This is a genomic window from Arthrobacter sp. TmtSoilC51 (assembly GCF_055388015.1).
The window spans coordinates 5030909-5085607 of the sequence record NZ_AP035877.1 but is presented as its reverse complement, the minus strand read 5'-3'; the positions used below and the strand labels follow the sequence as shown (position 1 = coordinate 5085607).

59 protein-coding genes and 1 tRNA gene (2 of these 60 only partly in view) are annotated in these 54699 nt (G+C 61.8%); 37 read left to right on the top strand and 23 right to left on the bottom strand.

Annotation, left to right across the window (positions count from 1 at the left end):
* The 4 genes from ACZ5G6_RS23345 to ACZ5G6_RS23330 all read left to right on the top strand — a co-directional run.
* Window positions 1–1109, top strand: the 3' portion of a protein-coding gene (locus ACZ5G6_RS23345) for an FAD-dependent oxidoreductase (protein WP_498688528.1). Its footprint begins 154 nt before the window's first position; only the last 1109 of its 1263 coding nucleotides appear in the window; its start codon lies off the left edge, out of view; the stop codon is at window positions 1107–1109.
* A 67-nt stretch (window positions 1110–1176) separates the two neighbouring features.
* Window positions 1177–2859 carry an ABC-F family ATP-binding cassette domain-containing protein gene (locus tag ACZ5G6_RS23340; RefSeq protein WP_223935158.1) on the top strand — a complete coding sequence of 561 codons (1683 nt, stop codon included), beginning with the start codon at window positions 1177–1179 and terminating at the stop codon, window positions 2857–2859.
* Window positions 2860–3046: 187 nt separating this feature from the next.
* Window positions 3047–3814 carry a DeoR/GlpR family DNA-binding transcription regulator gene (locus ACZ5G6_RS23335; RefSeq protein ID WP_498688526.1) on the top strand — a complete coding sequence of 256 codons (768 nt, stop codon included), beginning with the start codon at window positions 3047–3049 and terminating at the stop codon, window positions 3812–3814.
* Window positions 3811–5004: an MFS transporter gene (locus ACZ5G6_RS23330; RefSeq protein WP_498688524.1), complete on the top strand. Its 1194-nt coding sequence runs from the start codon at window positions 3811–3813 to the stop codon at window positions 5002–5004. The genes ACZ5G6_RS23335 and ACZ5G6_RS23330 overlap by 4 nt, the downstream gene beginning before the upstream one ends.
* Here ACZ5G6_RS23330 and ACZ5G6_RS23325 read toward each other — a convergent pair.
* Window positions 4949–5653 (bottom strand): phosphatase PAP2 family protein, encoded by a 705-nt coding sequence (locus ACZ5G6_RS23325; protein ID WP_498688522.1) that lies wholly within the window; start codon window positions 5651–5653, stop codon window positions 4949–4951. The two genes, ACZ5G6_RS23330 and ACZ5G6_RS23325, sit on opposite strands and share 56 nt — an antisense overlap.
* Window positions 5654–5747: 94 nt before the next feature.
* Here ACZ5G6_RS23325 and ACZ5G6_RS23320 point away from each other — a divergent pair, with 94 nt between their 5' ends.
* From ACZ5G6_RS23320 to ACZ5G6_RS23290, 7 genes are all read left to right on the top strand, one after another.
* The gene (locus ACZ5G6_RS23320; protein ID WP_498688520.1) at window positions 5748–7250 is read left to right on the top strand and encodes a bifunctional phosphatase PAP2/diacylglycerol kinase family protein; all 1503 of its coding nucleotides are present in this window, start codon (window positions 5748–5750) and stop codon (window positions 7248–7250) included.
* Window positions 7251–7406: 156 nt separating this feature from the next.
* The gene (locus ACZ5G6_RS23315; RefSeq protein WP_223935153.1) at window positions 7407–8351 is read left to right on the top strand and encodes an ABC transporter ATP-binding protein; all 945 of its coding nucleotides are present in this window, start codon (window positions 7407–7409) and stop codon (window positions 8349–8351) included.
* 2 nt (window positions 8352–8353) lie between these two features.
* Complete coding sequence (locus ACZ5G6_RS23310; protein ID WP_223935152.1) at window positions 8354–9205, top strand: ABC transporter permease; 852 nt, start codon at window positions 8354–8356, stop codon at window positions 9203–9205.
* An 18-nt stretch (window positions 9206–9223) separates the two neighbouring features.
* A complete protein-coding gene (locus ACZ5G6_RS23305) occupies window positions 9224–10507 on the top strand; it encodes a sensor histidine kinase (protein WP_498688514.1) in 1284 nt (427 codons plus the stop codon).
* A 56-nt stretch (window positions 10508–10563) separates the two neighbouring features.
* Entirely contained in the window at window positions 10564–11202 is a 639-nt protein-coding gene (locus ACZ5G6_RS23300; RefSeq protein WP_498692003.1) for a response regulator, read from the top strand.
* Window positions 11203–11399: 197 nt separating this feature from the next.
* Window positions 11400–12839, top strand: coding sequence for an amino acid permease (locus tag ACZ5G6_RS23295; protein ID WP_223935149.1), 1440 nt, complete (start codon window positions 11400–11402; stop codon window positions 12837–12839).
* A 145-nt stretch (window positions 12840–12984) separates the two neighbouring features.
* The gene (locus ACZ5G6_RS23290; RefSeq protein WP_223935148.1) at window positions 12985–13749 is read left to right on the top strand and encodes an IclR family transcriptional regulator; all 765 of its coding nucleotides are present in this window, start codon (window positions 12985–12987) and stop codon (window positions 13747–13749) included.
* Between the two features lie 20 nt (window positions 13750–13769).
* Here the strand turns inward: ACZ5G6_RS23290 and ACZ5G6_RS23285 are convergent, their stop codons facing one another.
* The 3 genes from ACZ5G6_RS23285 to ACZ5G6_RS23275 form a co-directional block, all read right to left on the bottom strand.
* Entirely contained in the window at window positions 13770–14534 is a 765-nt protein-coding gene (locus ACZ5G6_RS23285; protein WP_498688511.1) for an IclR family transcriptional regulator, read from the bottom strand.
* A gap of 67 nt (window positions 14535–14601) precedes the next feature.
* Entirely contained in the window at window positions 14602–15342 is a 741-nt protein-coding gene (locus tag ACZ5G6_RS23280; protein ID WP_498692002.1) for a cyclase family protein, read from the bottom strand.
* The gene (locus ACZ5G6_RS23275) at window positions 15342–15788 is read right to left on the bottom strand and encodes a hypothetical protein (protein WP_498688509.1); all 447 of its coding nucleotides are present in this window, start codon (window positions 15786–15788) and stop codon (window positions 15342–15344) included. The genes ACZ5G6_RS23280 and ACZ5G6_RS23275 overlap by 1 nt, the downstream gene beginning before the upstream one ends.
* 184 nt (window positions 15789–15972) lie before the next feature.
* Between ACZ5G6_RS23275 and ACZ5G6_RS23270 the strand changes: the two genes are divergently transcribed.
* The 3 genes from ACZ5G6_RS23270 (at window position 15973) to ACZ5G6_RS23260 (ending at window position 19895) form a co-directional block, all read left to right on the top strand.
* Entirely contained in the window at window positions 15973–16893 is a 921-nt protein-coding gene (locus tag ACZ5G6_RS23270) for an intradiol ring-cleavage dioxygenase (protein WP_498688507.1), read from the top strand.
* Between the two features lie 37 nt (window positions 16894–16930).
* Window positions 16931–18238, top strand: coding sequence for a M18 family aminopeptidase (locus ACZ5G6_RS23265; RefSeq protein ID WP_498688505.1), 1308 nt, complete (start codon window positions 16931–16933; stop codon window positions 18236–18238).
* Between the two features lie 241 nt (window positions 18239–18479).
* Window positions 18480–19895, top strand: a complete 1416-nt coding sequence (locus ACZ5G6_RS23260) for an amino acid permease (RefSeq protein ID WP_223935143.1) — start codon at window positions 18480–18482, stop codon at window positions 19893–19895.
* A 61-nt stretch (window positions 19896–19956) separates the two neighbouring features.
* Here ACZ5G6_RS23260 and ACZ5G6_RS23255 read toward each other — a convergent pair whose 3' ends face one another.
* Both ACZ5G6_RS23255 and ACZ5G6_RS23250 read right to left on the bottom strand, forming a co-directional pair.
* Window positions 19957–20379 (bottom strand): hypothetical protein, encoded by a 423-nt coding sequence (locus ACZ5G6_RS23255; protein ID WP_498688503.1) that lies wholly within the window; start codon window positions 20377–20379, stop codon window positions 19957–19959.
* A gap of 60 nt (window positions 20380–20439) precedes the next feature.
* Window positions 20440–21099, bottom strand: coding sequence for a DUF1345 domain-containing protein (locus ACZ5G6_RS23250; protein WP_498688501.1), 660 nt, complete (start codon window positions 21097–21099; stop codon window positions 20440–20442).
* A gap of 134 nt (window positions 21100–21233) precedes the next feature.
* Between ACZ5G6_RS23250 and ACZ5G6_RS23245 the strand changes: the two genes are divergently transcribed.
* From ACZ5G6_RS23245 to rplI, 5 genes are all read left to right on the top strand, one after another.
* Window positions 21234–21316: transfer RNA gene (locus ACZ5G6_RS23245), tRNA-Leu, on the top strand.
* 290 nt (window positions 21317–21606) lie between these two features.
* Window positions 21607–21912 carry a 30S ribosomal protein S6 gene (gene rpsF, locus ACZ5G6_RS23240; RefSeq protein ID WP_021473324.1) on the top strand — a complete coding sequence of 102 codons (306 nt, stop codon included), beginning with the start codon at window positions 21607–21609 and terminating at the stop codon, window positions 21910–21912.
* Between the two features lie 50 nt (window positions 21913–21962).
* A complete protein-coding gene (locus tag ACZ5G6_RS23235; protein ID WP_216924481.1) occupies window positions 21963–22553 on the top strand; it encodes a single-stranded DNA-binding protein in 591 nt (196 codons plus the stop codon).
* 127 nt (window positions 22554–22680) lie between these two features.
* Window positions 22681–22920: a 30S ribosomal protein S18 gene (gene rpsR / locus ACZ5G6_RS23230; protein ID WP_003800144.1), complete on the top strand. Its 240-nt coding sequence runs from the start codon at window positions 22681–22683 to the stop codon at window positions 22918–22920.
* 18 nt (window positions 22921–22938) lie between these two features.
* The gene (gene rplI / locus ACZ5G6_RS23225) at window positions 22939–23391 is read left to right on the top strand and encodes a 50S ribosomal protein L9 (RefSeq protein ID WP_223935139.1); all 453 of its coding nucleotides are present in this window, start codon (window positions 22939–22941) and stop codon (window positions 23389–23391) included.
* Window positions 23392–23448: 57 nt separating this feature from the next.
* Here the strand turns inward: rplI and ACZ5G6_RS23220 are convergent, their stop codons facing one another.
* Window positions 23449–23877: a DUF1801 domain-containing protein gene (locus tag ACZ5G6_RS23220; protein WP_223935138.1), complete on the bottom strand. Its 429-nt coding sequence runs from the start codon at window positions 23875–23877 to the stop codon at window positions 23449–23451.
* 55 nt (window positions 23878–23932) lie between these two features.
* Here ACZ5G6_RS23220 and ACZ5G6_RS23215 point away from each other — a divergent pair, with 55 nt between their 5' ends.
* The 3 genes from ACZ5G6_RS23215 to ACZ5G6_RS23205 are packed head-to-tail and all read left to right on the top strand — an operon-like array spanning window position 23933 to window position 26589.
* Window positions 23933–24784 carry a PhzF family phenazine biosynthesis protein gene (locus tag ACZ5G6_RS23215; protein ID WP_223935137.1) on the top strand — a complete coding sequence of 284 codons (852 nt, stop codon included), beginning with the start codon at window positions 23933–23935 and terminating at the stop codon, window positions 24782–24784.
* 55 nt (window positions 24785–24839) lie between these two features.
* The gene (locus ACZ5G6_RS23210) at window positions 24840–25631 is read left to right on the top strand and encodes an IclR family transcriptional regulator (RefSeq protein ID WP_498688492.1); all 792 of its coding nucleotides are present in this window, start codon (window positions 24840–24842) and stop codon (window positions 25629–25631) included.
* Between the two features lie 58 nt (window positions 25632–25689).
* Window positions 25690–26589: a diacylglycerol/lipid kinase family protein gene (locus ACZ5G6_RS23205; protein WP_498688491.1), complete on the top strand. Its 900-nt coding sequence runs from the start codon at window positions 25690–25692 to the stop codon at window positions 26587–26589.
* 425 nt (window positions 26590–27014) lie between these two features.
* Here the strand turns inward: ACZ5G6_RS23205 and ACZ5G6_RS23200 are convergent, their stop codons facing one another.
* Window positions 27015–27905 (bottom strand): hypothetical protein, encoded by an 891-nt coding sequence (locus ACZ5G6_RS23200; RefSeq protein ID WP_498688489.1) that lies wholly within the window; start codon window positions 27903–27905, stop codon window positions 27015–27017.
* A gap of 92 nt (window positions 27906–27997) precedes the next feature.
* Here ACZ5G6_RS23200 and ACZ5G6_RS23195 point away from each other — a divergent pair, with 92 nt between their 5' ends.
* Complete coding sequence (locus tag ACZ5G6_RS23195; protein WP_498688487.1) at window positions 27998–28444, top strand: SRPBCC family protein; 447 nt, start codon at window positions 27998–28000, stop codon at window positions 28442–28444.
* On the opposite strand, the gene ACZ5G6_RS23190 is transcribed toward ACZ5G6_RS23195, so the two are convergent.
* Genes ACZ5G6_RS23190 through ACZ5G6_RS23180 form a run of 3 tightly spaced genes read right to left on the bottom strand, consistent with a single transcriptional unit; the run spans window position 28374 to window position 32121 of the window.
* The gene (locus tag ACZ5G6_RS23190) at window positions 28374–29393 is read right to left on the bottom strand and encodes a hydroxymethylglutaryl-CoA lyase-like TIM-barrel protein (protein WP_498688486.1); all 1020 of its coding nucleotides are present in this window, start codon (window positions 29391–29393) and stop codon (window positions 28374–28376) included. The two genes, ACZ5G6_RS23195 and ACZ5G6_RS23190, sit on opposite strands and share 71 nt — an antisense overlap.
* Complete coding sequence (locus ACZ5G6_RS23185) at window positions 29390–30640, bottom strand: CaiB/BaiF CoA transferase family protein (RefSeq protein WP_498688485.1); 1251 nt, start codon at window positions 30638–30640, stop codon at window positions 29390–29392. Before ACZ5G6_RS23185 ends, ACZ5G6_RS23190 begins: the two co-directional genes overlap by 4 nt.
* A 47-nt stretch (window positions 30641–30687) precedes the next feature.
* Entirely contained in the window at window positions 30688–32121 is a 1434-nt protein-coding gene (locus ACZ5G6_RS23180) for a GntP family permease (RefSeq protein WP_498688483.1), read from the bottom strand.
* Between the two features lie 134 nt (window positions 32122–32255).
* On the opposite strand from ACZ5G6_RS23180, the gene ACZ5G6_RS23175 reads away from it, so the two are divergent.
* The gene (locus ACZ5G6_RS23175; protein WP_498688482.1) at window positions 32256–32768 is read left to right on the top strand and encodes a GNAT family N-acetyltransferase; all 513 of its coding nucleotides are present in this window, start codon (window positions 32256–32258) and stop codon (window positions 32766–32768) included.
* 124 nt (window positions 32769–32892) lie between these two features.
* Window positions 32893–33978, top strand: a complete 1086-nt coding sequence (locus tag ACZ5G6_RS23170; protein WP_498688480.1) for an alpha/beta hydrolase — start codon at window positions 32893–32895, stop codon at window positions 33976–33978.
* Window position 33979: 1 nt separating this feature from the next.
* Here ACZ5G6_RS23170 and ACZ5G6_RS23165 read toward each other — a convergent pair whose 3' ends face one another.
* Window positions 33980–34162 carry a hypothetical protein gene (locus ACZ5G6_RS23165; RefSeq protein WP_223935126.1) on the bottom strand — a complete coding sequence of 61 codons (183 nt, stop codon included), beginning with the start codon at window positions 34160–34162 and terminating at the stop codon, window positions 33980–33982.
* A 115-nt stretch (window positions 34163–34277) separates the two neighbouring features.
* On the opposite strand from ACZ5G6_RS23165, the gene ACZ5G6_RS23160 reads away from it, so the two are divergent.
* The 3 genes from ACZ5G6_RS23160 (at window position 34278) to ACZ5G6_RS23150 (ending at window position 35901) form a co-directional block, all read left to right on the top strand.
* Complete coding sequence (locus tag ACZ5G6_RS23160) at window positions 34278–34772, top strand: DUF1801 domain-containing protein (protein WP_223935125.1); 495 nt, start codon at window positions 34278–34280, stop codon at window positions 34770–34772.
* A 93-nt stretch (window positions 34773–34865) separates the two neighbouring features.
* Complete coding sequence (locus ACZ5G6_RS23155) at window positions 34866–35489, top strand: FMN reductase (protein ID WP_498692000.1); 624 nt, start codon at window positions 34866–34868, stop codon at window positions 35487–35489.
* Window positions 35490–35538: 49 nt separating this feature from the next.
* Window positions 35539–35901 (top strand): TFIIB-type zinc ribbon-containing protein, encoded by a 363-nt coding sequence (locus tag ACZ5G6_RS23150; RefSeq protein WP_498688477.1) that lies wholly within the window; start codon window positions 35539–35541, stop codon window positions 35899–35901.
* Between the two features lie 6 nt (window positions 35902–35907).
* Here the strand turns inward: ACZ5G6_RS23150 and ACZ5G6_RS23145 are convergent, their stop codons facing one another.
* Complete coding sequence (locus ACZ5G6_RS23145; RefSeq protein WP_498688475.1) at window positions 35908–36483, bottom strand: hypothetical protein; 576 nt, start codon at window positions 36481–36483, stop codon at window positions 35908–35910.
* Window positions 36484–36490: 7 nt separating this feature from the next.
* A complete protein-coding gene (locus ACZ5G6_RS23140) occupies window positions 36491–36961 on the bottom strand; it encodes a hypothetical protein (RefSeq protein WP_223935122.1) in 471 nt (156 codons plus the stop codon).
* A gap of 630 nt (window positions 36962–37591) precedes the next feature.
* On the opposite strand from ACZ5G6_RS23140, the gene dnaB reads away from it, so the two are divergent.
* Entirely contained in the window at window positions 37592–38977 is a 1386-nt protein-coding gene (dnaB, locus tag ACZ5G6_RS23135) for a replicative DNA helicase (protein WP_223935121.1), read from the top strand.
* Between the two features lie 2 nt (window positions 38978–38979).
* Here dnaB and ACZ5G6_RS23130 read toward each other — a convergent pair whose 3' ends face one another.
* Complete coding sequence (locus ACZ5G6_RS23130) at window positions 38980–39486, bottom strand: cupin domain-containing protein (RefSeq protein WP_223935120.1); 507 nt, start codon at window positions 39484–39486, stop codon at window positions 38980–38982.
* 183 nt (window positions 39487–39669) lie between these two features.
* Here ACZ5G6_RS23130 and ACZ5G6_RS23125 point away from each other — a divergent pair, with 183 nt between their 5' ends.
* Window positions 39670–40176: a TetR/AcrR family transcriptional regulator gene (locus ACZ5G6_RS23125; protein WP_498688472.1), complete on the top strand. Its 507-nt coding sequence runs from the start codon at window positions 39670–39672 to the stop codon at window positions 40174–40176.
* Between the two features lie 44 nt (window positions 40177–40220).
* Here the strand turns inward: ACZ5G6_RS23125 and ACZ5G6_RS23120 are convergent, their stop codons facing one another.
* Genes ACZ5G6_RS23120 through ACZ5G6_RS23100 form a run of 5 tightly spaced genes read right to left on the bottom strand, consistent with a single transcriptional unit; the run spans window position 40221 to window position 44987 of the window.
* Window positions 40221–41048 (bottom strand): hypothetical protein, encoded by an 828-nt coding sequence (locus ACZ5G6_RS23120; protein WP_498688470.1) that lies wholly within the window; start codon window positions 41046–41048, stop codon window positions 40221–40223.
* 37 nt (window positions 41049–41085) lie between these two features.
* Window positions 41086–41544 carry a ribose-5-phosphate isomerase gene (locus ACZ5G6_RS23115; RefSeq protein ID WP_223935117.1) on the bottom strand — a complete coding sequence of 153 codons (459 nt, stop codon included), beginning with the start codon at window positions 41542–41544 and terminating at the stop codon, window positions 41086–41088.
* 9 nt (window positions 41545–41553) lie between these two features.
* Window positions 41554–43305: a dihydroxyacetone kinase family protein gene (locus ACZ5G6_RS23110; RefSeq protein ID WP_498688467.1), complete on the bottom strand. Its 1752-nt coding sequence runs from the start codon at window positions 43303–43305 to the stop codon at window positions 41554–41556.
* Between the two features lie 33 nt (window positions 43306–43338).
* Window positions 43339–44112, bottom strand: a complete 774-nt coding sequence (locus ACZ5G6_RS23105; protein WP_498688465.1) for an SDR family NAD(P)-dependent oxidoreductase — start codon at window positions 44110–44112, stop codon at window positions 43339–43341.
* Between the two features lie 32 nt (window positions 44113–44144).
* Window positions 44145–44987 (bottom strand): sugar phosphate isomerase/epimerase family protein, encoded by an 843-nt coding sequence (locus ACZ5G6_RS23100; RefSeq protein WP_498688463.1) that lies wholly within the window; start codon window positions 44985–44987, stop codon window positions 44145–44147.
* 204 nt (window positions 44988–45191) lie between these two features.
* Here ACZ5G6_RS23100 and ACZ5G6_RS23095 point away from each other — a divergent pair, with 204 nt between their 5' ends.
* From ACZ5G6_RS23095 to ACZ5G6_RS23080, 4 genes are all read left to right on the top strand, one after another.
* On the top strand, window positions 45192–46529 hold the full coding sequence (locus ACZ5G6_RS23095; RefSeq protein ID WP_223935113.1) for an MFS transporter: 1338 nt from the start codon (window positions 45192–45194) through the stop codon (window positions 46527–46529).
* A 62-nt stretch (window positions 46530–46591) separates the two neighbouring features.
* On the top strand, window positions 46592–47482 hold the full coding sequence (locus tag ACZ5G6_RS23090) for a transketolase (RefSeq protein ID WP_223935112.1): 891 nt from the start codon (window positions 46592–46594) through the stop codon (window positions 47480–47482).
* Complete coding sequence (locus ACZ5G6_RS23085) at window positions 47479–48501, top strand: transketolase family protein (RefSeq protein ID WP_498688460.1); 1023 nt, start codon at window positions 47479–47481, stop codon at window positions 48499–48501. Before ACZ5G6_RS23090 ends, ACZ5G6_RS23085 begins: the two co-directional genes overlap by 4 nt.
* A gap of 119 nt (window positions 48502–48620) precedes the next feature.
* A complete protein-coding gene (locus ACZ5G6_RS23080; protein ID WP_223935110.1) occupies window positions 48621–49277 on the top strand; it encodes a GntR family transcriptional regulator in 657 nt (218 codons plus the stop codon).
* Between the two features lie 103 nt (window positions 49278–49380).
* Here ACZ5G6_RS23080 and ACZ5G6_RS23075 read toward each other — a convergent pair whose 3' ends face one another.
* On the bottom strand, window positions 49381–50355 hold the full coding sequence (locus ACZ5G6_RS23075; protein ID WP_223935109.1) for an acyl-CoA thioesterase: 975 nt from the start codon (window positions 50353–50355) through the stop codon (window positions 49381–49383).
* A 217-nt stretch (window positions 50356–50572) separates the two neighbouring features.
* Between ACZ5G6_RS23075 and aztD the strand changes: the two genes are divergently transcribed.
* The gene (gene aztD / locus ACZ5G6_RS23070) at window positions 50573–51883 is read left to right on the top strand and encodes a zinc metallochaperone AztD (RefSeq protein WP_498688458.1); all 1311 of its coding nucleotides are present in this window, start codon (window positions 50573–50575) and stop codon (window positions 51881–51883) included.
* Window positions 51884–52033: 150 nt separating this feature from the next.
* On the opposite strand, the gene ACZ5G6_RS23065 is transcribed toward aztD, so the two are convergent.
* Window positions 52034–52468 (bottom strand): DoxX family protein, encoded by a 435-nt coding sequence (locus ACZ5G6_RS23065; protein ID WP_498688456.1) that lies wholly within the window; start codon window positions 52466–52468, stop codon window positions 52034–52036.
* A gap of 40 nt (window positions 52469–52508) precedes the next feature.
* A complete protein-coding gene (locus tag ACZ5G6_RS23060; RefSeq protein WP_223935106.1) occupies window positions 52509–53093 on the bottom strand; it encodes an antibiotic biosynthesis monooxygenase in 585 nt (194 codons plus the stop codon).
* A 42-nt stretch (window positions 53094–53135) separates the two neighbouring features.
* Here ACZ5G6_RS23060 and ACZ5G6_RS23055 point away from each other — a divergent pair, with 42 nt between their 5' ends.
* Window positions 53136–54476 carry an MATE family efflux transporter gene (locus tag ACZ5G6_RS23055; protein WP_223935105.1) on the top strand — a complete coding sequence of 447 codons (1341 nt, stop codon included), beginning with the start codon at window positions 53136–53138 and terminating at the stop codon, window positions 54474–54476.
* A gap of 9 nt (window positions 54477–54485) precedes the next feature.
* Window positions 54486–54699: the 5' portion of a DUF308 domain-containing protein gene (locus ACZ5G6_RS23050; protein ID WP_498688451.1), read on the top strand. It continues 356 nt past the right edge of the window; the window shows 214 of its 570 coding nt (coding positions 1–214); it begins with the start codon at window positions 54486–54488; its stop codon lies off the right edge, out of view.

The window sequence follows — 54699 nt, the reverse complement described above, 5'->3', positions numbered from 1 at the left end:
CCATTCGCCTCCTCGACGAACTGGGGTTGGGTGAAGGGTTCCGCCAGCTCCCCCAGAGCAAGCTCGGAAATTTCCGGCTGCCCGCACGGACCGGGGACTCTGTGGTCCTTGCCGATTTCGGGCTCCTCAGGGCGCCCTACAACTACGTGGCCATGGTTCCCCAGTGGGACTTGCTGAACTTCCTTGTGGAAGCAGCCAGGCAGGAACCCACCTTCACGCTCCGGATGAACACCGAGGCCACAGAGCTTCTGCGTGAGGAGTCCGGGGTTGTTTCGGGCGTGGCGTACAGAAACCGGGATCCTTTGACTGGCGAGATTGTGGGGACGGGCGAACTGAAGGCTGCCTTGACGGTGGGATGTGACGGCCGTGGTTCCGTGCTTCGTGCGCGGGCCGGTCTGGTCCCGCGCGAGTTTCCGGTGCCGTTCGATACGTGGTGGTTCCGGCTTCCGAGGAACGCCGATGAGAGGGAACCCGTGGCGTCGATTTCGCCCAGTTTCGGGACTTCGGACGTTCTGTTGAGTTTGACGCGGAAGGATTTCCATCAGATCGCCTACCTTGCGGCGAAGGGCCTCGACCCCAAGCTGCGGGCGGAAGGCGTTGAGGCGTTCCGCACACGCGTTGCCAGGTTGCGGCCAGATCTTGCCGACCGCGTGGACAACATCCGATCCATGGATGATCTCCACCTGCTGGACGTGAAACTCAACCGTTTACCCCAATGGCATAAGCCGGGACTCCTACTGATTGGGGATGCGGCCCATGCGATGTCACCCGCCGGTGGTGTGGGGATCAACCTGGCGGTGCAGGATGCCGTCGCAGCGGCCCGGATCATTGCGTCACCGCTGCTGAGCAAAACACTCGACGACCATCACCTCGCTGCCGTCCAGAAGCGGCGGTGGCCGCCAACCCTGATCGTGCAGACATTTCAGCGGGTGCTGCATCGCGTTGTCTTCGCACAGGTCATGGCGGGTAAGGAGCCCAAGCCGCCCAAGCTACTGCTCTTTGTAGTCCGTAAATTCCCAGCTTTCCGGAAGTTGCCTGCGCGGATGATTGCCTTCGGCCCACGCCCCGAGCACGCCCCGCAGTTTGCCCGGCGAAAGCCGGACGCTTAGCCCGCTTAGGCACCCGCGCCACGTTCCGCCGTCGAGCCTTAATACCTGGCCGTGGGAAGATTGGGCGGTGGCCCATATTGACGTTTCCGGCATCGACTACTTCCTCTCCGACGGCACCCAGCTGCTCAACGGCGTGACCTTCAAGGTGCCTGACGGCACCAAGACCGCGCTGATTGGACCCAACGGAACCGGCAAAACGACGCTGTTCAAGATCATTTCCGGCGATCTCACACCGGACGAAGGCGTTGTTGGCCGATCCGGGAACATGGGCATCATGCGGCAGTTCGTGGGCCAGGTCCGGGACGAATCAACCGTCCGGGATCTGCTGGTTTCCACGGCCCAAGCCGGCCTGGCGGCAGCTGCCAAGGCGGTTGAAGAGGCGGAACTCGCCATGATGGAGCACGACGACGAACCCACCCAAATGAAGTACGCCCAGGCGATCGTGGACTGGGGAGACGCCGGCGGTTACGACGTCGAGACCGTTTGGGACGAAGTCTGCATGGCGGCTTTGGGGATATCCTTCGACAAAGCACAGTTCCGCCGCGCCTCGACGCTGTCCGGTGGCGAGCAGAAACGCCTCGTGTTGGAAGCCCTGTTTGCGGGTCCGGATGAACTGCTGCTTCTGGACGAACCAGACAACTACCTTGACGTCCCCGGTAAGCGCTGGCTCGAATCCAAGCTCAACGAATCCAAGAAGACCGTGCTGTTCATCAGCCACGACCGCGAGCTGCTCAACAACGCCGCCGGACGAATCGTGACGCTTGAACCCGGCATCAATGGTGCCGGTGCGTGGATCCACGGTGGCGGTTTCGGCTCGTATGTAGAGGCGCGCGCCGACAGGAACGCCCGGTTCGAGGAACTCCGCAAGCGCTGGGACGAGGAGCATGTGAAGCTCAAAGAACTCGTCAACATGTACAAGAACAAGGCCGCGTTCCGGTCTGACATGGCCAACAGGTACCAGGCAGCGCAAACCCGTCTTGCAAAGTTCCTGGAGGCCGGACCACCCGAGGCCCTGCCCATTGAGCAGAATGTGAAAATGCGCCTCAAAGGTGGGCGAACCGCCAAGCGCGCAGTCGTGGCGGAGAAGCTTGAACTGACAGGCCTCATGAAGCCGTTCTCCACGGAGATCTGGTTTGGTGATCGTGTAGGCGTGTTGGGCTCCAACGGTTCCGGCAAGAGCCATTTCCTTCGCTTGCTCGCTACGGGTGGCACCGATCCCGAGCGGGAGCACTTGCCGGTATCGGACGTTGTCATAGCTGAAGTTCCGCATGAAGGAACTGTGAAATTGGGTGCCCGCATCCGGCCCGGCTTCTTCGCGCAGACACACGTTCGCCCTGATTTGCTGGGCCGGACCTTGTTGGAGATCCTGCACCGGGGAGACGAACACCGATCGGGCCTGCCGCGCGAAGCCGCCGCTGGCGCCTTGGACTCGTACGGATTGGCTGGCCAGTCGGAACAGAAGTACGAGTCATTGTCCGGTGGCCAGCAGGCGCGTTTTCAGATCCTGCTGCTGCAGCTTTCCGGAGCCACGTTGTTGCTCCTTGACGAGCCAACCGACAACCTGGATCTGCACTCCGGCGAGGCTTTGGAGCGGGCAATCGATGCTTTTGAGGGAACCGTCCTGGCTGTCACCCACGACCGTTGGTTCGCCAAGTCCTTTGACCGCTTCCTGATCTTCGGCTCCGACGGCAAGGTCTACGAGTCCGAGGAACCCGTATGGGATGAGAAACGAGTGGAGCGCGCCCGCTAATCCGCACGCTCTCTCACATCATGGCCCTTTACGCCCGATGCTCTCTCAGTTGATGAGAGAGCATTCGGGTTTAAGGGTTGGGATGTGAGAGAGCATTCGGGTTTAAGGGTTGGGATGTGAGAGAGCATCTGTGATCAAATGATCAGATTGAGTGATCATCTGGGCATACGGTTGATACCTTTGAAGCATGGGAACTGCTGACCGCCACCGGCTCATTGGCGAGCTGCTGCGTAAACGCGAAAAAGCATCGGTGGACGAGCTGGTCGCCGCAACGGGAGCATCGGGCGCCACGATCCGTCGAGACCTTGAGATCCTCGCTGCCAATGGAGTGCTGAAGCGGGTGCACGGCGGCGCCCGCAGCCTGGTAGCGCGCGGCGACAACCCCGGCTATGGGCAGCGCGAACTGGAAGAACACGATGCGAAGCTCAAAATAGCAGCGGCTGTTGATGCGCTGCTGAAGGACCGCGAGCATGTGTGGCTGGACAGCGGATCCACCGCCACCGAGATCGCGCGTCGGCTGGGCCAGCGGGAACTTACAGTGATGCCGATGTCATTGCACGGCGTTGAGGCGCTAATGCACACCAAGCAAGGCCGCAGGCCGGAGCTCATTCTCCCCGGAGGCAGCCTCATTCCCGGCGAGAGGTCCTTCCGCGGACCCATGACCGAAGCGAACATCCGCTCGCTGCGGTTCGACACCGCCGTCGTCACGCCATGCGCGCTGAATCTTAAGGACGGACTGCTGGCCCACGACCTGGACGACGCCGCGGTGAAGCGCGCCGGCCTGGAATCGGCGTCGCGGGTGATAGTGGCCTGCTCCGGCAGCAAGTGGAATGCCAGCGCGGTGGCCTTGGTTGCCGACATGGAGGCTGTGGACGTCATCGTGACAGACCTGAAGCCATCCGTTGAAGATCTTGTCCGGCTCGACAAACTCTCCGTGGAAGTTGTGATTGCATGACCACCAGCACCAGAAGCACCACCAACGTCAACGCAGCGGCCGTGGCGACGTTCTTGATCTTCGCCATGAACGGTTTGGTATTTGCCAGCTGGGCCGCACGCATTCCAGCCGTTACGGAGGCCCTCAGCCTGACGTCCGGTCAAATGGGCACGCTTTTGCTTTGCACCGCCGTCGGTTCATTGGTGGCTTTGCCGTCCGCTGGCTGGGTGGTGGGCAGGATCGGCACCGCGAATACGGTCCGTGTGGCCGGTATTGTGGCGGGCGCTGCCGGTGCGGCCATCGCGTTCTCCCTGATGGCAGCGTCCGTTCCGGCTACGGCCATGGCGCTCTTCTTCTTTGGCATCGGCATCGGCCTGTGGGACGTGGCCCAGAACATCGAAGGGGCCGACGTCGAACACCGGCTCCAGCGCACCATCATGCCGCAGTTCCATGCCGCGTTCAGCGGCGGTGCGTTTGTGGGCGCCTTGATTGGCGCAGGACTCTCGCAACTTGGTGTCGGCCTGCCGGAGCATTTGCTCGTGATCGCCGCCCTTGCTGTTGTCCTCGTGCTGACCGTAGCGCGGTACTTCCTGCCGCACGAGGCTGCAGTGGTTGAAACGCTCGACGACGGTGCGCCGGCTCCCAAGGGACCCACCGCTTGGCGGGACGGCCGGACCATACTCATCGGTGTGGTGGTTTTGGGTGCGACGCTCACGGAAGGGGCCGGAAACGACTGGATTGCAAAGGCCGCCGTTGACGGCCAGGGTGCCTCCGAAGCGACCGGTGCACTGCTCTTTGCGCTCTTCGTTGCGGCTATGACCGGGATGCGGTTCCTCGGCGGCAAAGTCATTGACAGGTTCGGCCGAGTGGCAGTACTACGTGCCAGCATGGCCGCCGCAGCGCTGGGCCTGGGGTTGTTCGTCTTTGCCGGAAACGTGGTGTTGGCCGGCGTTGGTGCTGCACTCTGGGGCGTTGGTGCCGCGCTTGCGTTCCCCATGGGCATGTCCGCTGCCGCTGATGATCCGAAGCACGCGGCAGCCCGGGTTTCCGTGGTCTCCACCATTGGCTACGTCGCGTTTTTGGCCGGCCCGCCGCTCCTGGGTTACCTTGGCGACCTCACCGGGATCCACATGGCGCTGCTGGCCATCATTGCGCCTATTTTGGTTGCCTTGCTGCTTGCTGGCGTCGCAAAACCCTTGCGCGCCAAATAGTCTCCCCGCCAGCGGTTTCATTCTCTTGGATACATATATTGCGCATAGGCCACCACAACAGGAGAACCACGCCGGCGGCAAGGCAGGCACCGCCCAGGACATCGCTTAACCAGTGGGCAGACAAGTATGTCCTGCTGACCATCATGGCGAGTATCCCAAGAACAGCCAGCACTTTCGCCCAGTGCCGGCCGATCAGCAAAGCCATGACAACGAGGAAGGCCGTGGTCGCAGAAACATGCCCCGACGGGTATGAACCGGTATCTGTGAGCACCTTGGCGCCTTGGGGCCGATTCCGCCCAACAACGGCCTTAGCCAGTTGCGTGAGTGCAAGGGCAGAAAGACCGGCAAGTGCGGAGAAGGCGGCAGCCCTGGGGCGTCGCCAGATAAGTAGCGTGACCGCCAGAACTACGTGAAACACCAGCATGCCCACATAGCCAGCCCAGTTGAGCACCACGTTTACTGCATCCCAGAAAGGGGCGTGCAGTGTGAATGAATAGGCCTGCCACGTTGTATCAATTCTGTCGAAGGCGGGTTCCCCTTGACCGGTGACGAGGAAGGCGCCCGGAACTGCGAACCCGCATAGCAAAAGCAAAGCAGGCGTGATGATCTGCCAACTTGGCCGTTGGCGCGGGCGCAGGACGCGGATCATGCACTCATCGTAGCCACGGGCGGTCGCATGGGGTGTTTGTACGTCTCGGTACGCCGCCCGGGTCCTGCCGATGGGTGCGCGCTACTGTGGTGGAATGCGAGGTTTCCTGGGCAAGGGCCCCAAACACGTGGCAAGATTCGATCAGTTCCTGCTCAGGGCGGTTTCGCGCCAGCCGCAAGGCGAACATGATGATTTCTTCCGACGGCTCTCAGCAGCGGCCACCAAGGGAAAGCTGTGGTTCGGCATCGCGGGATTCATGGCCACGGTTCCAGGAAAACCGAGGAGAGCAGCCCTGCATGGACTGCTTGCGTTGGGCGTGGCCTCCGGGGTTACTAACCTCATTTTCAAAACGGCGCTCCCGCGGAGGCGGCCTTTGCCGGAACACCTGCCCATTTTCAGGTTTGTACACCCCCAGCCGGTCAGTTCCTCCATGCCGTCCGGACACTCAGCTTCGGCCGTGGCTTTTGCGGTGGGAGCAGGGATGGTTTCGCCTGCCTTGGGCGCCGTCCTCGCGCCCATCGCAGCGGGCGTTGCCTACTCGCGTGTGCACACAGGGGCCCACTGGCCATCGGACGTGGTGTTTGGTTCTGCCCTTGGCGCGGGTGCTGCCCTGCTGACGCGCAAGTGGTGGCCGGCCAAACCTGAAGAGCCCAAGCCCCGACGAACGCCGGCGGAAGCTCCAGCGATTTCCGACGGCGAGGGGCTGAGTATTGCGGTCAACGTCTTGGGCGGTTCCTACTCCCCCGAAACCAGCGAGCTTCTGAAAGCTGTATTCCCTAAGGCGCATATTCATGAAATTGCTGAGGGAGAGGAGGTAGCCGCTGAAATTGAAGCAGCAGCTACCCGGCGGGGCACCGTTGCGCTTGGCGTGTGGGGTGGTGACGGGACGGTTGGCTCAGCGGCGGCAACCGCCGTCGAGCATTCCCTGCCTTTGCTGGTTTTGCCCGGCGGCACCCTCAACCACTTTGCCCGTGACCTCGGAACGGGTTCGATTGACGACGCAATCGAGGCTGTCACCCAAGGACAGGCCGCCTTTGTGGATTTCGGGCATGTTGCCGTCCAGCGCGGCCTGCCTGACAACCCCGAGACCAGCGAGATTGCCATGCTGAATACGGCCAGCGTTGGAGTGTATCCGAACCTTGTGCGCCGCCGTGAGCGCCTGCAGCCCGCCATGGGTAAACCGTTGGCCAGCGTGGTGGCATCGCTGCGAACGTTCGGCGTGAACTCACCCACCACGCTCTTGGTGAACGGCGTGAAACATAAGCTATGGATCCTGTATCTGGGGCGCGGAAGGTACTACCCAAGCGACCACGCTCCGCTTCGACGCCCTGTGTTGGACGATGGCCTCTTCGATCTCCGCATGATCACGGCGGACGAACCGTTTGCCCGCGCCCGCTTGCTCTGGGCGGTGGTCACAGGCACAGTTGCTGCTTCAAAAGTCACTCATTTGACCGAGGCAACCACCGTCACCGTTGAGGCGATTGGCCAACCTTTGGTCCTGGCCGTGGACGGTGAACCGAAGCCGGGCGTCCGGAGCGCCGTGTTCACTGTCAAGAGGCGTGAGCTCCGCGTGTACTCGCCACTGCCCGCGGACTAGGGACGCCAGGTTCACGGCGTCATCCGCGAGGACTACCCTGACTGAACCCTGAATCATCCCTGAGACAGGCGATTTCCGCTCCCTCCGTGACTAGCGTTGTCAGTACAGTCAAAAACTCATCTGCACTCACATGTGCTCCGAGGAGGGAACGCTTCCATGATCGAAGCAAAAGGCCTGACGAAGGTCTACGGCGAGAAGACCGCCGTAGGCGGTGTCAGTTTCACTGTCCAAGCCGGACGGGTGACGGGCTTCCTGGGCCCGAACGGAGCCGGCAAGTCCACCACGATGCGCATGATCATGGGACTGGACACTCCCACCGCCGGTTCGGTGACCGTGAACGGTGAGCCGTTCGCCAAGCACGTTGCGCCGCTGCGTGAAATCGGTGCCCTGTTGGACGCCAAGGCCGTCCATACGAGTCGAACGGCGTACAACCACCTGCTGGCGATGGCCGCGACGCACAGCATCCCCAAGAGCCGGGTGCGGGAGGTCATAGAGATGACCGGGCTGGGGGAAGTCGCCAAGAAGAAGGTGAAGGGTTTCTCGCTCGGTATGGGTCAGCGCCTCGGCATTGCCGCAGCGCTGCTGGGCGATCCGCAGACCATCATCCTGGACGAACCCGTCAACGGACTGGATCCGGAAGGCGTGGTCTGGGTTCGCAACCTGGTCAAGTACCTTGCTTCCGAGGGCCGTACTGTCTTCCTGTCCAGCCACCTCATGAGTGAGATGGCGTTGACGGCTGATCATTTGATCGTGATCGGACGCGGCAAGATTATCGCGGATGCACCCATCGCAGAGATCATCACCGGCAAAGGCCAGGCCCGCACCCGGGTCCGAACGGACCAGCCGGAGCGCCTCATGCAACTGCTCGCCGGAACGGGCGTCTCCGTGGAAGTCCACGAGCGGGAGTTGCTGGAAGTTTCGGGTTTGGATCCGCGCGGCATCGCCCGAACGGCCCTGGACAACCAGATCATGGTCTACGAGTTGACCCCGCTCCAGGCAAGCCTCGAAGAGGCATACATGGAGTTGACCAAGGATGAGGTCGAATACCACTCGCATATCACCGCCGGGGCCTCGGTTCCCGTTCAGGCCGGAGGGAAATAGACATGAGCACCACCACTTTGGACCGCAGGTCCATGCGTAACTCCGTCGGTCCGGGACCGGCGTTCCACCGCGTACTGAACTCCGAGTTCATCAAGTTCCGCACGCTGTTGTCCACGCTGATTCTCCTGGCTTCCACCGGGCTGGTTATGGTTGGCTTCGCAGCACTTTCGGCCTGGGGAACGGGACAGTTCGCCGAACAGGCGGCACGGGATCCTGAAGCGGCCGCAGCCATTGCTGCCCAGGGCGGAGACATCGCAGTTACTATTCCCACCTCCGGCATCGCATTCGCCCAGCTCATCCTCGGTTCATTGGGCGTCCTGCTGATGAGTTCCGAATTCACCACTGGAATGGCGCGCTCCACCTTCGCTGCCGTCCCGAAGCGACTCTCGCCGTTCCTGGCCAAGTTGATCGTGGTGATGGTCAGCGCCTTCCTTTTGACTGCGGTATCCACCTTCATTGCGGGCCTCGTGTCACTCCCGATCGTGGACAACTACGATCTCAAGCTGGATCTGGGTAGCTCGCAGTCCATCAAGCTTTTGCTGGTCAACAGCATCTACGTGGCAGCCGTGGCCGCAATTGGTATGGCGCTCGGAACCATTGTCCGCAACTCGGCCGGAGGCATCATGAGCCTGGTGGGCCTGTTCTTTGTGGCACCGATTGCCTTCCAGCTCATTCCTGGCGACTTCTTCGTGGAGGCGCGTAAGTACCTTCCGGGTAACACCATCAACCCGATGACCGCCGTCGAGCATGTTCCGGACACGCTGGAAGTCTGGCAGGCGGCCCTGGTTCTCGGCGCATGGGTGGTAGTGCCCGTGGCCTTGGCGATGGTCCTTTTGAACAAGCGGGATGTGTGAGCCGTCTAGGCTCAATCCATGAGTGAAGTTCCACAAGTGAAGGACGCGCCGGCTGCCACAGCGGACGCGTCCTTTGCTGAAATTGCCCAGCGCCGCCGGGGCCGTATCCGGCGGTACTTTTTTGAGCGTCCGCGTGCGATGGATGCTGTGGTGGTCCTCTGCTACGTGTTGTTGGCGTTGCCCACCATCATTGCCTCGATCATCGAGGGCAAGTGGCTCGTTGTCGGGCTCCTGCTTCTGATTGCGACTGTGCTGATATTCCGCCGTCGCTATCCGCTTCAGGTTGTTGCCGCCGTCGCGATTCTGGAAGTCCTGGCCACCGTCCTGAATCCGTGGGGCTCGAACGTCTCCGCGGGCTTGTGGTTTGCTCTTTACGCGGTCGCGACAACCCGGAAGCGGCCAATTTCGCTGGTGGTGTTTGGCGCTGCGAGCCTGCCGCTGAGCCTGTTGTACCTCTTCATGTGGACAAGTCCCAGCACGATGAACACTCTGCAGGACGTCCCGGAGAACTTCCACCTCATCAACAACATCGCCACAGCGGTGACCATCATGTTGTCCAACCTGCTGGCCACGGGCATAGGTATCTCGGTCAGGCAACGGCGTGAGCATGAGGCCGAGATCGCGGCATGGGCTGCCCGGACAACGCAATTGGGCAAGGTCACCGAGCGCAACAGGATTGCACGCGAAATGCACGACGTCGTGGCTCACTCGTTGACGGTGATGATCAGTTTGTCGGACGGTGCGGCAGTGGTGGTCAAGAAGGATCCCGACCGCGCCGGCGACGTCCTGGGTGAGCTTTCCCGAACGGGCAGGGCTGCGCTTGCGGACATGCGCCGGGTCCTTGGAGTCCTCCGCGACGATTCCGGCCGACCGGCGCCCCTGACGCCGCTTGAGTCCGGGCTTAATCTGACCAAGCTCCTGGACGGATTCCGCACGGCCGGCCTGCCGCTGCACTACGCGCACACGGGGCCCGCGCTCCCGGCAGACCCGGCATTCGAGCTCACCGTTTACAGGATCGTGCAGGAATCGCTCACCAATGTACTCCGTTATGGCCGCTCCCTCAGCCGAGTGGATGTGCAGGTGGCCCGCGAGGGTGATTTCGTCACCATTGACGTGCTCGACGACGGCCGGGGAACCCGGGAGGGTGGCGAGTCAGTGGACAGCCTGGGCACGCGGCAGGGCATAGCTGGAATGCGTGAACGGGCAGGAATCTATGCTGGAATCGTTAGTGCCGGTCCAAGCAAGAGGGGAGGCTGGGCGGTCCACGCCGAGCTGCACTGGAACGGCGAAAAGGGGGAATAGTGGTAGAGAACGGCGTCATCAAGATTCTGCTGGTGGATGACCAGCCGCTGCTGAGGATGGGCTTTCGGCTGATCCTTGAAGGTGAAGAGAACTTCCGTGTGGTGGGCGAGGCATCGGACGGGAACGAGGCCGTCCGGCAGGTTCAGGAGCTGCAGCCGGATGTGGTGCTTATGGACGTCCGTATGCCCACTATGGATGGTATTGAAGCCACGCGCCGCATTTCGGACTCCGGCTCCGAAACGCGGGTCATCATCCTCACCACGTTTGACCTGGACGAATACGCCTTCTCGGGGCTGCAAGCGGGCGCTTCCGCTTTCCTGCTCAAGGATGTTGCCCCGGTGGAACTGGTGCACGCTGTTCGGCTCGTGGCCAGCGGGGATGCCGTTGTGGCTCCCCGGGTGACGCAGAGGCTGTTGGAGACGTACGTGCGCGGCACCGCCGTACCTGGCCAGTCTCCCGGCCCACACCGCGATCCGTTGTTGGACGATCTCACTCCACGCGAGACCGAGATCCTCACCACCATCGCCGAAGGGCTCTCCAACGCGGAGATAGCCCACAAGTTCTTCCTTTCCGAGGCCACTGTGAAGACCCATGTCCGCCGGATCCTCAGCAAGCTGCAACTGAGGGATCGTGTGCAGGTTGTGGTGTACGCGTACGAGACCGGACTTGTTGTGCCGAGCAACCCGGATTACTGAGGGACCTGTTTCTTCCATCGGGTCGCCATTGGTTCCGGCGAATACATAACGTGCAACATATGCATTAACAAATGTTTTTAATGACCATGCGCGGTGATTCTGTGTTACCTTCGTCACTACAGACGCCCTCCTTGGCACCCTCAGCTCGGATGTCCTCAGGCGTACCGTTCGCATCTGTCATTAACCGGAGACACCACATGGAACCCTCAGCACCTCTGCAACTGGACCATCTACCTGACGCCCCCACCTCTCCCGCCGAAACCGGGCTGCGCCGTACGATGGGTCCGCGGCACCTCATCATGATCGCGATGGGAGGTGTCATCGGATCGGGCTTGTTCCTAAGTTCGGGCTACACGATTTCCCAGGCAGGCCCTCTCGGCGCCGTCATTGCCTACCTGGTGGGCGCATTCGTGGTCTATCTGGTGATGGCCTGCCTTGGAGAACTCGCGATCGCCTACCCGGTGTCAGGCGCATTCCACATTTATGCCGCACGATCCATCGGTCCGGCCACGGGGTTCACCACGGCTTGGCTCTATTGGCTTTGCTGGGCCGTCGCGATCGGCTCTGAGTTCACAGCGTCAGGCCTGCTCATGCAGCGATGGTTCCCTGATGTCGAAGTTTGGGTGTGGTGCGTCGTATTTGCAGCAGTCCTTTTCGGATTCAATGCAATATCCTCCCGGTTCTTCGGAGAATCTGAATTCTGGTTCTCCATCGTTAAAGTGGGGGCGATCATTGCGCTGATCGTCCTTGGCGGCGCTGCACTCTTTGGATTCCAGCCGCTCGCGGAATCCGGTAACCATCCGTTCCTCTTTGAGAACTTCAACACCTCAGGCGGGCTCTTTCCCAACGGCTTCTCCGGAGTCCTGGTTACAGCCCTGGCAGTCTTCTATGCCTTCTCCGGATCCGAACTCATCGGCGTTGCTGCCGGTGAAACCACCGATCCTGCGCGGAACATCCCCAAGGCCATGCGTAGCACCGTCGTCCGCCTCCTGATCTTCTTCGTCGGTGCCATTGCCGTCATCGCAGCGACTGTTCCCTACGATCAGGTGGGACTGGATGAGAGTCCGTTCGTCACGGTGTTCTCCTCAGTGGGCATCCCCTATGCGGCTGACATCATGAACTTCGTCATCATCACGGCACTGTTGTCCGCCGGAAACAGCGGGCTTTTCTCCTGTGCACGCATGCTTTACTCGCTGTCCGATGAGGGACACGCGCCAAAAGCCCTCAAGCGATTGACGCGGCGCGGGATTCCCCTTGTTGCTCTTTCCGTCAGCATGATTGGCGGGCTGGCCTCGCTGGTCAGCAGCGTGGTTGCCCCGGAAACGGTGTACCTGGCCCTCGTTTCCGTGGCCGGATTCGCGGTGGTAGGTGTATGGATGTCAATCACGGCATCACACTTCTTCCACCGCCGGGCCTTCGTCCGAAATGGCGGGCAGGTGGCCGACCTTGCTTACAAGGCCCCGTTCTTCCCGCTGGTTCCCATCCTGGCATTCACTCTTTGCCTGATCTCACTGGTTGGAATCGCGTTCGATCCAAATCAGGTTGCTGCTCTGTACTTCGGTATTCCGTTCGTGGCCGCCTGCTACATCTACTTCCACTTCAGGCACGGACGCCCGGCGGTTAGGCAACTCCCCTGATTAATCAGGCAAAGGGCTTCACGGGCCGGACTTTCAGAGAGTCCAGCCCGTGAGGCCCTCAGGGTCTCGACCAAGGGACCTGATTCTTACCGCTGACATGGGCGTGCGAGAATGGCGTGAGCGCTTGGTGGAAGGAGCGGGTTTCGTGGAATTGTCACCGGAGGCGTCGTCTTTGGCACAGGGGCTTCGTCTCGTTCGGTTGGTTACTGACCGCGAAAAACAAGGCCGTCAGCTACTTGGCGTATCCCAGCTCGCGGCTGAGTTGGACATGGAGCAGAGCCGGGTTTCCCGATTGGCCCAGGAATTGTGCGATTTGGGGCTCCTTGAGCGGCTGGAGCGTGGACCGTTCCGTGCGGGACCGCGGTTCTTCAGCCTGGCTGCCTCCCTCAATGTTGGCTGGGTCCATGATTCGCGGGCAGAACTGGAAGAGCTGGTCTCATCTTTGGGGCTAAGGTCCCGGCTGTCAGTGCGCGACGGCGTCCGGGTTCTGTTATTGCGCTCGTCCACTAACAACTCGGTCCTGGGCGGGTTCGCCAAGCCCGGAATGGTCACACCGGTTTGGTGTACGGGCTCCGGGAGGGCGCTGCTGTGGGACCATTCCCAGCGTGAACTGGAAGCCCTGCTCAGGGATGTCAACTTCATTGGTGTTGGCGGGCCCGCTGCAGCCCATTCCGAAGCGGAAGTCGCCGCCCTCATGGAGCGCGACAGGCCCCAGGGTTTTGTATTAGCGGCCGAGGAGTTCGAGCACGGTGTGTGGGAACTGGCCGTACCTGTTCGGGATCCCGCGGGCGGCATCCTTGCGGCGCTCAGTGTTTTGGGCACCCGCTCCGATCTTGAGAAGGCGGCGCCCCAACTGGCCCCAGTTCTCCATTCGGCAGCGCACCGGCTCGGTTCCGCATCCGGTACTTAGGTTCAGGGCCTATTCAGGGGTTATGAAAGCCGTCCACCCACCATGGACTCAAGCCATGCCTGCCAGGAGTGGAGTGCAGTTGCGTATGTTTCGCGGTGCGGCTCAATCCGAGATTTGGGTCCAACAATCTGAAGGGCTGCGGCAACCTCCCCCTTGAAGTCGCGTATGGGGGCGGCCAGTGAGTAAAGTCCCGGCTCGGCTTCTTCATCCACGATCGAGTATCCCCGTGCGCGGGCATCATTGAGCCGCGCCAGGAAATCCTCCACGGAGGATGGCGTATTGGGTCCGTGTTTCACGAACTCAACAGACTCGAAGATCCTGCGGATTTCTCCGTCCGGGGCATCCCACAGAAGTGCTTGGCCGGCGTCGCTGCAATATGCGGGATAAGGACGTCCGAGCCACGATCCAACAAGGTTGGCACTGGCAGGCACTTGTTCGCCAATGGTGACAGTACTGTTTCCGCTGAGCACGCCAAGAAAGCATGCTTCATTGGTTTCGGATGCAAGGCCCTCCAGGGCGGTTAGACCGTCAGTCTTCAGCCGTTGTTCAGTGACCAGCTGCGCGTCCGTCAGGATGGTCCAACCCAGGCTGTATTTCCTGTGATCCCTGCGGGCCAGGAAACCCTCCTGCAAGGCGCCCTTGAGGCTTCGCGAGACTTGGCTGCGGTCCTTGTCCATGTCGGCCGCGACGTCGGCGACCGTCCCGCCGTCGTATCCTTGCGCGTGACGGGCCCCGACCGCAAGGATGGCCATCATGCCGCGGCCCATGCTTGAGGTCTTTGACATGGATTGATTCTAGCTATTGGCCGAAGGCCCCGGGACCCGCCCTGACGGCGGGCCCGGATGGGGGGTCCTAGTGGATGGCGAAAACCCTGGCCGGAAAACCGCTGCCTTCCAAGGGCTTGGCCCATGTAGCCACCAGGACGCCGCCTGCCTCGGGCACGTTGTCCAGGTTGGCAAGAAGTTCAATCTGCCATTTGTCGTGGGCCAGGACATAAGTTTCCAGGCTGAAGTCCTGTTGGGAAGTGGCGACGCCGGGATCAGTGTCCGTTTGTTCGTGGCCCACGGCAGCCACGGCTCGGTTCTCGATCAGATACTCCAGAACTTCCTGCGACCAGCCGGGGGTGTGGCTGACGCCGGCTTTGTCCCTGTTTGCCATTGCTTGGGCATCGGGCCAACGGTGGCTCCAGCCAGTGCGGAGCGCCACGAATGAACCTTCCAGGATGCGCCCGTTCCTCTCCTCCCACCCCTGAACGTCGGCGAGTGTTGGGGTGGCGTCTTCATCGAGGCGAACACGGTCACTGATATTCAGAACAACCAAGGGCAAGAGCATTTCTTCCACGGGTATCTGGTCGAGCGTTCGGCCACCCCGGACAAAATGCGACGGCGGATCCACATGGGTCCCCCATTGCCCGACTATCGAGTACCTGTGGGCAGTAAAGCCGTCCCCCTTTTCCATGTCGAAGAGGGCTTCACGGGACTCATCCGGAAAGGCCGCGAAGCGCGGTTGACCCGGGTGGAACGCATGCGTGAGATCGGTGTACGTCCTGCCTTGGAGCAGGGGCGCGAGCTGTTGCCATAACTGCGAATTCATCAAGCAACCCGGCTTTCCACTGCAGGAGCGTGGGCGCTGCTGGAGACACTCAGTGGTCCGGAGACTTCAATGACGGGCACTTCCCACGGGTGGATATCCACGATCTGCTGGACCAGCTGGTGAACCGCCTGGTCGGAGAGCGAATCATCGAAGTATGTGGTGAAGACAAATGTTGGCGAGATGGTTCTCTGCCCCACGCTGCCTAGTGTCGGGTTGGCACCTTCGGCGACGGTGAAGCCCTCGAACCCTGCTGAGGACTCGAAGACGTGGTGGTAGTTTCCGAAGCCGCCCAGTTCCGGGGTTTCGGTAAGTGCTTGGAGTAGCGATGCGATGCCTGCGTCGGACTCCAAGGCGTCCAGGTCGCCGCTGGCCAGCTGGGTCATGGTCTCAAGCGGGATGGGCCAGTGGATGCGCAGCTTTCGGACGGCTTTCAGTTCAATGTTCATGGGGCAATGCCTTCCTGGGGTGTGCTTACTGGGAGCAATGGTGGCACAACGTGACGAGCATTACAAGCATATGAAAATGTTTATATTGCATACTCGAGGCTATGGGCCGAGGAGGTCCCACTTTCATAGGCGCGCCACAGATTCAGCATGTACAAGGCACAGTGGGCGCGCGTTTGATGGATGCATGACTTCCCCTCAACAGCACCGGCCGACACCTGATGGTTCAGAACAGCCCCACCCAAACCACGATCGCGGCCTCGAATTCGACCTCTCCACGCTCCTGAACCGCCGACGCACGTTGGGCGTCCTGTTCGGTGCCGGGACGGCAGCAGCACTGGCTGCCTGTACGCCGGGTGCGGGAGGCGGCCCTGCCCCGGCGTCGTCGTCTTCCAGTGCCACGGCCACCCCAACGGAAAGTACGACGGCGGCCGGAACGCCTTCCCCCACAAGTACCGTGACGCGCGCACTCGCCGAATGCGGAGTCGAGATGCCGGAGGAAACGCTAGGCCCCTATCCCGGCGACGGTTCCAATGGACCGAATGTGCTCGAGGCATCAGGAGTGGTTCGAAAGGACATCACGTCCAGTTTCGGAAGCTCCACAACAAAGGCGACAGGCGTCCCGCTGACTTTCACCCTCACTCTCCTGGACAACGCCAACGGTTGCTCGCCGCTGGCAGGCGCGGCGGTCTATGCCTGGCACTGCGATCAGAACGGAAAGTATTCCCTATACGACTCGGGGCTGAAGAACGAGAACTATTTGCGCGGCGTCCAGGAGGCCGACAGCAACGGCCAAGTCTCGTTCAGCACCATTTACCCCGGTGCTTACAGCGGTCGATGGCCTCATATTCACTTTGAGGTATTTGAATCCATGAGCAACACTTCTGCCGCTGGCCAGGTGTTGGCAGTTTCCCAGATCGCCCTGGCTGAGGACGCGTGCAAGGACGTCTACGGCTCGTCGGGATATGAGTCGAGTGCCCGCAACTTCGCGAAAAGCACCCTGGCAGGGGACAACGTCTTTGGTGACGATGGAGGCATATATCAGCTGGCCACGATGTCTGGCTCGGTCCAGGGAGGCTACACAGCCGCGCTGAACGTCACCGTCTGACACAAAGCGATCGAAGAGCGCAGCTAGACTCGGGGGCATGCCTTCGAATGCCCCCGCAGCAGTTGACCACATCCAGGACCTCGGCGCGTACGTTTCGGCTTCGCCGTCCAGCTTCCATGCAGTGCACGAGGCTGGCAGGCGGCTTGATGGCGCCGGCTTCACCGCACTGGATGAACTGCAGCCGTGGGAAGGTGGCGCGGGTAAGTTCTATGTCATCCGCGATGGCGCCCTGATCGCGTGGGTCATTCCCGAAAGTGCCGGACCAACCACGGGCTTCAACATCCTGGGTGCCCACACGGACTCCCCTTCTTTCAAACTGAAGCCAAAGCCCACCACAGGCAAGTTCGGTTGGCTGCAGGCCGGCGTCGAGGTCTACGGCGGGCCGCTCCTTAACTCTTGGCTGGACCGCGAGCTGCAACTGGCCGGCCGCTTGGTGCTACGCGACGGCACGCAGCACCTGACTGCAACCGGCCCCCTCCTGCGGTTCCCGCAACTGGCCATCCACTTGGATCGTGGGGTTAATGACAATGGCCTCCTCCTGTCCAAGCAGCAGCACATGAACCCGGTTTTCGGGCTGGGTGATCCGGCCAACGAAGATCTTTTGGGCCTGCTTGCCGAGCGACTCGAGGGCATCACCGTTGATCCTGCAGACATCGGGGGTTACGACGTCGTGGTGGCGGACACGCAGGCACCTGCGGTTTTCGGCGCCAAGGGTGAGTTCTTCGCCTCGGGCCGCTTGGACAATCTTTCTTCGACGCACGCTGGCTTGGTGGCCTTGATTGAGCATGCGAAAGCAGGGCGGAAAGATGGCCCCATCGCGGTCCTGGCGGCGTTCGACCATGAAGAGATCGGTTCCAACTCGCGCTCCGGTGCTTGCGGGCCCATCCTTGAGGACGTTCTGACTCGTATCTCCGATGGTCTTGGCGCCTCGGTGAGCCAACGGCGGCAGTCCCTGGCGGCGTCGTTCTGTGTTTCTGCGGATGCCGGCCACGCCGTTCACCCGAACTACGCCGAGAGGCATGATCCAGTCAACCGTCCGGTACTCAACGGTGGACCGCTGTTGAAGATCAACGCCAACCAGCGTTATGCCACCGACGCCACGGGAGCTGCGCTTTGGGCGCGGCTGTGCGGGGAAGCAAATGTGCCGTACCAGGAATATGTCTCCAACAATGACCTTCCGTGCGGTTCCACCATCGGTCCACTGACCGCGACGCGGCTGGGGATAAGGACAGTCGATGTCGGCATCCCCCTGCTGTCCATGCATTCGGCACGGGAGTTGTGTGGCGTCGAGGACCCGCTTCGTTTGGCTTCTGTGGCGGAGCTGTTCTACCGAACCGACGCCTGATTTTCCGAGGCACGCCGACAAGGCCTCAAAGAGTCATTTCAGGGGCGTTTCCAAAGTTTTCTATAGGAAACTTTGGATGCTTATAATCATACTTTTTGTGCATGCTTCCTTTTTTGAGCACGGCAAAATGTACTTCCGCACAAGATTTTGCCCTGCGCGGATGGCTAGTGTGGGAAAGCCATGTGGCCCGCTGCACATCAACCCGGGCCCTCTCCAAAGACACTAAGGACGGCGCCGATCCATGCACGCTGACCAACAACTTTCAAAGTCCCTGAAGCCACGACACCTCTCCATGATCGCTATCGCCGGCGTGATTGGTGCTGGGCTGTTTGTGGGCTCCGGCGCCGCTATCCAACAGGCTGGCCCGGGCATCCTCGTCGCCTACTTGGCCGCTGGACTGGTGGTTATCCTCGTCATGAGGATGCTTGGCGAGATGGCTGCGGCCAACCCGGAGACGGGCTCCTTCTCCACGTATGCAGACAAGGCCCTTGGCCGGTGGGCAGGCTTCAGCATCGGCTGGCTGTATGCCTGGTTCTGGATCATCGTCCTCGGCATCGAAGCCACAGCAGGCGCTGCCATCATGCACCGCTGGGTTCCGGGCGTCGATCAGTGGGTTTGGGCGCTGGTGCTCATGGTGCTCCTGACATTGACGAACCTAGGCTCTGTGAAGTCCTACGGTGAGTTCGAATTCTGGTTCGCGTCCATTAAGGTCGCTGCGATCGTCATCTTCCTGCTCGCCGGCATTGCCGCGATCCTTGGCTTGATCCCAGGCGTTTCCGCGCCTGGCGTCGCCAACCTCCTGGATCAGGGTGGCTTCATGCCCAACGGTCCGGGCGCGGTCCTGGCTGGCATCCTCGTGGTGGTCTTCTCGTTCTTTGGGGCAGAGATTGCCACCATCGCCGCGGGCGAGTCCGAAAACCCCGTGGACGCCGTCAAGAAGGCCGTGAAGTCCACTGTTTGGCGCATCTTGATCTTCTACATCGGCTCCATTGCCATTGTGGTCACGCTCCTGCCGTGGAACAGCGCTTCAGTTGCCAAGAGCCCGTACGTCGCCGTGATCGAGCTCTACGGAATCCCGGGCGCCGGCACCATCATGGACATCGTGGTCCTCACCTCGGTGCTGTCATGCCTGAACTCCGGTCTTTACACCGCCAGCCGCATGTTGTTCTCGCTCTCGCAGCGCGGCGACGCCCCCAAATCCTGGACCAAGATCTCCAAGCGTGGCGTTCCCGCCGCAGCGGTTCTTGCTTCCACCGTGGTCGGGTTCATCACCGTTGGCCTGAACTACGTGGCACCGGACACCGTGTTCCTGTTCCTCGTCAACACCTCTGGCGCCATCGCTTTGTTCGTGTGGCTGGTCATCGCCAGCTCACAGCTCATCCTCCGCCGCCGAATGGGCACCGCCGCCAAGGACCTCGACCTCAAGATGTGGTTCTTCCCGTACCTCACGTGGATCGCGATTGGAAGCATCGTCGCGCTCATCATCGGCATGGTGATACTTGAATCCACGCGCGAATCGCTTTTCCTCTCGCTGGCCCTGGCTGCGGTTGTCGTCGCCATCGGTGTGTTCCGGTATCGCAAGCGCGGCACCCCGTCCGCTCCGGTGGGTGACACGGATGCCGAGCCTGTGACGTTGGGTTCCGGTCCGGCGTCGTAAGCGTCCTTTTCGTTCGGGGCAGCCGCCGTCAGCGTTCGACGGCGGCTGCCCCTTTTCGTGGTTAAGGCACCTCAACGGGGAGGTACTGGATGGGTCCGGGGCATTCTGCGCCAGTAGTGTTCGGAACACCCGGAATCGCAGGGATGTCGAAGACGGCGTCCCGCTGGCGTTTGCCTGACTCCTTGACCACAACGCGAACCTTGGCCAGCACGCTGGGCGGGGAGGTTGTCTGCTCGGCAGCGAGGTATGGAGGCTCCTGAGGAACGAGCCAGCGGCCATCCGTCTGCTGCTGGAGGGGCCGGGGCGTGCAGTTTTCTCCGAAACACGCCTGAACACGGCTTGGAGTGGAGGCGACTTTTAGCTCGATCGGCGTGGTGTTTCCAATGGTTGGGCACACACGCGACTTGTCCACCGCTAACCACACCAGTCCGCCGATCGCGGCCACCAGAATGATCGCGGCAACCCAAATCAGCCGGGGCTTCATGGCAAGTAGCCTACGCCTGGCACGCCACCGGGAACTGGGCTTCTTGGGCGGCGGTGTGGGCTACTGGGCCAAGCCAATAACGAGGTTGATGGTGACGGCCAGGATGACTGTGCCGAACAGGTACGAAAGAAGGCTGTGCTTTAGGGCCTCAAGCCGGATCTTGTGGTTGCCCAGATTGGTGTCTGAGACCTGGTACGTCATGCCCAGGCTGGTGGCGAGGTAGGCGAAGTCCGTGTACTGCGGTGGGCGATCCTGGTTAAAACTGATGCCGCCCACTTCACCACCGGCATCGGCTTCAGGGCTGTAGTAGAGCTCGGCATAGCGCAGGGTGAAGAGCGTTTGGACCAGCATCCAGGACAGGGCTACGCACGCCAGGGAGAGCGCGGCCGAGTAGAAGCGCGTGTCCGCTCCTTCAGTGTGCGAGTTGACGATCACCGCGGCAGCGGCGGCGATGCTGGCCAGGTTTGCGACGAGGATCAGCACGTCAGTGACCCCACGGGACGGGTCCTCGGATGTCGCGTGTTGCTGGGTCTCGGCTGGATCCATCCGCGCTATCACCAGCCACACCCATCCAACATAGATCAGTGCGGCCGTGGCCCAGCCGACGGCCGTTGCATCGACCCAGCTGCCTGCGATGCCCGTGACCACGAAGGCTGCGGCGCCGGCTGCCACCATGACAACGAAACGCAACCGGCTGCGCCTAATTCTCAGTGCATCCATGCCCCCACCCTAGCCCGAGTTTCCCCTTTGATCCGGGGGATTGGGACGCAGGAATCCACGGAATGGGCATCCTCGTGTTAGTGTCTTTGTCGCTGTTACGGAGAAAAACGAAACACTCTTTCTCCGATCACCCTGCGCGGGTGGCGGAATGGCAGACGCGCTAGCTTGAGGTGCTAGTCCTCGAAAGGGGGTGGGGGTTCAAATCCCCCTCCGCGCACAGGAAACCCCTGGAAGGTCAATGATCTTCCAGGGGTTTTGTCGTTTGCGGCTCTCGGCGGGAGCTGGCACGTTCGCTCCCTGGCTCAGTTATCCACATACGGCGACTGGCAGGTTTCGGTCCAAGACACCACCGAATAGCTTTGAGTGCAGGAGATGCACTAAGATATTGAAGTCTGTGTTGCGCCCTCCTTCCGAGTCTTCGGCGGGGGAGCGAGCCACAGCATCGCAAATGAACCTCCTGTTACGGAAATACCGTAACCGCTTAGCCCAAAGGAGGTGGGTTCACATATGCGTCCTTACGAATTGATGGTAATCATCGACCCCGAGGTCGAAGAGCGTACCGTAGAGCCGTCGCTTCAGAAGTTCCTCAATGTCATCACCACCGATGGTGGAACCATCGAAAAGGTTGACATCTGGGGCCGTCGCCGTCTGGCATACGACATCAAGAAGAAGTCCGAAGGTATCTACGCAGTGGTGAACTTCACCGCTGAGCCGGCTACCGCCAAGGAACTTGACCGCCAGCTGTCTCTTAACGAGACGATCATGCGCACCAAGATCATCCGCCCCGAAGACCAGAAGGTCGTTGCTGAGTAATCAGCCCCTTCCAGATCTTTACACCGCAGGAACGAACAAGGAGGCAGTAGATGGCAGGCGAAACCACTATTACGGTCATCGGTAATCTCACCAATGACCCCGAGCTGCGGTTCACCCCGTCTGGCTCAGCAGTAGCGAACTTCACCATCGCTTCTACTCCCCGGACCTTTGACCGTCAGTCGAATGAGTGGAAGGACGGGGAAACCCTGTTCCTCCGCGCTTCCGTCTGGCGTGAAGCAGCCGAGAACGTGGCCGAGTCCCTCACAAAGGGCATGCGCGTCATTGTTTCCGGCCGTTTGAAGAGCCGTTCCTACGAAACCAAGGAAGGCGAGAAGCGCACCGTTATCGAGCTCGAGGTCGATGAAATCGGTCCGAGCCTGCGTTACGCGAACGCCAAAGTCAACCGTACCCAGCGCTCCGGTGGCCAGTTCGGCGCCGGAAACGGTGGCCAGGGTGGCTTCGGTGGCGGTAACGCCGGTGGCTTTGGAGGAGGCGCTGCAGCTGGTGCAAGCCAGGGCGGCAACTCCGGTGGAAACTGGGGCGGCAACCAGCCCGCACAGCAGGATGACCCTTGGGCTACGCCCGGTGTCAGTAATGCAGGCGGCTGGGGCAACGGCCCGGATTCCGAACCTCCCTTCTAAACACAAAGAAAAAGTCCGACGCCGGAACCCGCCGGGACTGCCGCGAGGCACCCGGGCGACTACCGCCGTCGAACACCACCATCCCGTGGATCAATATCCACGGGCTCCATAGAAAAGGAGCTCCACGATGGCTAAGGCTGAACTCCGTAAGCCCAAACCAAAGTCCAACCCCTTGAAGGCCGCTGACATCACTGTCATCGACTACAAGGACGTAGCACTGCTGCGCAAGTTCATCTCCGACCGCGGAAAGATCCGCGCTCGTCGCGTTACTGGCGTTACCGTTCAGGAACAGCGCAAGATCGCCCAGGCAATCAAGAACGCCCGCGAAGTTGCTCTGCTGCCTTACTCCGGCGCTGGCCGCGGCTAAGGGAAGGGATTAACTAACATGGCAAAGCTCATTCTGACCCACGAAGTAACCGGTCTCGGTGCTGCTGGCGACGTTGTCGAGGTCAAGGACGGTTACGCACGTAACTTCCTGCTGCCCCGCGGCTTCGCTCTGACCTGGACCAAGGGTGGCGAGAAGCAGGTTGAGTCCATCAAGGCTGCCCGCGCTGCTCGTGCCCACGCTTCTGTTGAAGCTGCACAGGCACAGGCTCAGGCTCTGTCCTCCAAGAAGGTCAAGCTCGAGGTGAAGGCCGGCGAGTCCGGTCGTCTCTTCGGCACCGTCAAGCCTGCTGATGTCGCTGCTGCCGTTGAGGCCGCTGGCCTCGGCGCCATCGACAAGCGCAACGTTGAACTGCCGAACCACATCAAGTCTGTCGGTTCGTACCAGGCCAACGTTCGCCTGCACGAGGATGTTTCCGCTGTTATCGACCTCGAGGTCGTTGCAGGGAAGTAGTCTCTGACTGCTTAGAAGGACCCCCGTCACCGGTTTCCGGTGGCGGGGGTCCTTTGCTTAAGGGGACGGTGTGTGGAGCTCCGACATGACGTGTTGGTAGCCCGCCCGGATCATCTCTGCGAGAACCTCACGGTCCACGTCGTCCAGCCGGTTGATGTACAAACATGCGGCTCCGGTCTTGTGCTTGCCCAACTCGGGAAGCAGACGGTCGGCGTCGGGACCGTACGTGAGGCCATAGAGTGCCAGGTTCGCCTTGCGCGGTGAGAATCCGACGGCGGCAGAGTCACCTTCGCGTCCACTCTCGTATTTGTAGTGGTAGCTGCCGAAACCCACGATCGTCGGCCCCCACATGACCCCTTCCTTACCAGTGATCTCCTGCATCATCCTCCGCAGCTCCAACCCATCGGCGCGCCGGCCAGGGGGCTCCACAGCGGACAGGAATTCATCCACGGACATGCCCGTGGGCTGGGTCTTGTTCTCTGCCATGCTCGTAGTTTCGCAGACACGCGGTTGGCCGACCACCCAGTGATAGCCTGCAGCGGTGACTTCAGAATCCTTGCGTATCCGACCGTTCCACCAGGTTGACGTCTTCTCTGCCCAGCCGTATGGCGGTAATCCCCTCGCAGTTGTGGTTGACGCAGAGGGCCTAAGCAGCGAGGCGATGCAGCACTTCGCCAACTGGACCAACCTCTCCGAGACCACTTTCCTTCTTCCTCCCACGGATCCGCGTGCCGATTACCGCGTGCGTATCTTCACGGGCAGCGAGGAGTTCCCGTTCGCTGGGCACCCAACCCTTGGTTCCGCTCACACCTGGCTGCAGGCCGGGGGAGAACCAAAGACGGACGGCGTGCTGGTGCAGGAATGCGGCGCAGGTTTGGTCCGGGTGAAGAACGACGCCGGCAGGCTGGCTTTTGCTGCACCACCACTGACCCGCTTCGAGGCCGTGGACGCTGCCGTTCGTTCCCAGCTGGCAGCCGGTCTTAGGCTTCCGGAGGACTCCTTGCTGGACGCATCATGGCTGGTAAATGGCCCGGAGTGGGTTGGTGTCCTACTCGAGTCTGCAGAACAGGTCCTGGCGATTGAACCGGATCTGGTGGCGATGGGTGACCTCAAGGTCGGGGTGATCGGCCCACACGAGCCAGGTTCCGACGTCGACTTTGAGGTGCGGACCTTCATTCCCGGCGACGCCATGGTGGAAGATCCCGTGACTGGCAGTTTCAACGCCGGTGCAGCGCAGTGGCTGATCGGCAGCGGCCGGGCGCCTGAACAATATATGGCGGCGCAGGGCACGGCCCTGGGCAGGGCGGGTCGCATCCATGTGAAGGCTGAGGACGGGGACATCTGGATCGGCGGGGCATCGGCTACTTGCATCCAGGGCACCGTGCTGCTGTAGCTCTAAACGGCCCGGGGATTGGCGTCACCTCCGGCGAGCGTTTAGCGTGAGACTTATGTCAGCATCCGATGCTTCCGCGAAGGCCAACGGCAACCCTCTGCTTGTCCTTGGCAAGATCACGTCCATCCTGGATGCTTTTTCCCTATCGAAACCGGTGCTGCAGCTGAGCGACATTCGCGAATACACGGGTATGCCCACATCCACCGTGCAACGTCTGGTCACCAACCTGACGTCGCAAGGATTCCTGGACCGGGAGGGCGATGCTTACCGCATCGGTATGCGGATGGCATATTGGGCCGCTCCTGCCACGCGTGGCATGGAAGTGGTGGACATCCTGAGCCCGCTACTCAAGACGTTGCGGGACAACACCGGGGAAACGGCGTGCTTCTTCAAGGCAGAACAGCACTACCGGGTCTGTGTTGCCATGGCCGACACACGTCACGCGCTCCGTCGCGAGATGCACCTTGGCAAGATCATCCCGCTCCACGCAGGTTCGGCGGGCAGGGTCCTGCTCGCGTGGTCTCCTGAATTGATGGAGGCCGTCCTCCGCGACCCGTTGGAGCCCATTACCGACTACACGATTACCAGTTCGGAGGAATTGGAGATCGCAGTCAAGAAGACGCGGGCTGATGGCTTTGCTATCACCGTGGGGGAGCGGGAAGACGGAGCCTCCGGGCTCTCGGCGCCGGTGTTCGATTCAGCTGCTGCCCTGGTGGGCGCAGTCACCATCAGTGGCCCTACGCTGCGGATGCCACTGGAGACGTGCCAGGCGTGGGTGGAACCTTTGCTCGCGACAGCGGAACATATGACCAGACTCATTGGCGGGCGGTTCCCGGGGGAGTCGTAGGGGCTGGCAACGGTGAATGGGCAGTAACCAAAACGGGTGTACACACGAGGAGCACATTATGGATTCTGCACGGACTTTTGAAGCGATCACCATTATTTTCAATCCCAACAGCACGGGAAATGCGCCCGAGCTTGCTGAGAAATTGCAGGTAAAGCTGAAGGACACCCTCACTTACGCACCTGAGATTACGCTCCAGCCCACTGAACATGCTGGACATGCCGTGGAGTTGGCCCGGAAGGCTGCGGCAAGGGGAGGTGACGTTCTGGTTGTCTCTGTGAGCGGTGACGGCGGCTACAACGAGGTTGTCAACGGCGTTATGCAGGCGGGAAACCCGCAGGCGGTATGTGCAGTCATGGCTGCGGGCAACGCCAATGACCACCGACGGATCACGGGAACCAAGCCACTGGAAGAGGCTATTGTTGAGGGCCACGTCCGGAAGATTGACCTCCTGAGCATTCACACAGGTCAAAAGGAAGGCCAGCCGTTGGAGTACGCGCATTCCTATATCGGATTCGGCCTCACACCTGTTGTGGCCACCGAGCTCGAAAAAGGAAGCAAGGGAGCCCTGACTGAAATGGTCTCCGTCATCAAGACCTTCTCAAAATTCAAGCCATTCGCCATCCGCACATCCGATGGCAAACGCCGTAAATTCGACAGTCTGGTTTTCGCCAACATCCCCGAAATGGCCAAATACGCCACACTCAGTGAGGCCGACGATCACCCCTCTGACGGAAAATTCGAAGTTATCGTCTTTCCGCACATGCCCAAATGGCGCGTGCTGCTGACAGCCCTCCGCGCAACTACCCAGGGCCTGGGCGATCAGCCGAGCGTGAGCAGCTACGACTTCACTACGCTCAAACCCTTGCCGTACCAGATGGACGGTGAAGTGAAGACGGTGGAAGCCAATGTGAAAGTCAGGGTGGAATGCGCTCCGGCCGCTCTGGCTACAGTCGGCTAAGGAGCAGTTCTTCTCGGGGGTGCCGGAATCGGAGTGGCCAGCGCTACATCCCAGCCGACGCCCAAGCCCCAAGTAGCTGCGCATGCGCCCGCTGTCGTGTTAGGTGACGCCGCCTTCGAGAAGAATTCCGCTGGCCAAACGTATGGCCTTCCAACTGAGGTCGATGGGGTTTCCGTTGAACCGGACCTGATTCGGGCGTATGCAACCAACGATCGAATCGGGTATGTCAAGAACAACGAACGAAAAGTAGCAACTGGCGATCCATCGCTGTTCAAGTCGCCAGAAGAGGCATTGCATTGGCAGGCAAACCGGGCCAAGGGTCCGGTGAGTATCCCGGTTTTACGACCTCGACGGCGTCACCGTCATAGGTGAGTTCGTCTTCTCGGAGGGGACCGTCACGTCGAGTACTGAAAAATTGGAATACCCTAATGAGCGGCTCCGCCACAGGCCGCCGTCACGAAGTCGTAGATACGCCCACGCAACTCATTCGATGCTGCAACTTTCAGTACGCCTTCCCGTGCCCCCACCGAAATCCTTAATGGCAACAGTGTTCCCACTTTGTCCTCGGCCACCGCATGCGGGTCGCAACGCGCCGGACGGATCGTCAAGGGCACCTCTTTCGGGGCGGTGCCGGACGATATCGCGATGGCCCGCGGCCAGGGGTCCGCGGGCGGTTCGGCCAGCAGGGTGGTTCCGTCGATGGAGTTAATCGTTAGCTTTTGCGTCGACTCACCATGAGTGCCCGCAGGGGTAATGACAAGACGCACGACGGCGGTTCGACCATCTGGGGCCACCTCAAGATCGGGATCCAGGACGATGGCAGCTACGGCCGCAGCATCGGCTGCCAAGCACAGCTCGTCGGCGTTCCGGGGCAGGACGTTGAACGGGTCCCGTGCCCCAACCGAGGTTTCTGCGGGTCCCTTAGCTGGCTCCGAGTAATAAACGATGGCCTTGAGGGGTTCAGTGGGCGACTGACTGCAACGTGGAGCGGGTAAGTCGGCGGGAAGGCTCTTGGGCTGTCGGGGCGGTAGTTCCAGGACACCGGTTGTTGGCTCCCAGACGATGTCCTTTTCAAACAACGGGGAATTCAGCCGCGCACCACTCACGGTAAGGGGAGTGTCTGTGGTGTTGGTGAGCTCTATGAGGATGGCTTGCTTGCCGTATTGGTCGCGCGACTGGTTAACCTCCACGGCGATGGGCTGTGCCTCAGAGGTGGTCGGCCGTCCTTGGCGGGGGGAACCGTCACATGAGGCCAGTGGCAGGGTGGACAACAGGGCTACGCATGCCGCCCAATGACGCCACTCCCTGATGACCATGCCAACAGTGTAGGCGGCCTATGGCGGACAATTTATAAGCATGCTTAGCTTAGTCTCACCATAGATGCCGAAGGCACACAGAAGGGAACTCCATGTCCACCGTTACCCAGCTGTTCAAGTCGTCTGCCGCGGACGTCTGGAACGTCATCGCCGACGGTTGGCTGTACTCCGGGTGGGTTGTTGGCGCCTCAAGGATTCGCGCGGTGGATGACCAGTGGCCACAGGTCGGTTCCAAACTCCATCACTCCGTGGGAGCCTGGCCGCTTCTCCTCAACGACAGCACCAGCGTCACCGCCGTAGAACCTGGCCGGAGCCTGGAGCTCTTAGCCCGTGGCTGGCCCGTAGGTGAGGCAAAGGTCCGCATCACTTTGGAGGACCTGGGTGGCAATCAGTGCCGCGTCTCTATGGCCGAAGACGCGATCCGGGGCCCCGGAAAGGTGGTGCCAAAGGCACTCAGGGATCCTATGATCACCGTCCGCAACCGGGAGACTCTGCGGCGGCTGGAACTAATGGCGGCTGGCGGAGCGGGGAAGGGATGACCCAGTCGAAAGCCGCAGCCCTGGAGCGCGCGCCTTGGGCAGCCTTTGAACGGTTGGGCTCGCCCAGCTCTGCCAGCAGCTTTTCGGACAGGACCACGAGTTCGCCAAAGACGTGCGGCGTGAGCCATTCGGGACGCGTGGCAAACAGGATGTCCTCGCTGGAGGTGTTGCCGCTGGCGCCGGGCGCGAACGGGCAACCACCCAGGCCGCCCAAAGCGCCGTCCACCATTGCGGCCCCCGCTTGAATTGCAGCGAGCGTGTTGGCCACGCCCAGGCCCCAAGTGTCGTGACCGTGATAAACGATCCGCCGGGCAGGGGATTCATCCCGCACCCGCGTGATCAGGCTGGACACCTGGGCAGGAACGGCCTGCCCAAGGGTGTCGCAGATGACGATGTCCGTGGTGCCCTCGGCCCGGGGATCGTTGGCAATGGCCAGGATGCGCTCCTCCGGTACGTAGCCTTCGAAAGGACAGGTGAAGGATGTCGCAATGCACAACTGAATCTGGCCGTTCATTGTACGTGCATACTCAACGGCTTCAGGCAGAGCAGCAAGGCTCTCGTCCGTGGTCCGGCCGATGTTCGCCTTATTATGTGAATCCGACGCAGACAGGCAGTACTGGAAATTCCGCGCGCCTGCAGCTGCTGCCTTGGCAACATGGCCGGGTGTCGCTACCCAGATCCAGCACTTTTCGAGTTCCTCGGGAGTGAGGGCCTGGACAACTTCGAGAGTGTTGGCCATGGTGGGGACGAGGTCCGCGCGCGCCATGGATCCGAGCTCGATCGCCGGGACGCCCAGGCGCAGCAGCTCCCGCACTGTTTCGATCTTCTGCTCCGTCGGCAAGAGCTTACCGGTGAGCTGCAGCCCGTCCCTCAAGGTGACGTCCCTCAGGATGGCGTTTCCCAGAGTGGTGCCCAGTGCTGTGGCGTGCGTGCTTTCAAAACGGTTCATGGTCGGACAGCCTCCTCGCGGCCGGAAGCCGCATCGATTTGCGCAGCATCCAAGTGGAGGAGCCCGCCAAGGATTTCTTCAGTGTTTTCGCCAAGGTCCGGGCCAAGGTTCCGGATGGGCAGGGACTGGTCCCCGATAACGGGAACGATGCCCGGGAAACCGACTCCCGGCAGGATCTCTTCGCCCGTCGAAACGTCGAACTTTTGGATCATGTTGCGGGCCGCGTACTGGCTATCCGTGCTGATGTCCGCGGCTGTGTAGATGGGACCAGCCGGAACCCCAGCTGCGTCCAGGGCTGCCAAAGCTTCGGGTGCTGTCAGTTGCGCGGACCACTCGCCGATGGCTTGGTCCAGTTCTTCGCGGCGTGCCCAGCGTCCGGCGTTGCTCTGCAGCTCCGGGTCCTCGGCGAGGTCCGCTCGGCCGATGGTCTCCATGTACCGCTGGTAAATGGAGTCCCCGTTTCCGGCCACCACAATGCTGGCACCGTCCTTACACACGTACGCGTTCGAGGGCGCAATGCCTTCCATACGGCCGCCAACGCGCTGCCGGTCCACGCCATAGGCCTGGTAGTCCGGAATGAGCGATTCCATCATGGAGAACATCGCCTCATTCAGCGCGACGTCGATGATGCGCTCGGTGAGCGGCACAGCGCCAGCCGAGTCCCGGCGTCGTGCTTCACGCTGGTAGAGGCTCATCATGGAGCCGAAGGCGGCGTAAAGGCCCGCGATCGAGTCTCCGATGGAGACGCCCACGCGGACCGGCGCGCGGTCTGGATCGCCCACCAGGTTGCGGAACCCGCTATACGCCTCGGCGACGGCGGCAAAACCGGGCCGCTCGGACAGTGGACCCGTCTGCCCAAAGGCGGAGATACGGGTGACGATGAGGTCCGGGTTGGCCTGGTTGAGGACTTCGGGCCCGAGACCCCATTTCTCCAGCGTGCCAGGACGGAAGTTCTCCAGCAGGATGTCGCACTTTGCAACGAGCGCCAGCACGGCCTGCCTGCCCGCTTGCGTTCGGAGATCCAGGACCACTGACTTCTTGTTGCGGTTCAGCGTGCGGTAGAGCATGGACGTATTGCCCTTGTGGAGGCGCCAGTTGCGGAGCTCGTCGCCGGTGCCCGGACGCTCGACCTTGATGACTTCAGCGCCGAAATCGGCAAGCAGCCTGCCGGCCGTGGGAGCGGCGATGTAATTGCCGAGTTCGAGGACTCGGACGCCGTCCAACGGGGCGATTGTTTGGTGTGTCATGGTCTTCTCTCGTGCGTGCTTTCGTGATGGGACGGTTGGCGGGGCGTTTAGAACAGCAGGCTCATGGGCAGGATCAGCAGGATTGCGACCACGGAGGCTACCGAAACTCCCACCGTGACCGATTTCAATGCACCCCTCACACTCTGGCCTAAAAGGGACTGCAGGAGCCAGAACGTGTTGCTGGTGACGTGAACCATGAAGAGCGAGCCAGCGCCGGCGGCGAGGGCGAGCAGTACTGGATCCAGGCCGATCGCGGGAGCGATGGGTGCCAGCAGGCCAGCTGCCGTAATGGCGGACAGGGTGACGGACCCGACGGCGATATGCAGCACTGCGGCGATGGCCCAGACCACCAGCAAGGGGGCGACGGTGCTCGCTGAGAAGAAGCCACCAAGGATGTCGCCGAGGCCCGCGGCCTTTACCGTGGCCGCGAGGGATCCGCCCACACCGGTGAGGATCAGGATCTGTCCGCTTTCCTTGAAGCCGACAGTGAGGGCCTCCTCAACCTTCTTCTGCCCGATGGATGCGCGGGTGACCAGGCACGTACCAATGAGTCCGATGAGAAGGGCGATGACAGGTTCGCCAAGCAGCTGTAGCCAGGGGAGATCAATCTTGAAAATCTGCAGGATGGCTCCCGCGCCGATGAGGATCAGGGAAGTCAGGAGCGGTGCAAAGAGCATGATCAGCGGCTTCTCTTTGCTCTCGCGTTCGGCAACAGCCACTGCTGCGCCGATTGGCTTCGTGTTGGAGCCGGCTGGGGACTCGCTGGCGGTACTTGTTGCGGGGAGGGCACCGCTGGTCGGCTCCTCGCCCTCGCTGTCTTCCTCCGCCACGAAGGTGTGGTCCTCGTCCTTGGCTTCATTCCAGAATCCGCGGCGGAAGAGGAACGTCATGATGGCAATCGAAATGATGATGGTGGGAATAACCAGCAACAGGCCGAAGAGCAGCATCTTGCCGAGTGGAACGTTGAGGAGGCCAGCCAGGGCCAGCGACGCAACGCCCGGAACCGTAAAGACAATGCCGCATTCCAGGGCGATGGCCATGGCGGTTGCCATGCGGGCTGTGCCCAATTTTCCGATTTTCGGGGCGAGTTTGCGGGCCAGCGGGGCTGAGATGACGAGCAGGACGTCCAGGAAGATCGACTGAAGGAGCGTGCCTATTGCCAGGCCCATCGTGTAAGGCAGGCGTTTCGGGCCAAAGGTCTTGAGCAGATGCTCCACAAGGCGCCGGATGGCGCCGCTCTGATTGAGGATGGAGCCCATTAAGACGCCGAAGGCGATGAGTAGGCCGACGTCCACCATGATCTCGCCGAAGCCGGACGTAATGGTCTTCACGGTCTCTTCGACGCCGAGGCCGACGGCCAAACCCAGGTACACGGAGGCGATGACTAGGGAAATGACGGGGTTGACTCTGAAGCGGACGATCAGCACGACGGCGGCCAGGACCGCTACAGCTGTGTTGATCAGAACAGCAATGTCTGGCATGGGGAATCCGATCGTTGGGCCTTCCACTCTGAAGGCTTGAAATTGATGCGCGCCGTGAGACAAGCCACATCGTTGATCCCATATTATGAGTTTGAACTCATAATGCAAGCGTCTCGGCAAATTAGACTGATCCAATGGCTTTCCTGATACGTCCGGCTCGTGAGGGTGACGTTCCTGGCATCACTGAAGTAGAGCTCACCGCCGGGCGAACTTCTCCCGCCGCCGCTTGGAAGTTCGGAGCTGGAATCAGTGCCGCGATCATGGATTCGCATCGGCTGGTCCTGGTGGCCGAACCGACACCAGACGTGCCCGGGGACGGAAGTTCCGCCGTCGTGGGTTGGGCCAAAACGCACTACTGGGAATATCCCGACGGACCTGCCCCTGCGGGCTATTACCTCGGCGGAATCACGGTCGCCCGGCGTTTTCGTCGCCAAGGCGTGGCGGCTGCGCTGACGGAGGGGAGGTTGGAGTGGATCTGGGGGCGGGCGGATCCGGCCTGGTATGTGGTCAACGCCCGAAATCAAGCGTCGCTCGCCCTCCACCAGCGCTGGGGCTTTCAGGAGGTGGCCCGCGGGCCGGGATTCCACACGGTGACGTTCGACGGCGGCGAGGGACTGTTGCTCAAGGCGTCGCGTCCGAAGGTCTAAGAAGGGGGACGCGGGCGATTTCAGTGCATGCCTTCGCTATGTAGCTCCAGCGACCTAGCATGGTCCACAGGTACACCAACTGGGGGAGTGTGTAATGGGGCCATTGGAATCGTCTCAAGCCAACGTGACTAACAAGGCAACAGTCCGGACGGGTGCTGGAGGCGATTCCCCTATAGGTCCCGGCTCCCGTGCAGCTTTGCGGACCAGGCGCAGGCGGCCTTCGCGACTGAGGAAACTCGACCTGGCCATCATCCTCGTTCTGATCATCCTTCTCGCCCTTTCCGCTACTCCCTGGCCCTCCGCCATGTTGATTCGCAGCGTTTTTGAGCGCGGAGCGCAGTCCACCATTGACGAGATGGCACCGTACGTCCCCGACACTCCCTTGGAGGAGCGGGGCGGTGTTGTTTATAAGCCCGGTTCTTCGTTCGATGTTTTCAGCCCCGCGGGCGCTACCGCTGCGCTCCCCACGATCGTTTGGATCCACGGCGGTGCGTGGATTTCCGGGGTTCAAGGCGATGTGGAACCCTATCTTCGGATTCTTGCAGCTGAGGGTTACACGACAATTGGGGTGAGCTACCCGATCGCGCCTGAGGCCGTCTATCCCACGGCCGTACGGGACATCAACGATGCCCTTGGCTATATCAAGGCGCACGCCGCTGAATTGAATGTGGACACCACCCGTATTGTCCTGGCCGGTGATTCTGCAGGAGCGCAGTTGGCCAGCCAAATGACCACTCTCACTGTTAACCCGGAGTATGCCAACCTGATGGGGATCGAACCCGCGCTCCAGAAATCGGACCTTGCCGCTACCATCCTCCATTGCGGTGTATATGATCTCCGGGCTATGGCCGACCTCAATGGCTTGGTCGCCTGGGGTTTCAAAACCTCCCTGTGGGCATACACGGGAACGAAGGATTGGTCCTCCACATATGCGGGCAGTACCATGTCCACCATTGATTTTGTGACCAAGGATTTCCCGCCGACCTTCATCAGTGGGGGCAACGGCGATGGTCTGACGTGGCTTCAGTCGGTTCCGTACGGCAATCGCCTGAAAGAAGCTGGCGTGCCCGTAACGGAGCTCTTTTGGGCTGCGGACCACAACCCCGAGCTTCCCCACGAGTACCAGTTCCACCTGAATTACACGGAGGCACGCGATGCCAGGGACAAGACTTTCGACTTCCTGTCCACGCACGCCGCCAGGGCGAAGTGAACTAAATGCGGGGAAGAGTGGAGTACGGGCGGCTCGGGAGGTGTCCGGCTGACCACGGCCGAACGGGAGGTTCCAGTGGAATCTCCCCGCGGCCGTCGCGGATCACCAACGCCACCGTGCCTATCGCCGCGGCAAGGGAAGCCGCACCCAACAGGACCAGGACCACAACCAAAGCCACAGACATCGCCATGCACCTCTAGCCCTAATTTTACCGTCGTTCGTCGGTCATCACTCGGATGCGCCGTGGCTCTTTCCGCGGTGCGTATGAATAGTCGCGGTCCGTGGGAATAATACTGTCCATGACCAGCAGGGAGAGCGGTAAGCGGGAAGCCTTGGACCCAGCAAGTGGCACCGCGGAACACACCGCTGCCGCCTTCCCGCTGCCCGAATCCATGACCGGCAGGGCCAGTCCCGCGAAAGCGGCGGTGGGCGACAAGCCCGTCTTCGCCTACATCGCCAGCCTTCCGCAGCCGCAGCGAGGCATCGCTGAAACGATCGATGACTTGGCGGCCAGGACGCTGCCGGAACTTCAGCGCTCCGTGAAGTGGGGCATGGCCTACTACGGTGTGGGCGATGGATGGTGCTTCAGCTCCGGAGGCTTTGCCGGCCACGTCAAGCTCATGTTCATCAACGGCGCCACCCTCGAGCCGGTACCACCGGTGACACCGGTCGGCATGGGTAAATCGACGCGGGGCGTGGAGCTCGAATCCGTGGCCGACATCGACGAAGACCAAATCGCAGCGTGGATGAAGCAAGTGACTGCAAAGCCCGGCGTTGGGGGCCCGAAGCACTGACCGCCTGCGGGAATAGTTCGTGATGCTCCCTCGTTCACTCATTTAGATGCATATGCATGTAAGCTGGGAATGAACGAGCAACAGGAGAATGCCATGGAAACCCGCCGCATCACCGTCCTTTCCGCCGGACTCGGCGTCCCGTCATCGAGCCGACTGCTGGCTGACCAACTGGCCGCCTCTGCCGAGCGGCAGTTGCGCGCGGCAGGCTATGAGGTGAGGATCGACGTCGTCGAGTTGCGAGACCTGGCAGTGGACATCGCAAACAACTTCGTGACCGGCTATGCCGCGCCGCGCCTCGCAGAGGTGATTGCCGGCGTCGAGGATTCAGACGGAATCATCGCCGTCAGCCCCGTTTTCAGCGCGTCCTATAGCGGCCTCTTCAAGTCTTTCATCGACGTCCTGGACCCCAAGTCCCTCGATGGCAAGGCCGTACTGCTTGGCGCCACAGGCGGCACCGACCGCCACCAGATGGTCCTGGACTACGCCATGCGGCCGCTGTTCAGCTACCTGAGGACCCGTACGGCTGCCACCGGCGTGTTCGCCGGACCCCAGGACTGGGGAAACGACGACGGCGGCTCGCCCCTTTCGGCGCGAGTGGACCGGGCGGCCGGTGAACTCGTGCAACTGCTCAGCGGCGCCCAGCCGGGGCGCAAGACCCCAGCCCTGGAGTCACTGCCATTCGAACAGCTGCTGGCCGGCATTTCAGCTGGCCGGTAGTCCGAACTTTTCATCGGGTCCGGTCGTTGGGCCAAGCATGAAGTGTCCTGTGGATTCCATTGACCTGGTGATGAGCGAACGAAGCGGCGTGGAGATTGACTACTGCCCGCAGTGCCGGGGTGTATGGCTGGACCGCGGTGAGCTGGACAAGATCATTGATCGGGTCGCCGCCGAAACCATGCCGGCCCCTGCGAGGCAGGCCCCCACCCCGCCGCAGCCTCCGATCGCACCGCCGCCCGTCTACAACCCTTTTGAATCGCGGCCGCAACAACCCCGCTACGATGACCGCGGCGATCGCCGCGACGATGACCGCCGGGATTATGAGCGCAGGGGTGACTATGACCGCCGCGACGAGTATGGCCGTAAACGCAAGAAGAAGGAAGGCTTCCTGGGGGACCTGTTCGATTTCTAACCGAGGTTAGTCTTCCAGGAGTTCGATGAATTCACGCGCCTGTTTGATGGTGATGTCCGAGTGGCGTGTCAGTGCCAGTGCTGCGCCCTCCACATCACCGCTTTTTGCCAAGGTCCGGATTCGTCCATAGATCTCGTCGTTGAGCATGTTGCTGCTCACCTCGCGCGTCACATCGCCCTTGCTGACGATCGCCCGGTACCGGTACGGGAAGCGCTCGGGCTCGTCGTCGTCGTCCGACAAAAGATCCTTGGGCTGCGCCTCCGGCTTGAAGGGCTGGGGGTGCGCGGCCAGAGCGCCGACGGCGTCACGTGACGCCCGTAGGCCCTCACCAGTGGCCTGCAGATACAGCTTGATCGCTGCCATGCCCTGGCCTTGGGCAATAAGCGAGTAGAGCCGCCTGTGCTGTTCCTCGTTCAGCTTCGCCGCCGATTCTTTCGCCAGCTGGACAGGATCCTTGGGGGAGCTGGCCGCAGCTACACCTGCCTTTGTCTCCGCCGAACGCTTGCGGAAGGAACGCATAAGCAGCAATACGCCCGCAATGACCGCGATCAAAATTACGAGCGGGATAAACAAGGAATCCATGGCGTTGTCAGAGCCGATCTACATAGTTCTTAGCGGTGAGTAAGTCTGAATGGGTGGCCTGGCGGAAGACTTTGATGGCCTCGATCTTGCGCCCGCTGCGGACCAGGTTCTGCAAGTCGAAGGCGAGCTGGGGATTGAGTTGGCCATTGGGAAGCACCGCTGGCTGGTGCCCGGTTTGAGCGCCGGCCGTCCTGGCAGCTTGAGCCTGATGAGCAGCCCGGCTTTGTTCCGTCTGCTGGGTGTGCTGGGCCTCGTTCTGGCTTGGCTTGGTGGAAGCCTCGATTTTGGCGCGGGCAGCAAGGGCCGCCTGGACTTGGGAAGCTTGGTGCGCTGCGGAGCGAGCCGCAAGCTCGTGTTGATAGCGCTCGGCATCCGAAAGACCTGTGTCGCGCGGTTTGAAGGCCGCTGAAAGCGCCCACAGCAGGCCCAGGAGGACAATTAGCGGAAGGGCAATCATCAGCACGTCACCAAAGTTCATCCCCATGCTTAGAGCTTATGCCAGAACTTGGTTATCCACAGCACATTCCATTCCCGGCATAGACTTCTGAGAGGACAGTGTCAAATTAAGGCCCTCTTTGTAAGATGCATCGCATTTGCGGCATGTTTAGCATGGATTTTGAGCTCGGACGACCATCCGGACCAGCTGGTTCTGTGGATGATTTTTCCCCAAAACTTTCTTTGCTCCACAGGCTGTGATGAACGTTTTCGCAGGTCAGAGCCTAGTTGCCGCAAAAAAAATTCTCTATCCACAGGGTAACGCACAGACTGTGCACAACGTGGGGGCGGTATTCCACAGGTTATCCACATGTGTGCTTGACAGTGGACTTTGCACCCGGACCGCGCACCGCTAACGTGGCTCGGGTACCTGTTTCAGTATGGAAATTGCCCTCTCAGTGACCTCTAAGCAGCCGCGCGCAAACATGCTTGGGGAGACTTCTGTGGATAAGTTGTGGAAATTGGGGAAAGCCGAAAATTGTCGGACCTCTATGGATATAACAGGAGCACTCGGCTGGTCCGGAGGCTCGGGCAATCCATCCCAGGTACACCTGCGCTTTACGCACCACTGAGGGACTAACTCTCTGCAGCGGTACACAAATGGAGGACGGCTTTGTCAGTTACGCACTTGGACTCAATCGAGGGCGCACGCTCTTCGGACTCGAGCCGGAAACCTCCGCAGGACATCCCCGCCGAGCAGTCAGTCCTTGGCGGCATGATGTTGTCCAAGGACGCAATCGCCGACGTCGTCGAAATCGTCCGTGGCCACGACTTCTACCGTCCCGCCCACGAGACCATTTACGAGTCGATCATTGACCTCTACGGCCGCGGCGAACCTGCCGACGCCGTTACGGTCTCCGATGAGCTGACCAAGCGCGGAGAGATCAACAGGATCGGCGGACCGGCCTACCTGCACGAGCTCATCCAAACCGTTCCCACGGCCGCGAACGCAGGCTATTACGCCGAGATCGTCGCAGAGCGCGCAGTCTTGCGCCGACTCGTGAACGCCGGCACCAAGATTGTCCAGATGGGCTACGGCCAGGATGGCGAAGTGGAAGACCTCGTCAACCAGGCACAGGCCGAGGTCTACGCGGTTGCTGAAAAGCGCACTGCCGAAGACTACGTGGCGTTGAAGGACGTCATGGAGTCCACTGTGGACGAGATCGAGGCTTCCGGGCATCGCGGCGAAGGCATGGTTGGCGTTCCCACCGGTTTCTACGAGCTCGACGAACTGACCCACGGCCTCCACCCGGGGCAGATGATCGTTATCGCCGCCCGTCCTGCGGTCGGTAAGTCCACGTTCGCGTTGGACTTCGCCCGCTCCGCCGCTATCAAGAACAACCTGGCCACAGTCATGTTCTCCCTCGAAATGGGCCGGAACGAGATCGCGATGCGTCTGCTCTCAGCCGAAGCCACCATCGGGCTGCAGGACCTTCGCAAGGGCACTATCAAGGACGAGCAGTGGTCCAAGATCGCCACCACCATGGGCCGCATGAACGACGCCCCGCTGTTCATTGACGACAGCCCCAATATGTCGCTCATGGAAATCAGGGCAAAGTGCCGCCGACTGAAGCAGCAGCATGACCTCAAGCTCGTGATCCTCGACTACCTCCAGCTGATGAGCTCGGGCAAGAAAGTGGAGTCCCGCCAGCAGGAAGTCTCCGAGTTCTCGCGTGCCCTCAAGCTGCTCGCCAAGGAACTTCAGGTTCCCGTCATTGCGCTGTCGCAGCTGAACCGTGGTTCCGAACAGCGTCAGGACAAACGACCCATGGTGTCCGACCTCCGTGAATCCGGTTCCATCGAGCAGGATGCCGACATGGTCATCCTGCTCCACCGAGAAGACGTCTACGACAAAGAATCGCCACGTGCTGGCGAGGCCGACATCCTCATCGCCAAGCACCGTAACGGCCCCACCAAAGACATCGTAGTGGCGTTCCAAGGCCACTACTCGCGTTTCGCCAACATGGCTGGCGATGCCGGCGGTGGGGGCGGGTTCTAGATTCAGCCGCGGGGCCCGGCTTGCGGGAATGGGGGAGGGCCCACGATTTCGATGCCGCCATTCACACGTCCTGATTCCCTGATGCGGTCAAAATCCACCGCCTGAGCCTCGCCGTTGGTGCCGAGAGGTTCGCTGGCGCCGTCGTAAAAGGCCTGCGTGCTGCCTGGCGTGTGGAGGCATAAAACGCGGGTTCCGTCCTGAAGAACTTTGAAGGCGTGGGGGACGCCGCGCGGTGCGATGGTCACTCCGCCCGCGGCGACGCGATGCTCCTCACCGTCCATGTTCATCAGGATCTCTCCGGCCAGTATGTACATGGTCTCGTCGGAATCGGGATGGGTATGCATGGGTGTGACTTTGTTGAGGGACATCTCGTCTTCAAACAGGAGGAACGCGCCTGCCGTCTCGTCTCCCGTCGCCTTCCATGTGTGCACCCCGCCGCCGAAGAACCAGCGCCTCGCGCCTTCGCCTGGCTGCCGGATGATTGCTGATGCCGCCTTCGTCGTCTCCATGATGCTCGCCTCGATGCGTGGTAGGAAGACTTATGAGACGTATGTCTCATAACAAGACTCATGTACCATGAGTGGTATCTCAAGAGCCTACGTTGACGTTGGTCGGACCGGTCAAGAACGCCGTACGCTGGATACCCTCCTCGGGCAGCACGTTCCCTGATCGCGTCCGGCGTCTCTCCCACAGTGGATGAAGCCGCCCAAGCGGCAGGGATCCCGCGGAGTACTGCCTACAGGTATTTCTCCGGGCAGAGGGAGCTACTGGCTGCCGCCCATCCTGAGACCGCGCGAACATCCCTCCTTCCGGAATCGCCGCCAGAGGGCGTGGCGGAGCGGCTGGACGCCGTAGTGGTCGAGTTCCTCAAGATCATTATTGAGACGGAAGCACAGCAACGAACCATGCTTCGGCTTTCCCTTGAGGGGACGATCGGTGAAGGCCGTAGCCTTCCGCTCCGGCAGGGCAGGGCCATAGCTTGGATCACCGAAGCGCTTGCCCCAATGCAAAAGACAATGACAGATCAGGACCTTCATCAGCTGGTACTGGCCATCCGAAGTGCCATAGGCATCGAGTCCCTGGTCTGGCTGACCGATGTTGGGGGCCTTAGCCGTGAGGACGCAGTGGCCTCGATGCGGTGGACAGCGAGGGCCTTGTTGTCCCATGCGCTCGCTAGGGGACTCCCAGGCGGCTCATAAACCGATCTCGCCGGGCCGTGCTATGAGCAGGGCACGGCGACCGGTTAGCGCCGGGGAAGCACCATCAGGTACCCGGTGGGGAGCGCGCTGCTCCAGCGTCGCGGCTCCCGGACCACGAATTGTGTCGCCAGCTGATCCGGGGTCAGCAGGCTGTTGGGGGCAGGTGATGGCCCCCACTGCCCACTCCCATAGGGGAACAGCGGATCCAGGACGCGTACTCCGGTAACCGTGATTTCCGGGAATTGGGCAGGATCGCCGAGTGACTCGAATCCGCTCATTACCCAGGCGTGGCGGCCACTCCACATGACCAGCCCAACGGGGCGGCCCGTACTGGCCATGGCGCGCGCCGCAGCCTGCAGGGCATCCTCGTAGTCGGCAATGCTGACAACTTCGTAGGGACCCATCCCAACGGCGGTCAGCACCGCTGCCCAACCGAAGGGGTTGGCGCCGTTGAATGAATCGGAGGACCTCATTCGCGCCATTTCCCACAGTTCGCTCTGCTGGGCGCGGCCGGCCCAGGTACCGCCGCCCGTGTCGTCGATGAGGTTGCGCGTCATCTGTATGCTCGCCGCGACGCACCAGTCGAACGTGTACTGCGGTACGAAGTCGCCCTCTTGGTAGAGGTTAAGGGAGTACGGCTGAGGCGTTCCCACCGGTGCCGGGACTGGTACCGGCACCGAAGTTGGGCTGGGGGCAGCCTGCGGGGGTGCTTGAGTGGCGAGGGCGACTTCCCCGGCCACTGGATGCGCGGACTCGACTGGTTGCGGCTGGTTGGAGGCGGCCTCGTCCACGCCGGTCGCGGACGAACAGCCTGAAAGGAGGACGGCCAGGGCGAAGGACCAAGCCAGTAGACGGGCACGGGCACCGGTCATGGTCCAGTTTATCGCGAGGCAGGAGCGCCCCGAAGGCCTAGCAGCCCTCGAAGTCGCTGAGCACCTTGACCTTCGCGGCCGAGCCGGATTCGGGGTCGAACGCGTAGCCGATCCATTCCTTGGCTAGCCGGCGGGCCAGCTCCACGCCCACAACGCGCTGGCCCATGGTGAGGACCTGGCAGTCGTTGGACAGAATGGATCGCTCCACGGAGAAGGAATCGTGTGCAGCTGTAGCCCGGATGCCCGGAACCTTGTTTGCCGCGATGGCCACGCCGATCCCAGTCCCGCAGAACAGGATGGCCCGATCGGCTTTGCCCTCGCGGATCATTTCACCGGCTGCAATTCCCACATACGGGTAGGGCTTGGTGAAGTCCTCGTCCGCGCGGTTCACGCCGATGTCAATCACTTCGGTGATCCGCGAGTCCGCTGAGAGGTCGGCCAGGATCTGGTCTTTGTAATCAACGCCTGCTTCGTCGGCGCCCACAATGATACGCATGTGATCCTCCTAGTTGCTCGTTGCGAAGTTGCTTGCCGTGACAGGAACTGCGGCGAAATGCGGCCCGACGGCGGCAAACACCATGGCGAGCGACGTCGCCCCGGGATCCGGCGTACCGATGCTCTTCTCGGCCAGCGGCCTCGCTCGGCCCTTGAGGGGACGAAGTTCCGCGGTGGCTGCAGCGGCCTTGGCAGCGTCGGCCGCGGCAGCGGACCAAGCATCCTCGGGCGCAGTGCCAGCAGAGATAAGGGCCTCAAGCGAGGAAGCGAACGGCAGCAGCGCGTCCACCATTGTCTTGTCACCGATCTCGGCCTTGCCAAGGCTGGTGATGCGGTCCGCGAAGGCGCGAATAGACTCGGCGAGGACCACCGGCGTCGGGGTTTCTGCGTCTCCCAGCCGCTCGCCAAAGGCGCGCAGTCCGGCGCCCCACAGGACGCCCGACGTACCGCCGGCCTTATCGGCCCAGGCGTCACCGGCGGCGATCAACACGGAGCCGGCTCCGGCGCCGCGTTCGGACGCAACAGATGCCGCGGCGAGGGCTGCCGCGGATCCGCGGACCATGCCGCGGCCGTGGTCGCCGTCGCCGGCGATTGCGTCCATGTCGCCCAGTTTTGCTTCGGAGTCCCGCAACAGGTCGGCAGTAGCGTCCAGGGCGGAGAGGCATTGCGCAGCATATTCGCGCGATTCGCTTGTGGCGGAGTAGTCAACAGCGGCAGCGGCAGAAGCGTCGACCCCAGAGTCTTCGGCCGAAGCAACCTCGAAGCCAACAGCCCCACGACGGTACGCCGGCGTCAGCGCGGGAGCGGTCCAGTACTGCTCAAGCTCGTCATCCAGCCATGTGAGCGTCAGCGAAACGCCGGCCATGTCCAGGCTGGTCACCAGCTCGCCAACCTCCGGCATGACAAGCGTGTAGCCGGCCTCGCGGAGGAGGGGAGCCACCGTGCGCCACAGGACAAAGAGTTCTTCGTGCTTGGTGGAACCCAAACCGTTGAGGATCACGGCCAGCCGCGTTGAACCGGACTCCGGCGTCTCAGCCAGCACGCGTCGGACGAGTTCCTGGCCAAGCTCGACGGCGGACGGCAGCTCGGTATCGAACAGTCCAGGCTCGCCGTGGATACCCAGGCCCAGGCCCATCTGCCCCTCGGGAAGACGGAACAACGGCTGATCGGCCCCCGGGAAGGTACAACCACTGAATGCCGTGCCGATGGTCTTGGTAAGGCTGTTGGCCTTGCGTCCCACACGGACCACCGAGGCGAGGTCGAGCCCGGCCTCGGCCGCTGCACCCATGACTTTGAAGACCACGAAGTCCCCGGCAATCCCGCGACGCTTCTCGGCCTCGTGCGGGGCTGCGCTGGCGATGTCGTCCGTGACCAGCACGTTTTCTGCCGGGATACCCTCGGCGTTCAAGCGTTCGGTGGCCATGCCGAAGTTCATGACGTCGCCGGCGTAGTTGCCGTACGTGAAGACGACGCCGGCGCCGGAGTCGGCAGCCTTGGCCACGGAGTAGGCCTGCTGGGTGGAGGGCGAAGTGAAGATGTTGCCCACCACGGCACCGTCAGCGAAGCCCGGTCCGATGATGCCTGCGAAGGCCGGGTAGTGTCCGGAGCCGCCGCCGGTGATGACGGCGACCTTCGGAGTTGCCGGGCGGCTGCGGCGGACTGCGCCGCCTTCTACCTGGCGGACAAGGTCCGAGTGGGCGTCACAGAAACCGGCGAGGGCTTCGTCAGCGAAGTCGGCGGGATCGTTGAAGATTCTGGTCATAGTGGGTCCTGGGTTTCCTTCGAGCAGCTCGAATTAGTGGATGTGGCTGCCGCCGTTGATGTCGATGGTGGTGCCGGTCAGGTATGCGGAGTCCTCGGAGGAGAGGAACGTGATGACGGCGGCAACTTCCTCGGTGGTGGCGTTGCGGCCCAAGGGGATGCCTGCGTTGATGGCGGCTTCCTGTTCTTCGGTGCTGCCGACGCGGATGTTGGTGTCCACGGCGCCGGGGGTGATGGCATTGACGGTCACGCCGGTATCGCCGATTTCCCGGGCGAGTGCCTTGGTGAAGCCGAGGATGGCGGCCTTTGCTGCGGAGTAGGGGACCTTGCCGAACACGCCGCCGCCGCGCTGTGCGGAGACCGAGGACATGTTGACGATGCGGCCCCAGCCGTTGGCGATCATGTCCGGAAGGAAGGCCTTGGTGACCAGGTAAGTGCCGGTCGCGTTGACGTCCATGACCTTGTGCCACAGCTCAAGGGTGGTTTCCAGGAAAGGAACGGGGGACGTAATGCCGGCGATGTTGGCCAGGGCGCCGACGGGCGGGAGGTTTCCGGCGGCAACTTCCGCGGTCACGGCGGCCTGGGCTGCGGTGACGGAAGCTTCGTTGGCAACGTCGATTTCGTAGCCGAATGCAGGGACGTTGAACTCGTTGGCAATTTCGGCAGCAACCTTGGCGGACTTCTCGCCGTCGAGGTCCAGAATGGCAATGCCCCAGCCCTGGTTGGCATAGCGGCGGGCGGTGGTCAGGCCGATGCCGCGATCGGAGGTAGCTCCGGTGAGGACGGCGGTGCGCTGGATGGTGGTCATGGTGCTCCTTGAATGGTGGTTGTTGGAAAAGTTCAGATGAGGTCTGTGATGTAACTGGCCGCCTTGGCTGCGCCTGCCGGGCGTTCATCGTGGGTGACGTCCCGGGTTTCGAGCTCCAGGGAGAAGTGACCGGTGTAGCCAACTTCCCGCAGGGCTGCGAGTCCGGCAGCGAAGTCGGCCTTGCCATTGCCGATGCTGAGGTTGATGTTCCCCGGCTCGTTTTCTGTGGCCGAAACGGCGTCGCGTAGGTGGACGTGTTTGATGCTGGCGGAGAAGCGATCAACGAAGTCCACGGGGTCGCCTCCAGAGGCCACAATGTGGCTGAAGTCCATGACGATTCCGACGTCCGAACCGGCCAGGCGGTCTGCGAGCAGTTGCGCGCGTTCCGTGTTCCAGCACAGCCGGTAGTAGTGCAGGGATTCGGTCCACAGCTCGACGCCGACCTCTTTGGCGCGAGCAGACGCCTGGATCAATTGAGCTGCCACAGCGTCGATGTCCTCTTCCAAGCTCTTCACGGGGTCATGGTCGATCGCGCCGCACGGCAGGACCAGAGCGTTCGCACCCGTCTTGGCCGCCAAGGCGAGCAGCATCTCAAGGTGCCGATCGCGCGCTTCCTGCGCACCGGCGTCGAGCGTTGCGTTCAGGTCCCCAACATCGCCGTTTACCGAGCGGACGCGCAGGCCCGAGTAATTTACGACGGCGGCAACCGCCCCCACTGCCTCGGCGTCCAGTACGTAGGGCACATGGTCGCAAACGCCGGGCAACGCGCCAAGGTCGATTTCTTCGAAGCCGAGGCCACCCATTGTTTTCAGGGCCGTCCCCAAATCGTGGTGGCGGAAGCTGATGGAAGAACAGCCCAGTCGGTGATGGAACATCGTCGTTGATCCTCAAGTTGGGGCCCTCGCCAGAGAAGGCCTTAGTGATGGAGACCACGTTAGCCGGGTTGACTGTTGACAGTCAACCTTTGAAGTTGACTGTTGACATTGCTGGTGTCCTCGGTCACAGTTGACGTATTATGTTGACTGTCGACAGTGGGGTTGCCGAAGAAGCGCCTCACTCTTCGAAAGGGAAATACACAAATGAGCAATGAAGCTCTGACCATGCGTGGTCCGGTTCATGGAACCAAGGAAGCAAAGCGCGTCGCCGTCGGTTCGGGCGTTGGCGCAGTCATCGAAACCTACGATTTCATCGGTTTCGGCACAGCCGCTGCACTGTACTTCGGTACAGCGTTCTTCCCGGGCGCCGACCCGGTGACTGGCACCCTGGCCTCCTTCGCGACCCTCGGCGTCGGCTTCGCTGCCCGTCCGTTGGGCGGAATCATAGGTGGCCACCTCGGCGACAAGCTCGGCCGCAAGCCGGTCCTGGTGGCTTCGCTCATCCTGATGGGCCTGGCAACCTTCGCTATCGGCCTGCTGCCCACGTACCAGCAGGTGGGCCTCCTGGCTCCCGCGCTCCTGGTGATCGTACGAGTCATCCAAGGCCTGGCCTTCGGTGCCGAGTGGGGCGGCGCCATTCTCATGAGTTACGAGCACGCGCCATGGCGGAAGAAGGGCCAGTTCACGGGAATCGTGCAGGCCGGCTTCCCGGTTGGCCTGTTGCTTGCAAACCTCGTCTTCCTCAGCAGCGTCGGACTCGGCAGTGAATGGGCCTGGCGCGTACCGTTCCTCGCGAGCATCGTGCTGGTTGCCGTGGGCCTCATCATCCGCTCCAAGGTTCCCGAGTCGCCGGTCTTCGAGGACGTCAAATCCAAGGGCGACATCGTGAAGTCTCCCATTGTGGATGTCATCAAGACCGACTGGCGCAACATCGTCCGTGGCATCGGCCTCCGTATTGCTGAAACCGCCGGTTACGCAGTGTCCGTGACCTACATGATTTCCTACCTGCACACCAACAAGCTGGCGGACAAGACTGAAACCCTGGTGGCGCTCTGCGTTGCAGCCGGCATCGGTATCTTCGCCACATACTTCTGGGGAAAGCTCACAGACAAAGTTGGTCGCCGTCCCGTCTACATCTGGTCCACCGCCTTCGCCGTCGTCTTCGGCATCCCGATGTTCATGCTGGTCAACACTGGCTTGTTCCTGCTGATCATCGCGACCATCGTCGTCGCCTATGCCGTGTGCCAGAACTCCCTCGCCGGCGCCCAGGGCGCCTGGTTCCCGGAGTTGTTCCAAGCCAAGACCCGTTCATCCGGAGCTTCGCTGTCCTACCAGATCTCTGCCATGGTCTCCGGCTTCACCCCCTTCATCACCACCCTGCTGTTCGTCAGCATGGGCTGGATCGGACCGGCGCTGCTGTTCAGCTTCTACGCAGCCATCGGCCTGTGGGCAGCACTGATCACCCGGGAAACCTGGGGCAAGCGTGAGCGTACGCTCGCCGAAGAAGCCGCCAGCAAAACTCCCCAGACGGTAAACGCCTAAGCAGCCATCGACGTCGGGCGCGTACTCCCCATCGGCACGCGCCCGACTCCGGAAGGAAACCAGTGACTCTCTCATCAGTTGAAACGGCTCCGGCCGCTCCCGCGGCCGAGCGGGTAGAGCGCATCAGTGCCGCCGCCTACCGCATCCGCCACCACGCCCTGACCATGGGCGAGGTCCAAGGCCAGGGTTACGTTGGCCAAGCCCTCGGCGCCGCTGACATGCTGGCTGCCGTCTACGCCGACCAGCTGACGTACCGTGCCGAAGACCCGCACTGGGAGGGACGCGACCGCTTCCTTCTCTCTACGGGCCACTACGCGATCGGCCATTACGCGGCGTTGGCCGAAGCCGGAATCGTGCCTGTAGCTGAGCTCGAAACGTACGGCTCCGACGATTCCCGCCTCCCGATGTCCGGCATGTCCACCTACACCCCGGGCATGGAGATCTCCGGCGGTTCGCTGGGCCACGGCCTGACGATCGCCGTCGGAATGGCTTTGGGCCTGCGTCTCCAAAGCTCCGCGTCCCGCGTGATTAACTTCCTCTCCGATGGTGAGCTGGATGAGGGATCCACGTGGGAGGCCGCCATGGGTGCGCACCACCACCAGCTCGGGAACCTCACTGCAATGGTGGACATCAACGCCCTCCAGGCCGACGGCGCCACGGATACCGTGCTGCGCACCGAACCGGTCACCGAGAAGTGGGAAGCGTTCGGTTGGTACACCCAGCGCGTGGACGGGAACGACGTCGGTGCGCTGCTGGCAGCGTTCGACAACATTGGTTCTCAGTCAGCGGCTACCGGGCGGCCATCCGTGATCCTCTGCGACACCAAAGTTGGACGCGGCGTGCCGCTCTTGGAAACCCGCGAAAAGGCGCACTTCATGCGCATCGAAGAACACGAATGGCAGATCTGCCGCGATCAGCTGACCGCAGGATACGAAGGGACGGCTTCAGCATGAGCACAGTTACGACGGCGGCGGGTTCGGCAGGTTCGGCGGCCAAGCCGAAGCTGAAAACCTCCGCCATGATCGCGTCCTTTGCGGACCCCGGCCAAAAGACGACTTCGGCGCCGTTTGGGCACGCGCTGGTCAAGGCTGCCGAGGCCGATTCGCGGATTGTTGGACTCACGGCGGACCTTGGCAAGTACACGGACATGCACATTTTCGCCAAGGCCTTCCCGGACCGGTTCTTCCAGATGGGTATGGCCGAGCAGCTCCTCTTCGGAGCCGCAGCGGGCATGGCCGAGACGGGACTCATTCCGTTCGCGTCCACCTATTCGGTGTTCGCCGCTCGCCGTGCGTACGACTTCCTGTGCCTGGATATCGCCGAGCCGAACCTCAACGTCAACATTGTTGGCGGGCTTCCCGGCCTGACCACCGGCTACGGACCGAGCCACCAGGCCACCGAGGACATGGCGATCTTCCGCGGCATGCCCAACCTGACCATCGTGGATCCCTGCGACTCCGTGGACATCGAGCAGGCTGTTCCGCAGCTCGCGGCCTCGGATGGACCAACGTACCTGAGACTCCTGCGCGGCAACGTACCCACTGTCCTGGACGCGTACGACTACAAGTTCGAGCTCGGCAAGGCCAAGGTCCTGCGAGGCGGCAACGACGTCGTGTTCGTATCCTCAGGTCTGATGACCATGCGTGCCTTGCAGGCTGCAGATGCACTTGCCAAGCACAACGTGGATGTCGCCGTAGTGCACACGCCAACCATCAAGCCGTTCGACTCCGCAACCGTGCTGGCCGAAATCAACACTGACCGCTTGGCCGTCACGCTGGAAAACCACACGGTTGTTGGCGGTCTGTTCGAAACTGTAGCGTCCGCCGTCGTAACCGCCGGCCTGGGCAAGCGCGTGGTTCCCATCGCGCTTCCGGACCAGTTCCTCGACGCCGGCGCGTTGCCAACGCTGCACGAGCGATACGGCCTGTCAGTGGACCGGATCGTAGCCAAGGTGCTGGCTGAACTGGGCTGAATTATTGTTCCGACAGTGGTGCGGGACTGGCAGTTGCTGCCGGTCCCGCACCACTGCCCGTAGTATCAACAGTTAACACCAGACTGTTAGCAGTCGCCCATAGAATTTGAGGACACACCATGGCCGCCACCGCATCCCTGCTGGGACTGGAGAAGAAGAGCCTGCGCGAACAGGCACTCGCCGCTCTGCGTAGTGCGATCACCAGCGGTGAGCTGGAGCCTGGGCGGCACCTCGTGGAAACCGAACTGTCTGAAATGCTGCAGATCAGCCGAGGCACACTCCGGGAAGCCCTGCGCCAACTGGAGCAAGAAGGCCTGGTCTCCGCCGGTGCCCGGGGTCGGCTCTCCGTGCGGCACCTCGACGTCAAGGAGATCCGGGACATCTTCGCTGTCCGTGGAGTCCTTGAATCCCTGGCCGCCCGGACCCTTAGCGAGATGCCGGATAAGGAGACCGCGCTCGCGCAGTTGCGTGCCGCCGTCGACAATATGGACAAGGCCGCGAAGTCATCCTTGGAGGAACGGATCGAATCCGACCTCGAATTCCACCGCACCCTCTGCCGCCTCTCCGGGAATGAGACGCTGCTGCACTCGTGGGAATCCCTGGAGGGTTCCATCCGGATGTCCATCATGTTCGCCGGGCTGGAGCGCGCCACCCGGAACATGAGCGTGGGCCGGCATCACGACATTGTTGCTGCGATCGAAACCGGAAATGCCGCCAAGGCCCGCGAGACCATCATCTCGCACATGAATGGTGCGGCGGAGAACTTGGTGGGGTAGTACTGCCAGCCGTTTTTGTTAGGGCTGTCGCCTAGTGTGCGAGGCATGACTGAATCACGCGAGTTGGACCTTCCTGCCAGCTACACGGAGCTCTTGGACCGAGCTAGTTGCCCGCCGCCTTCAGCAGATGATCAGGCAGCCGGTTTCCCGGCGCCCGGCCGCGGATTTCCAGGAGCTCGCGCGCGTGAGCGTGCAGCTTCTTGTCCTCGTCGGACACGGGAACCCACTCGGGGATGGGTACCGCCGTTCCCGTTTCATCCCGGGCCACCATGACGGTGAGGCAGTACGTGGTCAGGTTCATCTCGCGGGTTTTGGGATCACCGGAGCGGACGTGGACGGCAATGTGCATGCCCTTTGCACCGGTGTAAACGAGGCGCGCCTCTACTTCCACGACGTGTCCGATTAGCAGTGGCCGGTAGAAGCGAACGCCGCCCGAGAACACTGCAACGGTGTCCTTGCCGCAGTAGCGCGACGCACACACGTATGCCGCCTCGTCGATCCATTTCATGACGATGCCGCCGTGGACCTTTCCGCCCCAGTTCACGTCAGTAGGGGACGCCATGAACCGCAGGACGACGCGCTCGGCCGTACCGGCGTCGGTATATTCCTGGGCGTTCATCGCATTGACGATCTGTTCACGGACTTCAATTCGGGCAAGTGCGTGATCACGTTGTTCGATCTCCTCCGGAGTGGAGGGCTCGAACTGTGGCACAGGGATCGGCTTTCCATCAGGCCCGACGGCCACGAAAATCACCATGCACTGGCTGTGCATCGTCTCCGGTCCCCCCTTGGGATCGCGGGAGCTGACCACCGTGTGGATGTGCATGGAGGAACGGCCGGTGTAAACGATGGTGGACGTTACCTCCACCATGTCGCCGCTGTTCACCGGATCCGTGAAGTGGATATTGCCCACGTACGCCGTGACGCAATACGACTTCGCCCAGCCCACAGCCGCCGCATAAGCAGCCTTGTCCACCCACTCGAGGACTGTGCCGGCATCGACCGAACCACTGTGTCCGACGTCGGTAGGGGCCGCCAGGAAGCGGAGGGTCACAGAATTGGTGGCAGTCTCGCTCATGCTCGAAGTTTACTGTCGACGGGTTTCTGTTACGTGTCTTAAGAAGTGAAGCGCTGTCCGGGTGGCCGGACCGTCTGCCCCGCCGATTCGATGGTTCGCTGCGCACAGTGCCGGGCGAACCATCGAATGCGCAGCAAACCACCGAAATGGACAGACCGGCGGCGACGCATGCGGGTATCGACTTGATACATAAATGAGAATCAATATCATTTAACCCATGCCTCATCATTCCACCCATATTTCCCCCGCCCCAACCACCCCGAGACGTCGGTTCCCCGCAAAGCCGCTTGCCGCCGTCGGGCTTTCCGCCCTTCTGTTGACCGCTTGCGGAACTCCTGGTGGTCCAGCCGGTGCCGCCGAGCCGTCCGCTTCAAGCAGCGAAAAGCCCAGCCCCAAGGAGGCTGGCGCGCCGACTCCGCGGCTCGTTTACACGCACGACGCCGGCATTGGAGTTCTGGATGTAACAACCCTCAAGGCCGTTGGTGGCGCGGAATTGTCCGGGTTCAATCGACTGAATCCGGCCGGCGACGGGCGCCACGTGCTGGTGTCCACGGGAGACTCGTTCCGCCTGTTCGACGCAGGTGCCTGGACTGAGCCGCACGGCGACCACAGCCATCACTACGTCGCCGAACCCAAGCTGACCGAGCTGGCGTTTGAAGCGGACAAGGCTGGGCATGTGGTTCGTCACGCAGGCAGGACCGTCCTGTTCTCTGACGGATCGGGCAAGGTTGAGAGCTTCAAATCATCCTCGTTGGACGCCTCGATCGAGGATGGTGCCCTGCCCGCAACCGACGTCTATACGACGCCGGAAGCGCACCACGGTGTCGCCGTCGAACTCGAAGACGGCAAGCTGTTGGTGACCCTCGGCAACGCGGAAAGTCGTTCCGGAATTGCAGTGCTCTCAGCTGGTAAGGGGCAGGAGCGCAAGGAAATCGTCCGCAACGAGGACTGCCCCGGCGTCCATGGCGAGGCCGTTGCTGCTGGTGAAGCTGTGGTGGTCGGATGCGACAACGGCATGCTGATCTACAAGGATGGCGTGATTACGAAGGTCGCCAGTCCGGATGCTTACGGACGTATGGGCAACCAGGCGGGTTCCGAGAAGTCGCCGGTGATCCTGGGGGATTACAAGGTGGACGAGGCGGTCGAACTCGAACGGCCAACCCGCATCTCGTTGGTTAACACTGAGACCGCAACCCTTCAGCTTGTGGATATTGGAACCAGCTACTCGTTCCGCTCGCTGGGCCGCGGCCCGGAGGGCGAAGCGCTGGTGCTCGGAACCGATGGTTCCATGCGTGTTATCGACCCGGTTTCCGGTTCAGTGACCTCGACGATCCCGGTAGTTGCCGCCTGGGAAGAGTCCACCACCTGGCAGGACCCGCGCCCCACGCTGTTTGTCCAAGGCTCGACGGCGTTCGTTACCGAACCTGCGACGCGCACTATTCACGCCGTGGACTTGAAAACCGGCAAAGTGAAGAAGTCCGCGCAGCTTGAGCACGTCCCGAACGAGCTGACCGGCGTCGAAGGCTAGACGCTCTCTCACGTCGTGACCTTTAAACGCCGACGCTCTCTCACATCGTGACCTTTAAACGCCGACGCTCGCTCACTTTCTTCGCGAGAGTGAGCGAGCGATCCGCTATTCGGGCTCGGATGTGAGAGAACGTCGGGGGTTGGGGCGTGCCTACGCGAGGACGCGGAGCTTGCTGCCGGAGCGGCCGAAGAGGGCGTTGTCGGCGGAGATCTTGCCTGCTCCAGCCAGTGCGAGGGCCAAGGCGGCGCCGGCGAAGAGGAGGACCAGTTCGTATCCTCCGTTGGCGACGAAGACGCCAGCCGGAGCGTGAACCAGGAACAGTGCACCCAGCATATCGACGGCGAGGAGGGCTGCGAACACCCGGGTCAGGAGCCCGAGGATCAAAGCGATGCCGCCCACAAGCTCAAGGGTTGCAACAACCGGGGCTACCGCGGAAGCGCCCGGCACGCCCATCTGCGCGAAGGACGCCTGGGTGCCGGCGATGGTGAATTCGTTGAACTTCTGCCAACCGTGCGCGGCGAAGAGAAAACCTGCAATAACGCGCAGGACGGTCAGGGCTGTGGTGCTCAAGCTGGACTTGTTCATGTCTTCAACCTTCCCGGAGATAAGTTGAAGAGTCAACTAATTAAGAAGTTCCGTGACTCATCCCACGTGGTTTTCGTTGCAGCCATGGCTGGAGGAGGCGAGTCGTGATCGGCAAGAAGATGTACGTCATCAGCGGCGTCAGGATGACGATGTTGAGCAGCACTTGGAACACCAGTGGCCAGCCCAGCGTCAAAGGGTGCAGCAGGAAATTGGCCAACAGACTAAGAGGGAAGAACGGTAGGAAGATGCTGATTGCCTGCTTCCAACGCGGTGGCACAACAGTTTCGGGAACAACCACGGAGGCATCGCCAGGCTGTGAAAACCAGCCCTCGATGCCAGTACGCCGTTCAACTCGCGTGGTCTCCATCATTTCCCGCGCGCTGTCGATCCACCAACGCCGCTCCTCAGATTGCTCCCATCCATGCAAAGTTTCAGCATCCGCGAAGCGGTACAGCATGTGCCATTCGTTCGAGTCGGCCCCGCTCCGGACCCATCCCGATCCGAGATATCCGGGCCACTCGCGCGCCAATTCCTGGCCGGCGTGTGCCCAGGCATTTGCTTGCCGGATGTACCCCGGAAGGATGGTGCGGGCTACGGAAACGGTAACGGGATGCTTGTGTGACACGGCCCCAAATTTACCCGCCCCCACGCGGACTAGGCTTGTTTAGTGCCTCAAACCACAACCATCACCCCTCGTTCCAATGCCCGCGAGATCCTGCGCCTGGCAGTACCCGCGTTCGGCGCGCTCATAGCGGAGCCACTGTTCCTGCTCGCTGACTCCGCCATCGTGGGTCACCTTGGCGTGGATCAGCTCGCCGGCGTTGGGCTGGCATCCACGCTTATGCACACCGCTGTGGGACTCATGGTCTTCCTGGCATATTCGACCACGCCGGCCGTCGCCCGGGCGATCGGCGACGGCAAGCTCGGCAAGGCTTTGGCAGCAGGGCGCGACGGCGTTTGGCTGGCTCTGATCCTCGGTGCGCTTCTCGCCGTCGTCGGTTTTATCGCTGCCGAACCCCTGGTGGGCTTGATGGGCGCGACTGGCGAGGTTCGCGGGTTCGCGGTGGATTACCTGCGCTGGTCAATGCCCGGGCTGGCCGCGATGTTGCTCATCTTCGCAGGGACGGGCGTGCTCCGCGGCCTTCAGGACACGCGGACACCCTTGGTGGTTGCCACGGCCGGATTTGCGCTGAACATCGCGTTGAACTGGTTCCTCGTCTACGGATTGGATCTTTCCGTTACTGGTTCGGCCATCGGTACGAGCATTGCCCAATGGGCCATGGCCGCCGTGTATCTGGTGATGGTTGGCCGGAACGCCCGGCAGCACGGAGTTTCCCTCCAGCCCGACTGGCATGGCATTCGAGCCATGACCAAGGTTGGGTCGTGGCTGATGCTGCGTACCCTTAGCCTCCGCCTCGCCATCCTCGCCACAGTCCTGGTAGTCACCGCCCAAGGCGCCGTGAACCTCGCAGCCCACCAGTTGGCCATGACCATTTTCTCGTTCCTCGCCTTCGCTTTGGATGCCCTGGCCATCGCGGCGCAGGCCCTGATCGGCAAGGAACTGGGCGCCAGAAATGCTGGCCGCGTCCGGGAACTGACCCGAACCATGATTCGCTGGGGCCTAGGGTTCGGAGTGATCACCGGCGTTCTGCTTGCCGTTGCCGCTCCATGGGCCGGCTACCTCTTCACGTCCGACGCCGGTGTCCGTGAGGCCTTGACCGTCGCCCTGTGGGTCCTCGCCGTCGGACAGCCCTTGGCTGGCTACGTCTTCGTCCTGGACGGCGTCCTCATTGGCGCCGGTGACGCGCGCTATCTGGCGATTGCCGGCGTCGTAAATCTGGCGGTCTACTTGCCACTGTTGGCGGCCGTCCACCTGACCAGGCCCGACGGCGCGGCGGGGCTGGTATGGCTGTGGGTCGTTTTTGCGCTGGGCTACATGCTGGCCCGCGGTGTCACTTTGGGGCTGCGGGCGCGCACGGATAAATGGGTGGTGCTTGGTTCGCACTAAACTGGATGGGTGACTCTCCCCACGACTCCTTCCCAGACACCCCCCGCCATGGCCGAGCTCTGGAAACCAGTGCTGATCCGGGCAGCCGTTGCGCTGGTGTTTGGCCTGGTCACGATCTTCTGGGGATCGCCTTCGGTGCAGGTGCTGGCTTGGGCTGTTGGCTTGTATCTGCTGGCAACAGCGGGTTCGTTGTGGGTCTCGCGCGTTTTGCCTGCGGCAGTTC

Coding starts and splice junctions, on each gene's coding strand:
- ACZ5G6_RS23335 (WP_498688526.1), top strand. CDS start 3,047: ATGGGAACTGCTGACCGCCACCGGCTCATTGGCGAGCTGCTGCGTAAA.
- ACZ5G6_RS23330 (WP_498688524.1), top strand. CDS start 3,811: ATGACCACCAGCACCAGAAGCACCACCAACGTCAACGCAGCGGCCGTG.
- ACZ5G6_RS23325 (WP_498688522.1), bottom strand. CDS start 5,653: ATGATCCGCGTCCTGCGCCCGCGCCAACGGCCAAGTTGGCAGATCATC.
- ACZ5G6_RS23320 (WP_498688520.1), top strand. CDS start 5,748: ATGCGAGGTTTCCTGGGCAAGGGCCCCAAACACGTGGCAAGATTCGAT.
- ACZ5G6_RS23315 (WP_223935153.1), top strand. CDS start 7,407: ATGATCGAAGCAAAAGGCCTGACGAAGGTCTACGGCGAGAAGACCGCC.
- ACZ5G6_RS23310 (WP_223935152.1), top strand. CDS start 8,354: ATGAGCACCACCACTTTGGACCGCAGGTCCATGCGTAACTCCGTCGGT.
- ACZ5G6_RS23305 (WP_498688514.1), top strand. CDS start 9,224: ATGAGTGAAGTTCCACAAGTGAAGGACGCGCCGGCTGCCACAGCGGAC.
- ACZ5G6_RS23300 (WP_498692003.1), top strand. CDS start 10,564: ATGGGCTTTCGGCTGATCCTTGAAGGTGAAGAGAACTTCCGTGTGGTG.
- ACZ5G6_RS23295 (WP_223935149.1), top strand. CDS start 11,400: ATGGAACCCTCAGCACCTCTGCAACTGGACCATCTACCTGACGCCCCC.
- ACZ5G6_RS23285 (WP_498688511.1), bottom strand. CDS start 14,534: ATGTCAAAGACCTCAAGCATGGGCCGCGGCATGATGGCCATCCTTGCG.
- ACZ5G6_RS23280 (WP_498692002.1), bottom strand. CDS start 15,342: ATGAATTCGCAGTTATGGCAACAGCTCGCGCCCCTGCTCCAAGGCAGG.
- ACZ5G6_RS23275 (WP_498688509.1), bottom strand. CDS start 15,788: ATGAACATTGAACTGAAAGCCGTCCGAAAGCTGCGCATCCACTGGCCC.
- ACZ5G6_RS23270 (WP_498688507.1), top strand. CDS start 15,973: ATGACTTCCCCTCAACAGCACCGGCCGACACCTGATGGTTCAGAACAG.
- ACZ5G6_RS23265 (WP_498688505.1), top strand. CDS start 16,931: ATGCCTTCGAATGCCCCCGCAGCAGTTGACCACATCCAGGACCTCGGC.
- ACZ5G6_RS23260 (WP_223935143.1), top strand. CDS start 18,480: ATGCACGCTGACCAACAACTTTCAAAGTCCCTGAAGCCACGACACCTC.
- ACZ5G6_RS23255 (WP_498688503.1), bottom strand. CDS start 20,379: ATGAAGCCCCGGCTGATTTGGGTTGCCGCGATCATTCTGGTGGCCGCG.
- ACZ5G6_RS23250 (WP_498688501.1), bottom strand. CDS start 21,099: ATGGATGCACTGAGAATTAGGCGCAGCCGGTTGCGTTTCGTTGTCATG.
- rpsF (WP_021473324.1), top strand. CDS start 21,607: ATGCGTCCTTACGAATTGATGGTAATCATCGACCCCGAGGTCGAAGAG.
- ACZ5G6_RS23235 (WP_216924481.1), top strand. CDS start 21,963: ATGGCAGGCGAAACCACTATTACGGTCATCGGTAATCTCACCAATGAC.
- rpsR (WP_003800144.1), top strand. CDS start 22,681: ATGGCTAAGGCTGAACTCCGTAAGCCCAAACCAAAGTCCAACCCCTTG.
- rplI (WP_223935139.1), top strand. CDS start 22,939: ATGGCAAAGCTCATTCTGACCCACGAAGTAACCGGTCTCGGTGCTGCT.
- ACZ5G6_RS23220 (WP_223935138.1), bottom strand. CDS start 23,877: ATGGCAGAGAACAAGACCCAGCCCACGGGCATGTCCGTGGATGAATTC.
- ACZ5G6_RS23210 (WP_498688492.1), top strand. CDS start 24,840: ATGTCAGCATCCGATGCTTCCGCGAAGGCCAACGGCAACCCTCTGCTT.
- ACZ5G6_RS23205 (WP_498688491.1), top strand. CDS start 25,690: ATGGATTCTGCACGGACTTTTGAAGCGATCACCATTATTTTCAATCCC.
- ACZ5G6_RS23200 (WP_498688489.1), bottom strand. CDS start 27,905: ATGGTCATCAGGGAGTGGCGTCATTGGGCGGCATGCGTAGCCCTGTTG.
- ACZ5G6_RS23195 (WP_498688487.1), top strand. CDS start 27,998: ATGTCCACCGTTACCCAGCTGTTCAAGTCGTCTGCCGCGGACGTCTGG.
- ACZ5G6_RS23190 (WP_498688486.1), bottom strand. CDS start 29,393: ATGAACCGTTTTGAAAGCACGCACGCCACAGCACTGGGCACCACTCTG.
- ACZ5G6_RS23185 (WP_498688485.1), bottom strand. CDS start 30,640: ATGACACACCAAACAATCGCCCCGTTGGACGGCGTCCGAGTCCTCGAA.
- ACZ5G6_RS23180 (WP_498688483.1), bottom strand. CDS start 32,121: ATGCCAGACATTGCTGTTCTGATCAACACAGCTGTAGCGGTCCTGGCC.
- ACZ5G6_RS23175 (WP_498688482.1), top strand. CDS start 32,256: ATGGCTTTCCTGATACGTCCGGCTCGTGAGGGTGACGTTCCTGGCATC.
- ACZ5G6_RS23165 (WP_223935126.1), bottom strand. CDS start 34,162: ATGTCTGTGGCTTTGGTTGTGGTCCTGGTCCTGTTGGGTGCGGCTTCC.
- ACZ5G6_RS23160 (WP_223935125.1), top strand. CDS start 34,278: ATGACCAGCAGGGAGAGCGGTAAGCGGGAAGCCTTGGACCCAGCAAGT.
- ACZ5G6_RS23155 (WP_498692000.1), top strand. CDS start 34,866: ATGGAAACCCGCCGCATCACCGTCCTTTCCGCCGGACTCGGCGTCCCG.
- ACZ5G6_RS23145 (WP_498688475.1), bottom strand. CDS start 36,483: ATGGATTCCTTGTTTATCCCGCTCGTAATTTTGATCGCGGTCATTGCG.
- ACZ5G6_RS23140 (WP_223935122.1), bottom strand. CDS start 36,961: ATGAACTTTGGTGACGTGCTGATGATTGCCCTTCCGCTAATTGTCCTC.
- ACZ5G6_RS23130 (WP_223935120.1), bottom strand. CDS start 39,486: ATGGAGACGACGAAGGCGGCATCAGCAATCATCCGGCAGCCAGGCGAA.
- ACZ5G6_RS23120 (WP_498688470.1), bottom strand. CDS start 41,048: ATGACCGGTGCCCGTGCCCGTCTACTGGCTTGGTCCTTCGCCCTGGCC.
- ACZ5G6_RS23115 (WP_223935117.1), bottom strand. CDS start 41,544: ATGCGTATCATTGTGGGCGCCGACGAAGCAGGCGTTGATTACAAAGAC.
- ACZ5G6_RS23110 (WP_498688467.1), bottom strand. CDS start 43,305: ATGACCAGAATCTTCAACGATCCCGCCGACTTCGCTGACGAAGCCCTC.
- ACZ5G6_RS23105 (WP_498688465.1), bottom strand. CDS start 44,112: ATGACCACCATCCAGCGCACCGCCGTCCTCACCGGAGCTACCTCCGAT.
- ACZ5G6_RS23100 (WP_498688463.1), bottom strand. CDS start 44,987: ATGTTCCATCACCGACTGGGCTGTTCTTCCATCAGCTTCCGCCACCAC.
- ACZ5G6_RS23095 (WP_223935113.1), top strand. CDS start 45,192: ATGAGCAATGAAGCTCTGACCATGCGTGGTCCGGTTCATGGAACCAAG.
- ACZ5G6_RS23085 (WP_498688460.1), top strand. CDS start 47,479: ATGAGCACAGTTACGACGGCGGCGGGTTCGGCAGGTTCGGCGGCCAAG.
- ACZ5G6_RS23080 (WP_223935110.1), top strand. CDS start 48,621: ATGGCCGCCACCGCATCCCTGCTGGGACTGGAGAAGAAGAGCCTGCGC.
- ACZ5G6_RS23075 (WP_223935109.1), bottom strand. CDS start 50,355: ATGAGCGAGACTGCCACCAATTCTGTGACCCTCCGCTTCCTGGCGGCC.
- aztD (WP_498688458.1), top strand. CDS start 50,573: ATGCCTCATCATTCCACCCATATTTCCCCCGCCCCAACCACCCCGAGA.
- ACZ5G6_RS23065 (WP_498688456.1), bottom strand. CDS start 52,468: ATGAACAAGTCCAGCTTGAGCACCACAGCCCTGACCGTCCTGCGCGTT.